At 55.7% G+C, this 57,671-nt stretch carries 51 protein-coding genes (1 of these 51 running past the window's edge); 35 read left to right on the top strand and 16 right to left on the bottom strand.

The genetic code is table 11. From position 1 onward, the window contains the following. From hrpB to fhuB, 6 genes are all read left to right on the top strand, one after another. Positions 1-955: the end of an ATP-dependent helicase HrpB gene (hrpB, locus tag OWK27_RS22025; RefSeq protein WP_267591225.1), read on the top strand. Its footprint begins 1,475 nt before the window's first position; 955 of the gene's 2,430 nt are visible here — the last part of the coding sequence; its start codon lies beyond the left edge, outside the window; its stop codon occupies positions 953-955. A 143-nt stretch (positions 956-1,098) separates the two neighbouring features. Then, entirely contained in the window at positions 1,099-3,627 is a 2,529-nt protein-coding gene (mrcB, locus tag OWK27_RS22020) for a bifunctional glycosyl transferase/transpeptidase (protein WP_242173574.1), read from the top strand. Between the two features lie 237 nt (positions 3,628-3,864). Further along, a complete protein-coding gene (gene fhuA, locus OWK27_RS22015) occupies positions 3,865-6,114 on the top strand; it encodes a ferrichrome porin FhuA (protein WP_242173572.1) in 2,250 nt (749 codons plus the stop codon). A 50-nt stretch (positions 6,115-6,164) separates the two neighbouring features. Further along, positions 6,165-6,962, top strand: a complete 798-nt coding sequence (gene fhuC / locus OWK27_RS22010) for a Fe3+-hydroxamate ABC transporter ATP-binding protein FhuC (protein ID WP_267591224.1) — start codon at positions 6,165-6,167, stop codon at positions 6,960-6,962. Then, on the top strand, positions 6,962-7,852 hold the full coding sequence (fhuD, locus tag OWK27_RS22005) for a Fe(3+)-hydroxamate ABC transporter substrate-binding protein FhuD (protein WP_267591223.1): 891 nt from the start codon (positions 6,962-6,964) through the stop codon (positions 7,850-7,852). The genes fhuC and fhuD overlap by 1 nt, the downstream gene beginning before the upstream one ends. Beyond that, positions 7,849-9,831: a Fe(3+)-hydroxamate ABC transporter permease FhuB gene (gene fhuB, locus OWK27_RS22000; RefSeq protein ID WP_193355750.1), complete on the top strand. Its 1,983-nt coding sequence runs from the start codon at positions 7,849-7,851 to the stop codon at positions 9,829-9,831. The genes fhuD and fhuB overlap by 4 nt, the downstream gene beginning before the upstream one ends. A gap of 81 nt (positions 9,832-9,912) precedes the next feature. On the opposite strand, the gene hemL is transcribed toward fhuB, so the two are convergent. Continuing rightward, the gene (hemL, locus tag OWK27_RS21995; protein ID WP_252004722.1) at positions 9,913-11,193 is read right to left on the bottom strand and encodes a glutamate-1-semialdehyde 2,1-aminomutase; all 1,281 of its coding nucleotides are present in this window, start codon (positions 11,191-11,193) and stop codon (positions 9,913-9,915) included. Between the two features lie 177 nt (positions 11,194-11,370). Between hemL and clcA the strand changes: the two genes are divergently transcribed. Beyond that, the gene (gene clcA / locus OWK27_RS21990) at positions 11,371-12,771 is read left to right on the top strand and encodes a H(+)/Cl(-) exchange transporter ClcA (protein ID WP_267591222.1); all 1,401 of its coding nucleotides are present in this window, start codon (positions 11,371-11,373) and stop codon (positions 12,769-12,771) included. Positions 12,772-12,850: 79 nt separating this feature from the next. Beyond that, positions 12,851-13,195, top strand: coding sequence for an iron-sulfur cluster insertion protein ErpA (erpA, locus tag OWK27_RS21985; protein WP_003856230.1), 345 nt, complete (start codon positions 12,851-12,853; stop codon positions 13,193-13,195). Positions 13,196-13,274: 79 nt separating this feature from the next. On the opposite strand, the gene OWK27_RS21980 is transcribed toward erpA, so the two are convergent. The 3 genes from OWK27_RS21980 to mtnN are packed head-to-tail and all read right to left on the bottom strand — an operon-like array spanning position 13,275 to position 15,422. Continuing rightward, the gene (locus tag OWK27_RS21980; protein ID WP_148420133.1) at positions 13,275-13,898 is read right to left on the bottom strand and encodes a TRIC cation channel family protein; all 624 of its coding nucleotides are present in this window, start codon (positions 13,896-13,898) and stop codon (positions 13,275-13,277) included. A 23-nt stretch (positions 13,899-13,921) separates the two neighbouring features. Further along, positions 13,922-14,731, bottom strand: coding sequence for a vitamin B12 ABC transporter substrate-binding protein BtuF (gene btuF, locus OWK27_RS21975; protein ID WP_252004724.1), 810 nt, complete (start codon positions 14,729-14,731; stop codon positions 13,922-13,924). Beyond that, a complete protein-coding gene (gene mtnN, locus OWK27_RS21970; protein ID WP_252004725.1) occupies positions 14,724-15,422 on the bottom strand; it encodes a 5'-methylthioadenosine/S-adenosylhomocysteine nucleosidase in 699 nt (232 codons plus the stop codon). Before mtnN ends, btuF begins: the two co-directional genes overlap by 8 nt. Positions 15,423-15,504: 82 nt before the next feature. Between mtnN and dgt the strand changes: the two genes are divergently transcribed. The 3 genes from dgt to OWK27_RS21955 all read left to right on the top strand — a co-directional run bounded on the left by dgt (position 15,505) and on the right by OWK27_RS21955 (position 19,898). Further along, positions 15,505-17,019, top strand: a complete 1,515-nt coding sequence (gene dgt / locus OWK27_RS21965) for a dGTPase (RefSeq protein ID WP_252004726.1) — start codon at positions 15,505-15,507, stop codon at positions 17,017-17,019. A gap of 132 nt (positions 17,020-17,151) precedes the next feature. Then, positions 17,152-18,588: a serine endoprotease DegP gene (gene degP / locus OWK27_RS21960; protein ID WP_267591221.1), complete on the top strand. Its 1,437-nt coding sequence runs from the start codon at positions 17,152-17,154 to the stop codon at positions 18,586-18,588. Positions 18,589-18,740: 152 nt separating this feature from the next. Then, on the top strand, positions 18,741-19,898 hold the full coding sequence (locus OWK27_RS21955) for a CdaR family transcriptional regulator (protein WP_003856217.1): 1,158 nt from the start codon (positions 18,741-18,743) through the stop codon (positions 19,896-19,898). Between the two features lie 91 nt (positions 19,899-19,989). Here OWK27_RS21955 and OWK27_RS21950 read toward each other — a convergent pair whose 3' ends face one another. The 4 genes from OWK27_RS21950 to map all read right to left on the bottom strand — a co-directional run bounded on the left by OWK27_RS21950 (position 19,990) and on the right by map (position 24,877). Beyond that, positions 19,990-20,376, bottom strand: coding sequence for a DUF3461 family protein (locus OWK27_RS21950; protein WP_148420138.1), 387 nt, complete (start codon positions 20,374-20,376; stop codon positions 19,990-19,992). A 111-nt stretch (positions 20,377-20,487) separates the two neighbouring features. Continuing rightward, on the bottom strand, positions 20,488-21,312 hold the full coding sequence (gene dapD / locus OWK27_RS21945) for a 2,3,4,5-tetrahydropyridine-2,6-dicarboxylate N-succinyltransferase (protein WP_008501915.1): 825 nt from the start codon (positions 21,310-21,312) through the stop codon (positions 20,488-20,490). Positions 21,313-21,344: 32 nt separating this feature from the next. Beyond that, entirely contained in the window at positions 21,345-24,020 is a 2,676-nt protein-coding gene (glnD, locus tag OWK27_RS21940; RefSeq protein WP_148420139.1) for a bifunctional uridylyltransferase/uridylyl-removing protein GlnD, read from the bottom strand. Positions 24,021-24,082: 62 nt separating this feature from the next. After that, on the bottom strand, positions 24,083-24,877 hold the full coding sequence (gene map, locus OWK27_RS21935; RefSeq protein ID WP_148420140.1) for a type I methionyl aminopeptidase: 795 nt from the start codon (positions 24,875-24,877) through the stop codon (positions 24,083-24,085). A gap of 321 nt (positions 24,878-25,198) precedes the next feature. Between map and rpsB the strand changes: the two genes are divergently transcribed. The 20 genes from rpsB to tilS all read left to right on the top strand — a co-directional run bounded on the left by rpsB (position 25,199) and on the right by tilS (position 48,681). After that, a complete protein-coding gene (gene rpsB, locus OWK27_RS21930; protein WP_003856207.1) occupies positions 25,199-25,924 on the top strand; it encodes a 30S ribosomal protein S2 in 726 nt (241 codons plus the stop codon). Positions 25,925-26,041: 117 nt separating this feature from the next. Then, positions 26,042-26,893: a translation elongation factor Ts gene (tsf, locus tag OWK27_RS21925; protein WP_003856196.1), complete on the top strand. Its 852-nt coding sequence runs from the start codon at positions 26,042-26,044 to the stop codon at positions 26,891-26,893. 151 nt (positions 26,894-27,044) lie between these two features. Further along, positions 27,045-27,770, top strand: coding sequence for a UMP kinase (pyrH, locus tag OWK27_RS21920; RefSeq protein ID WP_008501910.1), 726 nt, complete (start codon positions 27,045-27,047; stop codon positions 27,768-27,770). A 167-nt stretch (positions 27,771-27,937) separates the two neighbouring features. Next, positions 27,938-28,495, top strand: coding sequence for a ribosome recycling factor (frr, locus tag OWK27_RS21915; RefSeq protein ID WP_003856180.1), 558 nt, complete (start codon positions 27,938-27,940; stop codon positions 28,493-28,495). A gap of 92 nt (positions 28,496-28,587) precedes the next feature. Beyond that, the gene (gene ispC, locus OWK27_RS21910; RefSeq protein WP_176608673.1) at positions 28,588-29,787 is read left to right on the top strand and encodes a 1-deoxy-D-xylulose-5-phosphate reductoisomerase; all 1,200 of its coding nucleotides are present in this window, start codon (positions 28,588-28,590) and stop codon (positions 29,785-29,787) included. A 185-nt stretch (positions 29,788-29,972) separates the two neighbouring features. Beyond that, positions 29,973-30,731, top strand: coding sequence for a (2E,6E)-farnesyl-diphosphate-specific ditrans,polycis-undecaprenyl-diphosphate synthase (gene ispU, locus OWK27_RS21905; protein WP_047051280.1), 759 nt, complete (start codon positions 29,973-29,975; stop codon positions 30,729-30,731). Positions 30,732-30,743: 12 nt separating this feature from the next. Continuing rightward, positions 30,744-31,601 (top strand): phosphatidate cytidylyltransferase, encoded by an 858-nt coding sequence (gene cdsA, locus OWK27_RS21900; protein ID WP_176608672.1) that lies wholly within the window; start codon positions 30,744-30,746, stop codon positions 31,599-31,601. A gap of 11 nt (positions 31,602-31,612) precedes the next feature. Next, positions 31,613-32,965, top strand: coding sequence for a sigma E protease regulator RseP (gene rseP, locus OWK27_RS21895; RefSeq protein ID WP_267591220.1), 1,353 nt, complete (start codon positions 31,613-31,615; stop codon positions 32,963-32,965). 31 nt (positions 32,966-32,996) lie between these two features. Beyond that, a complete protein-coding gene (gene bamA / locus OWK27_RS21890) occupies positions 32,997-35,414 on the top strand; it encodes an outer membrane protein assembly factor BamA (protein ID WP_193355745.1) in 2,418 nt (805 codons plus the stop codon). Between the two features lie 123 nt (positions 35,415-35,537). After that, complete coding sequence (skp, locus tag OWK27_RS21885) at positions 35,538-36,032, top strand: molecular chaperone Skp (protein ID WP_006810039.1); 495 nt, start codon at positions 35,538-35,540, stop codon at positions 36,030-36,032. Between the two features lie 3 nt (positions 36,033-36,035). Further along, complete coding sequence (gene lpxD, locus OWK27_RS21880) at positions 36,036-37,061, top strand: UDP-3-O-(3-hydroxymyristoyl)glucosamine N-acyltransferase (RefSeq protein WP_148420145.1); 1,026 nt, start codon at positions 36,036-36,038, stop codon at positions 37,059-37,061. Positions 37,062-37,165: 104 nt separating this feature from the next. Beyond that, positions 37,166-37,621 carry a 3-hydroxyacyl-ACP dehydratase FabZ gene (gene fabZ / locus OWK27_RS21875; protein ID WP_003856165.1) on the top strand — a complete coding sequence of 152 codons (456 nt, stop codon included), beginning with the start codon at positions 37,166-37,168 and terminating at the stop codon, positions 37,619-37,621. Between the two features lie 3 nt (positions 37,622-37,624). Beyond that, entirely contained in the window at positions 37,625-38,413 is a 789-nt protein-coding gene (gene lpxA, locus OWK27_RS21870) for an acyl-ACP--UDP-N-acetylglucosamine O-acyltransferase (protein WP_148420146.1), read from the top strand. Beyond that, a complete protein-coding gene (lpxB, locus tag OWK27_RS21865; protein ID WP_176608669.1) occupies positions 38,413-39,561 on the top strand; it encodes a lipid-A-disaccharide synthase in 1,149 nt (382 codons plus the stop codon). Before lpxA ends, lpxB begins: the two co-directional genes overlap by 1 nt. Further along, positions 39,558-40,154, top strand: a complete 597-nt coding sequence (rnhB, locus tag OWK27_RS21860; protein WP_267591219.1) for a ribonuclease HII — start codon at positions 39,558-39,560, stop codon at positions 40,152-40,154. Before lpxB ends, rnhB begins: the two co-directional genes overlap by 4 nt. Before the next feature lie 38 nt (positions 40,155-40,192). Next, the gene (gene dnaE / locus OWK27_RS21855) at positions 40,193-43,675 is read left to right on the top strand and encodes a DNA polymerase III subunit alpha (RefSeq protein ID WP_148420149.1); all 3,483 of its coding nucleotides are present in this window, start codon (positions 40,193-40,195) and stop codon (positions 43,673-43,675) included. A gap of 12 nt (positions 43,676-43,687) precedes the next feature. Beyond that, on the top strand, positions 43,688-44,647 hold the full coding sequence (gene accA, locus OWK27_RS21850; RefSeq protein ID WP_013095666.1) for an acetyl-CoA carboxylase carboxyl transferase subunit alpha: 960 nt from the start codon (positions 43,688-43,690) through the stop codon (positions 44,645-44,647). Positions 44,648-44,747: 100 nt separating this feature from the next. Continuing rightward, a complete protein-coding gene (locus tag OWK27_RS21845) occupies positions 44,748-46,880 on the top strand; it encodes a lysine decarboxylase LdcC (protein ID WP_267591218.1) in 2,133 nt (710 codons plus the stop codon). 66 nt (positions 46,881-46,946) lie between these two features. Next, the gene (locus OWK27_RS21840) at positions 46,947-47,336 is read left to right on the top strand and encodes a VOC family protein (RefSeq protein ID WP_267591217.1); all 390 of its coding nucleotides are present in this window, start codon (positions 46,947-46,949) and stop codon (positions 47,334-47,336) included. A 58-nt stretch (positions 47,337-47,394) separates the two neighbouring features. Beyond that, complete coding sequence (gene tilS / locus OWK27_RS21835) at positions 47,395-48,681, top strand: tRNA lysidine(34) synthetase TilS (protein ID WP_267591216.1); 1,287 nt, start codon at positions 47,395-47,397, stop codon at positions 48,679-48,681. 26 nt (positions 48,682-48,707) lie between these two features. On the opposite strand, the gene rof is transcribed toward tilS, so the two are convergent. Next, positions 48,708-48,968 (bottom strand): Rho-binding antiterminator, encoded by a 261-nt coding sequence (gene rof / locus OWK27_RS21830; RefSeq protein ID WP_148420153.1) that lies wholly within the window; start codon positions 48,966-48,968, stop codon positions 48,708-48,710. Further along, positions 48,955-49,155, bottom strand: coding sequence for a YaeP family protein (locus OWK27_RS21825; RefSeq protein WP_148420154.1), 201 nt, complete (start codon positions 49,153-49,155; stop codon positions 48,955-48,957). The genes rof and OWK27_RS21825 overlap by 14 nt, the downstream gene beginning before the upstream one ends. A gap of 193 nt (positions 49,156-49,348) precedes the next feature. Between OWK27_RS21825 and OWK27_RS21820 the strand changes: the two genes are divergently transcribed. Genes OWK27_RS21820 through nlpE form a run of 3 tightly spaced genes read left to right on the top strand, consistent with a single transcriptional unit; the run spans position 49,349 to position 51,044 of the window. Continuing rightward, positions 49,349-49,894 carry a YaeQ family protein gene (locus tag OWK27_RS21820; RefSeq protein ID WP_148420155.1) on the top strand — a complete coding sequence of 182 codons (546 nt, stop codon included), beginning with the start codon at positions 49,349-49,351 and terminating at the stop codon, positions 49,892-49,894. Continuing rightward, positions 49,891-50,307, top strand: a complete 417-nt coding sequence (arfB, locus tag OWK27_RS21815) for an alternative ribosome rescue aminoacyl-tRNA hydrolase ArfB (protein WP_148420156.1) — start codon at positions 49,891-49,893, stop codon at positions 50,305-50,307. The genes OWK27_RS21820 and arfB overlap by 4 nt, the downstream gene beginning before the upstream one ends. Positions 50,308-50,345: 38 nt before the next feature. Beyond that, the gene (gene nlpE, locus OWK27_RS21810; RefSeq protein ID WP_176608664.1) at positions 50,346-51,044 is read left to right on the top strand and encodes an envelope stress response activation lipoprotein NlpE; all 699 of its coding nucleotides are present in this window, start codon (positions 50,346-50,348) and stop codon (positions 51,042-51,044) included. A 45-nt stretch (positions 51,045-51,089) separates the two neighbouring features. Here the strand turns inward: nlpE and proS are convergent, their stop codons facing one another. The 6 genes from proS to metN form a co-directional block, all read right to left on the bottom strand. Beyond that, complete coding sequence (gene proS, locus OWK27_RS21805; RefSeq protein ID WP_252004737.1) at positions 51,090-52,808, bottom strand: proline--tRNA ligase; 1,719 nt, start codon at positions 52,806-52,808, stop codon at positions 51,090-51,092. 112 nt (positions 52,809-52,920) lie between these two features. Then, complete coding sequence (gene tsaA, locus OWK27_RS21800; protein ID WP_267591215.1) at positions 52,921-53,628, bottom strand: tRNA (N6-threonylcarbamoyladenosine(37)-N6)-methyltransferase TrmO; 708 nt, start codon at positions 53,626-53,628, stop codon at positions 52,921-52,923. Beyond that, positions 53,625-54,029 (bottom strand): Rcs stress response system protein RcsF, encoded by a 405-nt coding sequence (gene rcsF / locus OWK27_RS21795; protein ID WP_003856133.1) that lies wholly within the window; start codon positions 54,027-54,029, stop codon positions 53,625-53,627. The genes tsaA and rcsF overlap by 4 nt, the downstream gene beginning before the upstream one ends. 106 nt (positions 54,030-54,135) lie before the next feature. Further along, complete coding sequence (gene metQ / locus OWK27_RS21790) at positions 54,136-54,951, bottom strand: methionine ABC transporter substrate-binding lipoprotein MetQ (protein ID WP_006810023.1); 816 nt, start codon at positions 54,949-54,951, stop codon at positions 54,136-54,138. A 40-nt stretch (positions 54,952-54,991) separates the two neighbouring features. Beyond that, positions 54,992-55,645 (bottom strand): methionine ABC transporter permease MetI, encoded by a 654-nt coding sequence (locus OWK27_RS21785; protein WP_003856130.1) that lies wholly within the window; start codon positions 55,643-55,645, stop codon positions 54,992-54,994. Beyond that, entirely contained in the window at positions 55,638-56,669 is a 1,032-nt protein-coding gene (gene metN / locus OWK27_RS21780) for a methionine ABC transporter ATP-binding protein MetN (protein ID WP_267591214.1), read from the bottom strand. Before metN ends, OWK27_RS21785 begins: the two co-directional genes overlap by 8 nt. A 188-nt stretch (positions 56,670-56,857) precedes the next feature. Between metN and gmhB the strand changes: the two genes are divergently transcribed. Next, positions 56,858-57,424: a D-glycero-beta-D-manno-heptose 1,7-bisphosphate 7-phosphatase gene (gmhB, locus tag OWK27_RS21775; protein ID WP_148420161.1), complete on the top strand. Its 567-nt coding sequence runs from the start codon at positions 56,858-56,860 to the stop codon at positions 57,422-57,424. The last annotated feature ends 247 nt before the right edge of the window (positions 57,425-57,671 follow it).

Raw genomic sequence — 57,671 nt, 5'->3', positions numbered from 1 at the left:
GGCACAGGCCTTCCCGGACAGGATCGCGCGCCGTCGCGGGATTGACGGGCGCTATCAGCTGGCAAACGGGATGGGGGCGATGCTCGACAGCGATGATGCCCTGACGCGTCACGAGTGGCTGATCGCCCCGCTGCTGCTTCAGGGCAGCCATTCGCCGGACGCGCGCATATTGCAGGCGATTGCCGTTGACATCGACGCCCTGACGCGTGCCTGCCCGCAACTGCTTCAGCAATCTGACATCGTGGAGTGGGATGATGCTCAGGGCACGCTAAAGGCGTTTCGTCGGAGCCAGATTGGCAAACTGACGCTCGGGTCGATACCGCTGGCGAAACCGTCGGAAGACGAGCTTCACCAGGCGATGCTGAACGGCATTCGCGAAAAAGGGCTGAGCGTCCTGAACTGGACGCCGGAGGCTGAACAGTATCGCATTCGTCTGCACTGCGCGGCGAAGTGGCTGCCGGAATACGCCTGGCCCGCGGTTGACGATGAGGCGCTGCTCGCTACGCTTGAGCAGTGGCTGCTGCCGCAGATGAGCGGCGTACACTCGCTGCGCGCCCTTAAGGCGCTCGATGTTAAGACAGCGTTACAGAATTTACTGGACTGGTCGTTACGTCAACGTCTGGATAGTGAACTGCCTGGGCATTACACTGTGCCAACCGGGAGCCGGATTGCCATTCGTTATCATGAGGATAATCCTCCGGCGCTGGCCGTGCGCATGCAGGAGATGTTTGGCGAGGCCACCACGCCGTCCATTGCTGAAGGGCGGGTGCCGTTAGTGCTTGAGCTGCTGTCGCCTGCGCATCGTCCGCTGCAGATAACCCGCGATCTGGGGGCGTTCTGGGCGGGAAGTTACCGCGAGGTGCAGAAAGAGATGAAGGGGCGATATCCCAAACACGTCTGGCCGGACGATCCGGCGAATACGGCGCCGACGCGGCGCACGAAAAAATATTCGTAGTGGGGGAGTGCGGCCTGATGCCCTCACCCCGGCCCTCTCCCACAGGGAGAGGGAGAAACAAACTTTGAGAGATTTCTTCTTTCACTGACCTGTGAAAGGAAAGAAAATCTGGCCTTTGCGCCTGAATGTTGCGGAGAAAAAGCATGGCGGGGAATGACCGCGAGCCAATAGGACGTAAGGGAAAGCCAACGCGTCCGGCGAAAGAAAAGGTGAGCCGTCGTCGCCTCAGAGATGAGGAATATGACGATGACTATGAAGACGATTATGAGGATGAGGAACCGATGCCGCGTAAAGGGAAGGGCAAAGGGCGCAAGCCTCGCGGGAAGCGCGGCTGGTTCTGGCTGCTGCTGAAGCTGTTCATTGTTTTTGTTGTTCTGATCGCGATTTACGGCGTTTATCTGGATCAGAAGATCCGCAGCCGTATCGACGGGAAAGTCTGGCAGCTGCCTGCGGCAGTGTATGGTCGCATGGTGAACCTTGAGCCAGAGATGTCCATCAGCAAGAACGAGATGGTGAAGCTGCTGCAGGCCACGCAGTATCGTCAGGTCACGAAAATGACGCGTCCTGGCGAGTTTACCGTTCAGGCGAAAAGCATCGAGATGATTCGCCGTCCGTTCGACTTCCCGGACAGCAAAGAGGGGCAGGTGCGCGCGCGTCTGACCTTTGACGGCGATCGCCTGGAAACCATTGAGAACATGGATAACGACCGCCAGTTCGGTTTCTTCCGTCTCGATCCGCGTCTGATTACGATGCTGTCGTCCGCAAACGGCGAACAGCGCCTGTTCGTGGCGCGTAACGGCTTCCCGGACCTGCTGGTGGATACGCTGCTGGCAACCGAAGACCGTCACTTCTACGAGCACGACGGCATCAGCCTCTACTCCATTGGTCGTGCGGTACTGGCGAACCTGACCGCGGGGCGTACGGTGCAGGGGGCAAGTACCCTGACCCAGCAGCTGGTGAAAAACCTGTTCCTCTCCAGCGAGCGTTCTTACTGGCGTAAAGCCAACGAAGCGTACATGGCCGTGCTGATGGATGCGCGCTACAGCAAGGATCGTATCCTTGAGCTGTACATGAACGAGGTGTACCTCGGCCAGAGCGGTGATAACGAGATCCGCGGCTTCCCGCTGGCGAGCCTGTATTACTTTGGCCGTCCGGTGGAAGAGCTGAGTCTCGACCAGCAGGCGCTGCTGGTAGGCATGGTGAAAGGGGCGTCGATCTACAACCCGTGGCGTAACCCGAAACTGGCGCTGGAGCGTCGTAATCTGGTGCTGCGTCTGCTGCAACAGCAGCAGGTCATCGACCAGGAGCTGTACGACATGCTGAGCGCGCGTCCGCTGGGCGTTCAGCCGCGCGGTGGGGTAATCTCTCCACAGCCTGCGTTTATGCAGATGGTGCGTCAGGAGCTGCAGTCGAAGCTCGGGGATAAAGTTAAAGATCTCTCCGGCGTGAAGATCTTCACGACCTTTGATTCCGTGGCGCAGGATGCGGCAGAAAAAGCGGCGGTTGAAGGGATCCCGGCGCTGAAGAAGCAGCGTAAGCTGAGCGATCTGGAAACCGCGATGGTAGTGGTTGACCGTAACACCGGCGAAGTTCGCGCGATGGTGGGCGGTGCCGAGCCGCAGTATGCGGGCTACAACCGTGCGATGCAGGCGCGTCGTTCGATTGGTTCACTGGCAAAACCGGCGACCTACCTGACCGCGCTGAGCCAGCCGAACCTCTATCGCCTTAACACCTGGATTGCCGATGCGCCAATCTCTCTGCGCCAGCCTAACGGCCAGGTATGGTCTCCGCAGAACGATGACAAACGGTTCAGCGGTCAGGTGATGCTGGTGGACGCGCTAACCCGCTCGATGAACGTGCCAACGGTTAACCTCGGTATGGCGCTGGGTCTGCCGGCGATTACCGATACCTGGCAGAAGCTGGGCGTGCCGAAAGATCAGCTGCACCCTGTTCCGGCCATGATCCTTGGCGCGCTTAACCTGACGCCAATCGAAGTGGCGCAGGCGTTCCAGACCATCGCCAGCGGCGGTAACCGCGCGCCGCTCTCTGCGCTGCGCTCGGTGATTGCTGAAGATGGTTCCGTGCTGTATCAGAGCTTCCCGCAGGCCGAGCGCGCGGTACCGGCGCAGGCTGCCTATATGACGCTGTGGACCATGCAGCAGGTTGTGCAGCGCGGTACCGGCCGTCAGCTGGGAGCGAAGTATCCGGGTCTGCATCTGGCAGGTAAAACCGGTACCACCAACAACAACGTGGATACCTGGTTCGCCGGTATCGATGGTCGTGAAGTGGTGATCACCTGGGTGGGCCGCGATAACAACCAGCCGACCAGGCTGTACGGTGCGAGCGGTGCGATGTCGATTTACCAGCGCTACCTGGCAAATCAGTCCCCGGTGCCGCTTAACCTGGTTGCGCCGGAAGATATCGTCGATATGGGCGTGGATAGTTCCGGTAACTTTATCTGCGGCGGTGGCGTGCGTTCGCTGCCGGTCTGGACGACCAATCCGGATGCGCTGTGCCAGCAAAGTCAGCCAGAGCAGCCGACCGGCAATCCGTTTGACCAGTCCTCTCAACCGCAGCAGCAGCAACAACAACAACAGCCGCAGCAACAGGAAGAGAAGAAAGACAGCGACGGCGTCGCCGGCTGGATCAAGGATATGTTCGGCGGAAACTAACCATCCCGATACCCCCTTCCCGGGAAGGGGGTATTTTTTCACCTCGGCAACTCATTTCCTTAACCCCGTTTTCAACCCTTATTAACGACCCATTTTCCGTTGATTATTTCTTAAACCCTTAATTCTTGTAGGGCCGCATATCGCTTGCTATGCCGTCAGCGTTTCGCATATTATTCTGCGGTCATAATAATAATTCTCGTTTACGTTATCATTCACCTTTTTCATCAGAGATCCATCATGGCGCTTTCCAATACTGCTCAGCCAATTAACACGTCGCTGCGTAAAATCGCAGCCGTCGTAGCCACAGCGGTTGCCGGCATGTCTGCTTACGCACAGGCCGCTGAAACCCCCAAGAAAGAAGAAACGATCACCGTGACTGCCGCACCGGCTGCACAGGAAAGTGCCTGGGGTCCTGCTGCGACTATCGCCGCGCGTCAATCCGCGACCGGAACCAAAACAGACACCCCAATTCAAAAGGTTCCACAGTCTATTTCTGTGGTAACTGCCGAAGAGATGGCGCTGCATCAGCCACGTTCCGTTAAAGAAGCGTTGAGCTATACCCCGGGCGTTGCGGTAGGCACCCGTGGTGCTTCAAATACCTATGACTACCTGGTTATTCGCGGTTTCGCGGCCGATGGCCAGAGCCAGAACAACTACCTCGACGGTATGAAGATGCAGGGCAACTTCTATAACGACGCGGTGATTGACCCTTATATGCTGGAGCGTGCTGAAATCATGCGCGGCCCGGTTTCCGTTCTGTACGGAAAAAGCAGCCCTGGTGGCCTGCTGAACATGGTGAGTAAGCGTCCAACAACCGAGCCGCTAAAAGAGATCCAGTTCAAAGCTGGCACCGACAGTCTGTTCCAGACCGGCTTTGACTTCAGCGATGCCATCGACGATGACGGCGTTTACTCTTACCGACTGACGGGCGTTGCGCGTTCAAATAATGCGCAGCAGCAAGATAAAGGCGAGCAGCGTTATGCCATCGCGCCATCATTCTCCTGGCGTCCGGATGATAAAACGACTTTCACCTTCCTCTCCTACTTCCAGAACGAGCCTGAAACAGGTTATTACGGCTGGCTGCCAAAAGAGGGAACGGTTGATCCGCTGCCAAACGGCGACCGACTGTCGACGGACTTCAACGAAGGTGCGAAGAACAATACCTATTCCCGTAACCAGAAAATGGTGGGGTATAGCTTCGACCACGAATTTAACGACACCTTTACCGTGCGCCAAAACCTGCGTTTTGCCGAGAACAAAACCTCGCAAAACAGCGTTTACGGCTACGGCGTATGTACCGATCCGGCAAACAGCGGTAGCAAACAGTGTGCTGCGTTAGCTCCTGCCGATAAAGGTCATTATCTGGCGCGTAAGTACGTTGTCGATAATGAAAAACTGCAGAACTTCACCGTTGATACCCAGCTGCAGAGCAAATTTGCGACCGGCCAGGTTGACCACACCCTGCTGACCGGCGTTGACTTTATGCGTATGCGCAACGATATCAACTCCTGGTTTGGCTATGACGACTCTGTACCACTGCTGGATCTCTACAATCCGGTAAACAGCGATTTTGATTTTGGCTCAAAAGATCCGGCAAACTCCGGCGCGTATCAAATCCTCAACCGCCAGAAACAGACCGGTTTGTATGTTCAGGATCAGGCGCAGTGGGATAAAGTGCTGGTGACGCTGGGCGGCCGTTACGACTGGGCCGATCAGGAGTCATACAACCGTGTATTGAATACTACCTCCAAACGTGATGATACTCAGTTTACCTGGCGTGGCGGCGTTAACTATCTGTTCGATAACGGCGTAACCCCTTACTTCAGCTACAGCGAATCCTTTGAACCGGCTTCACAGACCGATGCTCAGGGTAAACTGTTCTCTCCGTCTAAAGGCAAGCAGTACGAAGCGGGCGTGAAATACGTGCCGAACGATCGTCCGATCGTGATCACCGGTGCAGTGTATCAGTTGACCAAAACCAACAACCTGATGGCCGATCCTGCGGGCTCATTCTTCTCCGTTGAAGGCGGTGAGATCCGTGCCCGTGGTGTAGAGCTGGAAGCGAAAGCGGCGCTGTCTGCAAGCGTTAACGTTGTGGGTTCTTATACCTATACCGATGCGGAATACACCACCGACACCAACTACAAAGGCAACACGCCAGCCCAGGTACCAAAGCACATGGCCTCTGTCTGGGGTGACTACACGATGTTTGATGGCCCGCTGTCTGGCCTGACGCTGGGAACCGGCGTTCGTTATACGGGCTCCAGCAAGGGCGATCCGGCGAACTCGTTTACTGTGGGCAGCTATACCCTGGTTGATGCGTTAGTCCGATATGACCTGGCGCGCGTGGGCATGGCGGGTTCAAACGTCGCGCTTCACGTGAACAACCTGTTCGATCGTGAGTACGTTGCCAGCTGCTTCAACACCTATGGTTGCTTCTGGGGTGCTGAACGCCAGGTTGTCGCCACGGCGACCTTCCGCTTCTAATCTCTTTATGGGCACGGTTCGCCGTGCCCTTTTTATTTAAGTTGGCTGATATGCAGGATAACAAAACGCAATCCGACTCCACCTTCACGCTCAACAATCTCTCCTTTCGCGTACCCGGGCGCACCCTGCTGCACCCGCTCTCTTTGACGTTTCCCGCAGGTAAGGTGACCGGATTAATCGGGCACAATGGTTCCGGTAAATCGACGTTGCTGAAGATGCTGGGCCGCCACCAGCCGCCGTCCGAGGGCGAAATTCTGCTGGATGAGCAGCCGCTGGCGGGCTGGAGCAGTAAGGCCTTTGCCCGCAAGGTGGCCTATCTGCCGCAGCAGCTGCCGCAGGCGGAAGGGATGACGGTGCGCGAGCTGGTGGCGATTGGACGTTATCCGTGGCACGGTGCGCTCGGGCGTTTTGGCGTTGCTGACAGAGAGAAAGTGGAAGAGGCGATTGCGCTGGTCGGGTTAAAACCGCTGGCGCACCGTCTGGTGGATAGCCTGTCCGGTGGCGAACGTCAGCGCGCGTGGATCGCGATGCTGGTGGCCCAGGACAGCCGCTGCCTGCTGCTCGACGAACCTACCTCCGCGCTGGATATTGCCCACCAGGTGGACGTGCTGGCGCTGGTGCACCGTTTAAGCCAGCAGCGCGGCCTGACGGTGATTGCCGTTCTGCATGATATCAATATGGCCGCGCGCTATTGCGACTATCTGGTGGCGCTGCGCGGCGGTGAAATGATCGCCCAGGGCACGTCTGACGAGCTGATGCGCAGCGAAACGCTGGAACATATCTACGGTATACCTATGGGGATCCTGCCTCACCCTGCCGGGGCTGCACCGGTGAGCTTCGTTTACTGATGCTGGAGTCTACACGCATAAGCCGCCGTCGCCTGCTGACGGCCATGGCGCTCTCGCCGCTGCTGTTAAAGATGGCTCCGGCCCGCGCCGCTGCTATCGATCCGCACCGCATTGTGGCGCTGGAGTGGTTGCCCGTCGAGCTGATGATGGCCCTGGGTATCACGCCCTACGGCGTGGCCGATATCCCTAACTACACCCTGTGGGTGAATGAGCCCAAACTGCCGGACTCCGTCATCGATATCGGTCTGCGTACGGAGCCGAACCTTGAGCTTCTCACGCAGATGAAGCCGTCTTATTTATTCTGGTCTGCGGGGTATGGCCCGTCGGAAGAGACCATGGCGAAGATTGCTCCCGGACGGGGCTTTTCCTTCAGCGACGGTAAAAAGCCGCTGACCATGGCAAAAAACTCCATTCACGAGATGGCGCAATTCCTCAACCGTGAAGCGGAAGCAAAAAAACACCTGGATGAATTTGATGCGCTGATTGATTCCCTTAAGCCGCGCTTTGCCGGCCGCGGCGATCGTCCGCTGCTGATGGTGACGCTGCTGGACGCCCGCCATATGCTGGTCTTTGGAAAGAACTGCCTGTTCCAGGAAGTGCTCGACAGCTTTGGCATTCGCAATGCCTGGGAAGGCGAGATGACGTTCTGGGGAAGCACCGCCGTGGGCATTGACCGCCTGGCGGCGTTTCGTGACGTTGACGTTCTGTGCTTTGACCACGGCAACGAGCGTGAAATGCAAACCCTGATGGCGACCCCGCTCTGGCAGGCGATGCCGTTCGTGCGCGAACGGCGTTTCCTGCGCGCGCCTGCGGTATGGTTTTACGGCGCGACGCTGTCGGCGATGCATTTTGCGCGCGTGCTGGATCGCACGCTGGGAGGTAGGGCATGAGTACGCGTATTGCCCGCTTCCCGGTGCTGCTGCTGGCGCTCATTTTCCTGGCTGCCCTGGCGCTGACCGGCTTCAACCTGACCACGGCGTTACCGCGCGAGCAGTGGGCGGCCGCGGTTGCCGCACCGGATATCGATAATATTCAGCAAATGCTGTTCCACTATAGCCTGTTGCCGCGTCTTAGCATCTCTCTGCTGGTCGGAGCGGGCCTGGGGCTGGTGGGCGTGTTGTTCCAGCAGGTGCTGCGTAACCCGCTGGCGGAGCCAACCACGCTTGGCGTGGCGACGGGGGCACAGCTGGGGATCACCGTTACCACGCTCTGGACGCTGCCGGGGGCATTAACCTCGCAGTTTGCCGCGCTGGCAGGCGCCTGCGTGGTTGGTGCGCTGGTCTTCGGCGTGGCCTGGGGTAAACGCCTTTCGCCGGTCACGCTGATCCTCGCCGGGCTGGTCGTTAGCCTCTACTGCGGGGCAATCAACCAGCTGCTGGTGCTGTTTCACCACGACCAGCTGCAAAGCATGTTTATGTGGAGTACCGGAACGCTCACCCAGACCGACTGGAGCATCGTCCAGCGCCTGTGGCCTCAGCTGTTTGGCGGCGTGGTGCTTACGCTACTGCTGCTGCGCCCGCTGACGCTGATGGGCCTCGATGACGGCGTGGCGCGTAACCTGGGGCTGGCGCTGTCGCTGGCCCGCCTGGCGGCCCTCACCCTGGCGATTGTGCTGAGCGCGCTGCTGGTTAACGCCGTCGGCATCATCGGATTTATCGGCCTGTTTGCGCCGCTGCTGGCAAAAATGCTCGGCGCGCGGCGTCTGCTGGCGCGCCTGATGCTGGCGCCGCTGATTGGCGCGCTGATCCTCTGGCTTTCCGATCAGCTCATTCTCTGGCTGGCGCGCGTCTGGATGGAAGTGTCGACGGGCTCGGTGACGGCCCTGATCGGCGCGCCGCTGCTGCTGTGGCTGCTGCCGCGGCTGCGCAGCATCAGCGCCCCGGCGATGGATGCCGGCGATAAGATCTCTGCCGAGCGCCAGTCGGTGATATGGTTCAGCCTTGCCGGGCTGGCGGTGCTGGCTATCGCTTCGTTTGCCGCGCTCTCGCTGGGGCGTGACGCCACGGGCTGGCACTGGGCGACGGGGGATTTGCTGAATGAGCTCATGCAGTGGCGCTGGCCGCGGATCTTCTCCGCGCTGATTGCCGGCGTGATGCTGGCGGTGGCGGGCTGTATTATTCAGCGTCTGACCGGTAACCCGATGGCAAGCCCGGAAGTCCTGGGCATCAGTTCCGGCGCCGCGTTTGGCGTGGTGTTGATGCTGTTTCTCGTGCCGGGGAATGCCTTCGGCTGGCTGATGCCTGCCGGGAGTATCGGTGCGGCGGCGACGCTGATGATTATCCTGATCGCCTCCGGGCGCGGCGGTTTCTCGCCTCACCGCATGCTGCTGGCCGGGATGGCGCTGAGCACCGCGTTTACCATGCTGCTGATGATGTTGCAGGCGAGCGGCGATCCGCGCATGGCGCAGATCCTGACCTGGATCTCCGGCTCGACGTACAACGCCACCGGCAGCCAGGTGGTGCATACCGGGATCGTGATGATCGTACTGCTGGCGATAGTGCCGCTGTGCCGCCGCTGGATGACCATTCTGCCGCTGGGCGGGGACACCGCGCGCGCGGTCGGGCTGGCGCTGACGCCAACGCGTATCGCCCTGCTGCTGCTGGCCGCGTGCCTGACGGCGACGGCCACCATGACCATTGGCCCGCTCAGTTTTGTTGGCCTGATGGCGCCGCATATCGCACGTATGATGGGCTTCCGCCGCACGATGCCGCATATCGCGATCTCTGCCCTGACGGGCGGGGCGATCCTGGTCTTTGCTGACTGGTGCGGAAGGATGGTGCTGTTCCCGTATCAGATCCCGGCGGGCCTGCTGTCGACCTTTATCGGCGCGCCGTACTTTATCTATCTGTTGAGAAAGCAGAGTCGGTAATAAAAGTAAACGGCAATCCTTGGATTGCCGTTTTAGCGTTTGCTCCCTCTCCCTGTGGGAGAGGGTATCAAGCCGCACATTTTACAGCTTCGCAAACGCCTTACGCGCTGCGTCGATGGTGTTATTGATATCTTCTTCGCTGTGCGCCACGGACATAAAGCCCGCTTCAAACGCTGACGGTGCCAGATATACGCCTTCTTCCAGCATCAGGTGGAAGAAGCGTTTGAAGCGTTCCACGTCGCACTTCACCACGTCCTGATAGCAGGTAACGGCTTTCGCGTCGGTGAAGAAAATGCCGAACATACCGCCGACGTGGTTAACCACCAGCGGAATACCCGCCTCTTCTGCGGCTTCCAGAAGGCCGTTCGCCAGCTGCGTCGTCCGGTCCGTCAGGGTTTCGTGGATACCCGGCTGCGCTACTTCGGTCAGACAGGCAAAGCCCGCCGCCATCGCAATGGGGTTACCGGAGAGCGTACCCGCCTGGTAAACCGGACCGGTTGGCGCCAGCGCGTCCATCACGTCCTTACGGCCACCAAACGCCCCGACAGGCATGCCGCCGCCGATAATTTTGCCCAGACAGGTGAGGTCAGGCTCAACGCCATAATATGACTGGGCGCCCGCCAGCGCCACGCGGAAGCCGGTCATCACTTCGTCGATGATCAGCAGCGCGCCGAACTCATCACACAGCGCGCGCAGGCCCGGCAGGAAATCCGGCTGCGGTGGGATGCAGTTCATGTTGCCCGCCACCGGTTCGACGATGATGCAGGCGATTTCCTGCGGATACTGCTCGAACGCCGCGCGAACGGTGTCCAGATCGTTATAGGTGCAGGTGAGGGTGTGTTTTGCGAAATTAGCCGGCACGCCCGGAGAGTTAGGCTGACCAAGCGTCAGCGCGCCGGAACCGGCTTTTACCAGCAGGCAGTCGGCGTGGCCATGGTAACAGCCTTCGAACTTGATAATCTTGTCACGGCCGGTAAAGCCGCGCGCCAGACGGATGGCGCTCATGGTCGCTTCCGTACCGGAGTTCACCATACGTACCATGTCCATTGTCGGCACCAGCTCGGTGACCAGCTCCGCCATTTTGACTTCCATCTCGGTTGGCGCACCGAAGCTCAGGCCGCGCTGAGCGGCTTCAATCACCGCGTTGCGGATCGCCGGGTGGTTATGCCCCAGCACCATTGGCCCCCAGGAGCCGACGTAGTCGACATAGGCTTTGCCATCCACATCATACAGATACGCGCCATCCGCACGTTCGATAAACAGCGGGGTGCCACCCACGCCGGTAAAGGCGCGCACCGGTGAGTTTACGCCGCCTGGGATAAGCTCGCGGGCTGCGCTGTAGAGGTTTTCAGACTTGCTCATGGCGTCGTTCCTGGTTCGTAGAAATAAGTTAAGGAGACTATTCTAAGTGATCCGGATGAGGTTATAAAATTTTTGCCCCGTAAAGGGCTTAACAATTGTTAAGTATTTTTCAGGGGACGAGGGGACTGTCTCTGGTAAAATCCCTGCGGCCATTTGTATGACGAAACAGAAAAGGTAATGAACGAGAACACTCCGTCTTTTGAACAACAGCAGTTTACGCGCGCGAAGCGCCGGGTCAGCATCCGGCGGCTGCTCAACCGTGACAAAACCCCGTTGGCCATTCTGCTGGCAGCTGCCGTTGTGGGCACGCTGGCCGGTCTCGTGGGCGTCGCGTTTGAGAAAGCCGTCAACGCGGTGCTCAACTGGCGCATAGGCACCGTCGCCAGCTTTGCGGATCGTGAATGGCTGGTCTGGGCGTGGGCCTTTGGCCTTTCGGCCCTGTTTGCCATGGTGGGCTATTTCCTGGTACGTAAATTCGCACCCGAAGCGGGCGGCTCGGGGATCCCGGAAATTGAAGGGGCGCTGGAAGAGCTACGCCCGGTTCGCTGGTGGCGCGTGCTTCCTGTGAAATTTATCGGCGGGATGGGAACGCTCGGGGCGGGAATGGTGCTCGGACGGGAAGGACCAACGGTACAGCTGGGCGGTAACGTCGGGCGTATGGTCGGCGATCTGTTCCGTATGCGCAGCGCCGAAGCGCGCCATACGCTGCTGGCGACGGGGGCGGCGGCCGGGCTGTCTGCCGCGTTCAATGCGCCGCTGGCGGGGATCCTGTTCATCATCGAAGAGATGCGCGCCCAGTTCCGCTACAACCTCATCTCCATTAAAGCGGTGTTTACCGGCGTGATTATGTCGAGCATCGTCTTTCGCATCTTCAACGGCGAAGGGGCGGTGATTGAGGTGGGTAAGCTGACCAACGCGCCGGTCAACACCCTGTGGCTGTATCTGGTGCTTGGCATGATTTTTGGCGTGGTCGGCCCGCTTTTCAATACGCTGATTTTACGTGCGCAGGATATGTTTCAGCGCATCCACGGCGGAAACACCACCCGATGGGTGCTGGTGGGGGGCCTGCTCGGCGGAGTGTGCGGGATCCTCGGCTTTATCGAACCGAACGCGGCAGGCGGCGGGTTTGGGCTGATACCCGTTGCGGCGGCGGGCAATTTTAGCGTCGGCCTGCTGCTGTTTATGTTTATCTCGCGGGTGATCACCACCGTGCTCTGTTTCTCCTCCGGCGCGCCGGGAGGGATTTTTGCCCCGATGCTGGCGCTGGGCACGCTGCTGGGGACCGCGTTTGGGATGGCGGCGGCGGTTGGCTTCCCGGCCTATCATCTGGATGCCGGGACGTTTGCCGTTGCGGGGATGGGGGCGCTGCTGGCGGCCTCCCTGCGCGCGCCGCTGACCGGGATCGTGCTGGTGCTGGAAATGACCGATAATTACCAGCTCATTTTGCCAATGATCATTACCTGCCTCGGCGCGACACTATTAGCCCAATTCCTGGGTGGAAAACCGCTATACTCCACCATTCTTGCCCGTACCCTGGCGAAACAGGATGCTGAACAGGCCCTGAAGCAGAATACTTGAATGAATTACCAGGGTATTAGATAATGACAAAAAGAATTGGGTGATTTTTACCCAGTAGCAGTATTCATGGGAGCATAAGATGAGTGATGACGTAGCGTTGCCGCTGGAATTTACCGAAGCAGCAGCGAAAAAAGTGAAAACCCTGATTGCCGACGAGGACAATCCGGATCTGAAACTGCGTGTTTATATTACCGGCGGCGGCTGCAGCGGCTTCCAGTATGGTTTTACCTTTGACGACCAGGTTAACGATGGTGATATGACTATCGAGAAGCAGGGCGTCGCGCTGGTGGTTGACCCGATGAGCCTGCAATACCTCGTCGGCGGTTCGGTGGATTACACCGAAGGTCTGGAAGGGTCGCGCTTTGTGGTGACGAACCCTAACGCGACCAGCACCTGCGGGTGTGGATCGTCGTTCAGCATCTAATGTTGCGGACGGTGCGGGCTGAGCCTCTCACCCCGGCAGACACGAAAAACGGTAACCTGGCGGTTACCGTTTTTGCTTTTTACCTTCCATTTTCGTCCAGCGCAAAGGTCGGCAGCTTCAGGTGCCAGCGTATCGCCGCTAAACGTATTACCAGCGTCACGACCATCCCCAGCATTGCCGCGTTCTCCAGCGGGATAGCGAAGGTGTAATACGCCGTAGCGTGTACAATCCCCCCGATGATGCAGGCCGTCGCGTAGATTTCCGTTCGCAGGATCATCGGCACTTCTCGCGCCAGGATATCGCGAATGATCCCGCCGCCCACGCCGGTCAACACGCCCATACAGATTGCCACCAGTGGGCCAGTCCCTGCTATAAAGGCTTTATTCACGCCGATTCCGACAAAGACCGCCAGACCGACGGCGTCCAGTACCGGCAGCACCCATTTGGGAAGCCTGCGCGGCTGACGGACCAGCACGATGGTTAACAGACAGGTGACCATCGCCACGACCAGGTCCGTTGGATCTTTCACCCAGAATACCGGGCCGTTCGCCAGCGCCATGTCGCGGATCGTTCCGCCTCCCACCGCCGTGACGACGCCGAGCACCAGAACGCCAAAAGGATCCATGCGTAGTTTTCCGGCAAGCAAAACGCCGGAGATAGCAAAAACGGCTGTGCCAAGAATATCCAGCCAATACACGAGCATCGTTAAATCCTCGAATGGGGTGTTTATCTGTTTGTATGACCCTCTGCCAGTTCGGCACAGAGTTGTTTTGCGGCGAGGATAATACGCGGGCTGGCCCGTTCAAACCAGTCGCTGTTGAGTGCAATCACCGGTATTTTAAGCTGCCGGTGCCAGAATTGTTTAATTTTAGGAATCTCGCTCGCATTTCCGACCACCACAATGGCCTGCGGTTGTCGTGCCAGAACCTGCTCCCGGCTGACCTGTGGCCAGGGTACACGGCTGTCGGCAAAGATATTTTCACCCCCGCACGTCTCAAGCACCTGATTCTGGATCGAGCCTTTCCCGGTTGTGAACAACGGCTGCGTGCCGAATTGCAGAAATACGCGCTGCTTCTTTTGCGTACCGTACCGGCTTTTCAGCGCGGCATAGTCACTGAGCATTTGCCCGGCTGCCCGCTCGGCTTGCTGCGGGGTTGGGCTAAAGGGCGCGAGGTCGCGCAGGGCTTGCGCCACCTGTTCGATGCTCTCAGCGTCCACCCATTTCACCGTGATTCCCAGCGACGAAAGCTGGTTCACCTGCCGTTCGGCATTGCCGCCGCGCCAGGCGAGAACGAGATCGGGCCTGAGCGCCACGATACGCTCCAGGTTCATTCCCTGCCAGGTGGCTACCTGTTCAATATGGGCGGCCTGAGGTGGGTAATCGGAAAAGCTGCTTACCCCAACGGGGATGATCCCGGCGGCAAACGCCAGTTCCGTATTGGCGGGGGAGAGGGCGATCACCCGCGGCGCGGCGGTGAGCCAGGCCGGGGCGAGCAGAAGCAGGGCGACCAGCGCCCTGAAGGACGGCTTACCCACGCGCCAGTTTCTGCACCAGGGATTCCACCATCACGGTGGACTGTTTGGCTGCAACGGCCAGGAATTCGTCGAAGCTGATGTGGGACTGCTGGTCAGCCACGTCAGAAATCGCGCGAACGACCACGAACGGTACGCCAAAGTTGTGGCACACGTGCGCAATGGCCGTGGCTTCCATCTCAACGGCGACGGCCTGCGGGAAGTTATGGCGGATTTTTGCCAGACCGACGGAGCCGTTGATGAAGGCATCGCCGCTGACGATCAGGCCACGCACCGCATTGAGGTTGAGTTCGCTGATGCAGCCTTCAGCGGCGGCAATCAGCTTATCATCCGCTTTAAACCCGGCCGGGCAGCCCGGAAGCTGACCATATTCGTAGCCGAAGGCGGTGACGTCTGCATCGTGGTAACGCGCTTCGTCGGAAACAACGATATCACCCACGTTCAGCGTCGGGGCAAGACCGCCCGCAGAGCCTGTGTTAATGATAACGTCAGGCTTGCAGCGCTCAAGCAGCAGGGTCGCGCCCAGTGCCGCTGCAACTTTACCGATGCCTGATTTCAGCAGAGCCACGTCAACACCGTTCAGCTGACCGGTGTAGATCTCACAGCCACCGAGGGAGAGGGGCTGACGGTTCTCAATTTTGTCACGCAGCAGCGTAACTTCTTCTTCCATTGCACCAATAATGCCGATTTTCATAGATTTACTCGCGATGTGCCTTGTTAAGATGCATAGTCTATCATGCGGTAAAGGGGAAACGCATTCTCACGCGGGGGAGCACATGGCACCAATCGATTTTCGCACCAAAATTAACTGGCACCGACGTTTCCGCTCGCCGCAGGGCGAGAAGAGCGAACATGAGATCCTGCGCATTTTCGAGAGCGATCGTGGACGCATCATCAACTCGCCCGCCATCCGCCGGTTACAGCAAAAAACCCAGGTGTTCCCGCTGGAGCGTAACGCTGCGGTGCGTACGCGACTAACGCACTCTATGGAAGTGCAGCAGGTGGGGCGCTACATTGCAAAAGAGATCCTCAGCCGCCTCAAAGAGCAGCGCCTGCTGGAAACCTACGGGCTGGATGAGCTGACCGGACCGTTCGAAAGCATCGTTGAGATGGCCTGCCTGATGCACGATATTGGCAATCCTCCCTTCGGCCATTTCGGCGAAGCCGCCATCAACGACTGGTTTAAACAGCGCCTTTTCCCCTCCGATGCAGCAAGCCAGCCGCTGAGCGATGACCGCTGCGCGGTACGCGATTTATGCCTGCGCGAGGGCGAGGAGAGCCTGAACGATCTGCGCCGCAAGGTGCGTCAGGATCTGTGCCACTTCGAAGGCAACGCGCAGGGCATACGTCTGGTGCACTCTCTGATGCGCATGAACCTGACCTGGGCTCAGGTAGGCTGCATTCTCAAATATACCCGTCCCGCATGGTGGATGGGGGAGACGCCCGCCACCCATAGCTACCTGATGAAAAAGCCGGGCTATTACTTATCGGAAGAGGCCTATATTGAGCGGTTGCGTAAAGAACTGTCGCTGACGCCCAATGGCCGTTTCCCGTTAACGTGGATTATGGAAGCCGCTGACGACATTTCATATTGCGTGGCCGATCTGGAAGACGCGGTGGAAAAAAGAATATTCAGCGTCGAGGAGCTCTATCAGCATCTTCGTGATGCCTGGGGAGAGCATGAAAAAGGGTCTCTATTTGCACAGGTCGTCGAGAATGCATGGGATAAATCGCGCTCAAATACGCTGAGCCGGAGCACTGAAGATCAGTTCTTTATGTATTTACGGGTCAACACGCTGAATAAACTGGTGCCGTATGCAGCCGCGCGTTTCATTGATAATTTGCCGATGATATTTAGCGGAGAATTTAATCACGCGCTGCTGGAAGATGAGAGTAGTTTTAGTCAGCTTCTCGAATTATATAAACACGTGGCCGTTCGCCATGTTTTCAGCCATCCGGATGTTGAACAGCTGGAGCTGCAGGGATATCGGGTTATCAGTGGGCTGCTGGAGATTTATGCTCCTTTACTCCAGCTCCCGGTCGATGAGTTCAGCGAGCTGGTAGAAAACGAACGCGTCCGCCGCCTGCCTATTGAGTCTCGCCTCTATCAAAAGCTTTCGACCCGCCACCGGCTGGCATACGTCGAAGCTATTAGTAAAATAGATCGGCAATCTTCCCGCTGGCCGGTACTGGAATATTATTATCGCTGCCGGCTCATCCAGGACTATATCAGCGGGATGACGGATTTGTACGCCTGGGATGAATACCGCAAGCTGATGGCCGTGGAATAAGCCGTGAGTTTTGTAAAGACGGCCAATAAATTTTTACTTTTTCCATAAACTTATCCCCGGAACTAAGCGGTATAAAACGAATCTGAGTTACACAGCAATTTTGCGTTATCTGGTAAATCGAGATTGAGAAACATGAAAAAAACCACATTAGCAATGAGTGCACTGGCTCTGAGTTTAGGTTTAGCGCTGTCTCCTCTGTCTGCTACGGCAGCCGAGACGGCTTCGTCGGCAGTCCCTGCGCAGCAGATGCCAAGCCTGGCCCCGATGCTCGAAAAAGTGATGCCATCGGTGGTGAGTATCAACGTTGAGGGCAGCACAACCGTCAATACGCCGCGCATGCCGCGTAACTTCCAGCAGTTCTTCGGCGATAATTCGCCATTCTGCCTGGACGGTTCGCCATTCCAGAGTTCACCGTTCTGTCAGGGCGGTGGTCCAGGGGATAACGGTCAGGGCGGCGGCCAGCAGCAGAAATTCATGGCGCTTGGCTCGGGCGTGATTATTGACGCCGCGAAAGGCTACGTGGTGACCAATAACCACGTGGTAGATAATGCGAACGTTATTAAAGTGCAGATGAGCGACGGCCGTAAATTTGACGCCAAAGTGGTGGGTAAAGATCCGCGCTCCGACATCGCGCTGATTCAGATTCAGGATCCGAAGAACCTGACGGCGATTAAGCTTGCCGACTCGGACGCGCTGCACGTTGGCGATTACACCGTCGCCATCGGTAACCCGTTCGGTCTGGGCGAAACCGTCACCTCGGGTATCGTCTCTGCGCTGGGGCGTAGTGGCCTGAACGCGGAAAACTATGAAAACTTCATCCAGACGGATGCGGCCATTAACCGCGGTAACTCCGGCGGTGCGCTGGTGAACCTGAACGGTGAGCTTATCGGTATTAACACCGCTATTCTGGCACCGGACGGGGGTAACATCGGTATCGGCTTTGCTATCCCGAGCAACATGGTGAAAAACCTGACCGCGCAGATGGTGCAGTACGGCCAGGTGAAACGCGGTGAGCTGGGTATCATGGGTACCGAGCTGAACTCAGAGCTGGCGAAAGCGATGAAGGTTGACGCTCAGCGCGGCGCGTTCGTGAGCCAGGTCATGCCGAACTCCTCTGCGGCAAAAGCCGGTATTAAAGCAGGTGACGTCATTACCTCTCTCAACGGGAAGCCGATCAGCAGCTTTGCCGCCCTGCGTGCGGAAGTGGGGTCAATGCCAATCGGCAGTAAAGTCACCCTCGGCCTGCTGCGTGAAGGTAAGCCGGTTAACGTGAGCCTGGAACTCCAGCAGAGCAGCCAGAATCAGGTAGATTCCAGCACCATCTTCAGCGGTATTGAAGGGGCTGAGATGAGCAACAAAGGGGCGGATAAAGGCGTGGTGGTGAATAACGTAAAAGCGAATTCGCCGGCGGCCCGTATCGGCCTCAAAAAAGGTGATGTCATCATGGGCGCTAACCAGCAGCCGGTGAAAAACATTGCTGAACTGCGCAAAATTCTCGACAGCAAGCCTTCCGTGCTGGCCCTGAATATTCAGCGTGGTGATACCTCTATTTATCTCCTGATGCAGTAATCCCTCAGGCCCCTGCCTACAACAGGCAGGGGCTTTCTTTTTTCTGTGACCCTTAGCACAACTCCATACATCTCTCTCTGCCTTTGGGCATCTGCACAATGCAGCCGTAACTGAACTCCCCTATGCTTGAGCTCTGCTCACGGGAGGGTTATATGGCTGGCTGGCATCTTGATACCAAAATGGCGCAGGATATCGTGGCGCGAACCATGCGCATCATTGATACCAATATCAACGTAATGGATGCCCGTGGACGCATCATCGGCAGTGGCGATCGTGAGCGTATTGGGGAATTGCACGAAGGGGCGCTGCTGGTGCTCTCTCAGGGGCGCGTGGTGGACATTGATGACGCCGTGGCGAAACACCTGCACGGGGTGCGCCAGGGGATCAACCTGCCGCTGCGTCTCGAAGGCGAAATTGTTGGCGTTATCGGTCTGACCGGCGATCCTGAATCTTTACGCAAATACGGCGAGCTGGTCTGCATGACGGCAGAGATGATGCTGGAGCAGTCGCGCCTGATGCACCTGCTGGCGCAGGACAGCCGCCTGCGCGAAGAGCTGGTGATGAATTTGATACAGGCGGAGGAGCACACGCCAGCCCTGAGCGAGTGGGCACAGCGTCTGGGTATCGACCTGAATCAGCCGCGCGTGGTCGCCGTCATCGAGGTGGATAGCGGACAGCTTGGCGTGGACAGCGCCATGGTGGAGCTACAGCAGCTGCAAAACATGCTGGCGACGCCGGAGCGTAATAACCTGGTGGCGATAGTTTCCCTGACGGAAATGGTGGTGCTTAAGCCCGCGCTTAATCAGTTTGGCCGCTGGGACGCGGAAGATCATCGTCGTCGCGTTGAGCTGCTCATCGAGCGCATGAAGGAGAACGGTCAGCTCCGTTTTCGCGTCGCGCTCGGGAATTACTTTACCGGACCGGGAAGCATCGCCCGTTCATGGCGAACGGCGCGCACCACCATGATGGTGGGCAAGCAGCGCATGCCGGAAAGCCGCAGCTATTTCTATCAGGATCTGATGCTGCCGGTCCTGCTCGACAGCCTGAGGGGCGGCTGGCAGGCCAACGAGCTGGCGCGTCCGCTGGTGCGTCTGAAGGCGATGGATAACAACGGATTGCTGCGCCGCACGCTGCAGGCGTGGTTCCGGCATAACGTGCAGCCGCTGGCAACGTCAAAAGCGCTTTTCATACACCGTAATACGCTGGAATATCGGCTTAACCGGATTTCGGAACTGACGGGGCTGGATCTGGGAAATTTCGACGACCGGCTGCTGCTGTATGTGGCGCTGCAGCTGGACGAACAGCGATAGCTGAGTGCGGTATGGTGCCCTCACCCCATCCTCTCCCACAGGGAGAGGGCGCAAACACTAAAAACGGCAATCAAGGATTGCCGTTTTGCTTTTATTTCCGCGTCAATTTCTCAAGATCCGCTTCAATTTCGCTGATCTTATGGGTAACAACGCTTTCCAGGTGACGCAGATCGTCAAGGATCTTACGCTTCAGGTCGACTTCGCTGCGATCGCGCTGGCAAATCTGATCGAGCTCGTCGATCACGTAGCGCAGGTTAGGGCTGATTTCCTGTACTTCTTTATATCCCTGACCGATACCGTCAGCGACAACGGTCTTACGCTGGCGTGGGTATTTAAACTTCACGCTTTTGGCGAAAAACTCTCCTTTGTCTTTGTGAAAATAGATTTTCAAAATATCGTTATTGGCTTCCTGGCGGAGACTATAACGATCAATTTCATCAGGATTGGTAATGCCCAGACTTTTCAGATTATCGTACATAGCGGTACCCTTGATCTCAACATAACCTATGAATAATTAACGAAAAAATCTATTTTCGCCACCTTGGGATATAAAAAAAGCGGGGTTGCCCCCGCTTTTTGTTATACCTGATTAATCGATGGTGCGCAGCAGTTCGTTGATGCCCACTTTACCGCGGGTTTTGGCGTCCACCTTCTTCACGATAACCGCGCAGTAGAGGCTGTATTTGCCATCTTTAGACGGCAGGTTGCCGGAAACCACAACGGAACCGGCCGGTACGCGGCCGTAGTGAACTTCGCCGGTTTCGCGGTCGTAAATGCGGGTGCTCTGGCCGATGTAGACGCCCATGGAGATCACGGAACCTTCTTCTACGATCACGCCTTCAACCACTTCGGAACGCGCGCCGATGAAGCAGTTGTCTTCAATGATGGTTGGGTTAGCCTGCAGCGGCTCCAGCACGCCACCGATGCCTACGCCGCCGGACAGGTGTACGTTTTTACCAATCTGCGCGCATGAACCCACGGTTGCCCAGGTATCGACCATGGTGCCTTCGTCAACGTAGGCACCGATGTTCACGTAGGATGGCATCAGCACGGTGTTGCGTGCGATGAATGCGCCCTGGCGAACCGCCGCGGGAGGCACCACGCGGAAGCCCTCTTTCTGGAAGCGCGCTTCGTCGTAATCCGCAAATTTCATTGGCACTTTATCGAAGTAGCGGCTTTCTGCTCCGTCGATAACCTGGTTATCGTTGATACGGAAAGAGAGCAGTACAGCTTTCTTCAGCCATTGATGAGTAACCCACTGACCGTCGATTTTTTCTGCCACGCGCAGCGCGCCGGAATCCAGCAGGGAAATAACCTGGTTAACCGCTTCACGGGTCACGGTATCCACATTTGCCGGAGTGATCTCGGCGCGACGCTCAAAAGCGGACTCAATAACGTTCTGTAACTGCTGCATTGTTTACTCTTTCCATTTCACTAAAAAAAACGTCACCCTTTATCGTTTGGATTGAGGGCTGCTGTCAACCGTTGTTGCACTTCAAGCTGCAGGTCATTATTAAGGGCACGCCGGTCGGCGGTGGCGATTATAAATAAATCTTCTACTCGCTCGCCAATGGTTGTAATTCGGGCGCCGTGAAGCGAAATTCCCAGATCGGCAAAAACCTGGCCGACGCGGGCGAGCAGCCCCGGCTGGTCGAGTGCGATCAGCTCCAGGAACGATTTACGATCCGTATGGGTCGGCAGGAAATTGACCTCGGTATCGACGGTAAAGTGGCGCAATTTTGCCGGCTGGCGACGCGGCTGCGGTGGCTGCCAGCTGCGCTGGGTGATGGCCTGCTCCAGGCCGAAGCGTATCCCTTCATGCCTGTCCGCCGACAGCGGGCTGCCGTCCGGCTCCAGCACAATAAAGGTGTCCATCGCCATGCCGTCGCGGGTGGTAAAAATCTGCGCGTCGTGAACGCTCAGGTTACGCCTGTCCAGCTCGGCACAGACCGCGGCGAACAGATAAGGCCGGTCCGGGCTCCAGATAAAGATTTCCGTCCCGCCGCGCGTGGCCTGCGGGCTGAGCAAGATCATCGGCTTCGACAGGTCATGCTTCAGCAGATGCCGCGCGTGCCAGGCAAGCTGGTTTGGGCTGTGGCGCACAAAGTAGTTGGCGCGACAGCGCGCCCAAATCTGATGCAGCGCCTCTTCGTTAATGTTATCCATTCGCAGCAGCGCCAGCGCCTGCAGCTGGTGGTGGCGGACGCGCTCGCGCATGTCCGGCGTATTCTGCATCCCGCGACGCAGCTGTTTTTCAGTGGCGAAGTACAGCTCGCGCAGCAGGCTCTGCTTCCAGCTGTTCCACAGGGTTTCGTTGGTGGCGCAAATATCGGCCACCGTCAGGCAGACCAGATAGCGCAGGCGGTTCTCCGTCTGGACCTCTTCTGCAAACTGCTTGATCACTTCCGGATCCTGAATATCACGTCGCTGTGCGGTTACCGACATCAGCAGGTGATGGCGAACCAGCCAGGCCACCAGCTGCGTTTCGCGCGAGTTCAGCCCATGCAGCTCGGCAAACTTGAGCACGTCCTGGGCACCCAGCACCGAGTGGTCACCGCCGCGACCTTTGGCGATATCGTGGAACAGCGCGGCAATCAGGATCAGCTCCGGGTGCGCCAGGCGCGGCCACAGCTCAACGCACAGCGGATGGCGGGAACGGGTCTCTTCTTTGGCGAAACTTTCCAGCTTGAGCATGACGCGGATCGTGTGTTCATCCACCGTATAGGCGTGGAACAGATCGAACTGCATCTGGCCGACAATATGCGACCACTGCGGCATATAGGCCCACAGCACGCTGTGGCGGTGCATCGGAAGCAGCCCGCGGCTGACCGCGCCCGGATGACGGAGCATGCTCAGAAATAGCGAACGCGCCTCGGGGATGTAGCACAGCGGTTGCTTAAGGTGACGTCGGGCATGGCGCAGGTGGCGCAGGGTGGTGGAGTAGATCCCGGTAATCGTGCTGTTGCGGACCATGGTGTAGAACATCCGCAGGATCGCTTCCGGTTCGCGGATGAACAGCGTTTCGTCGCGCAGATCGATCAGCGTACCGCGCAGCTGAAACTCGTCATCAATCGGGCGCGGCTTTTCGTCCGCCGTCAGCGCGAGGATCGCTTCATCAAACAGCTGCAAAAGCATCTGGTTCAGCTCAGTAACGCGGCGGGTGACGCGGAAGAAATCCTTCATCATCTGCTCGACCGGCTCGTTGCCTTCGCCCCGGTAATTCAGGCGCTGCGCAACGCTTAGCTGGCGGTCAAACAGCAGGCGGTTATCGTAGCGGGTTACTTCCAGATGCAGGGCGAAACGGATGCGCCAGAGCAGATGCAGGCACTCATTGAGTTCGTTACGTTCGGCCTCGGTCAGGAAACCAAAGCCGACCATTTCGTCCAGCGATGTCGCGCCAAAATGGCGACGCGCGACCCACTGCAGCGTATGGATATCGCGCAGGCCGCCGGGGCTGCTTTTGATATCCGGTTCGAGGTTGTAGCTGGTGCCGTGATAGCGATGGTGGCGCTGGTTTTGTTCTTCGACCTTTGCGGCGAAGAATTTTTCGGAGGGCCAGAAGCCGTCGCTGAAAATGTGCTTTTGCAGCTCGAGGAACAGCGCCACGTCGCCAATCAGCAGACGGGTTTCAATCAGGTTAGTGGCGACGGTGAGATCGGATAACCCTTCCAGCAGACACTCTTCCAGCGTGCGCACGCTGTGGCCCACTTCCAGCTTCACGTCCCAGAGCAGGGTCAGCAGCTCGCCAATTTTCTGCGCCCTGTCGTCCGGCAGCTTTTTACGGCTCAGGATCAGCAGGTCGATATCGGAGAGCGGGTGCAGTTCACCCCGGCCATAGCCCCCGACGGCAACCAGCGCGACGTCGCTAACCTGCCCGAAACCGTAGTCGATCCACAGACGTTGCAGGAGCTGGTCGATAAATTCAGTGCGGGCTTCAATAAGCTGCTCGGCCGATACGCCTGCGTCAAACGCGTTACCCAGCCAGCGATGGAAAACCGCCATGTGGGCTTTGATATGCGCGCAGGTCAGCTCATGCGGCGGCCAGACGCCCGGATTGTCAGGCTGGTCGGGGAGGGTGGGAAGTGCTGTGTTAGCATACTGTTCGGGTAATAGATTACTCATCGTGCGCCACCCATTAGAAAAAGCTATCGCCATTAAAAAAGCCGGCATTCGCCGGCTTCTTATCACTCAATGTTCGTCAGTATCGCCGGGATGGTGTCATCCTTGCGCAACGTCATAATTTCGCAGCCGTTGTCTGTCACCACAATAGTATGCTCGTACTGGGCAGACAAGCTTCTGTCTTTGGTTTTCACCGTCCAGCCATCCTTCATGGTGCGGATGCGGTAATCGCCCGCGTTGACCATCGGCTCGATAGTAAAGGTCATCCCTTTTTGCAGCACCACGCCGCCATCGTCTGCGTCATAGTGCAGCACCTGTGGCTCTTCATGGAAAACGCGGCCAATACCGTGACCGCAGTACTCGCGCACCACGGAGAAACCTTCCGCTTCCACAAATTTCTGAATAGCCGCACCAATGGTACGCAGGCGGATGCCCGGCTTAACCATCTTCAGCGCCAGGTAGAGGCTGTCCTGAGTGACTTTGCACAGGCGCTCGCCCAGAATAGTTGGCTTGCCCACGATGAACATTTTGGAGGTGTCGCCGTGGTAGTCGTCTTTGATGACGGTCACGTCGATATTAACGATGTCGCCATCTTTCAGCAGTTTCTCGTTATCCGGGATGCCGTGGCAAACCACTTCATTGATTGAAATGCAGACGGATTTAGGGAAGCCGTGATAGCCGAGGCAGGCGGAGACCGCGTGCTGCTCGTTGACGATATAGTCGTTACAGATGCGATCCAGTTCGCCAGTGCTGACGCCCGGTTTCACATACGGTTCGATCATTTCCAGCACTTCCGCGGCCAGACGACCGGCGACGCGCATCTTTTCAATTTCTTCAGGTGTCTTAATAGAGATAGCCATGTAATCTGTCCATCGGTGTCGATTTTTTCGACAATACTAGTGTAAGTATTGTCAATGGTATCAGTCAGGCGCACCCCGTGCCAAATTGAGAATCATTAACAGCACACTCAGCCAACAATTATTGGTTTCCGACCGTGTTTTGTGGTATAAAGCGCGCCGGACTTCCGATCCATCTCAGATACACAGGCTGGACGGGAGCGACATATCTCACTTTGTGTAACAACACACACGTATCGGCACATATTCCGGGGTGCCCTTCGGGGTCGGTAATATGGGATACGTGGAGGCATAACCCCAACTTTCAATATAGAGGTTTTAAACATGGCAACTGTTTCCATGCGCGACATGCTCAAGGCTGGTGTTCACTTTGGTCACCAGACCCGTTACTGGAACCCGAAAATGAAGCCTTTCATCTTCGGCGCGCGTAACAAAGTTCACATCATCAACCTTGAGAAAACTGTACCAATGTTCAACGAAGCCCTGGCTGAGCTGAACAAGATCTCTTCCCGTAAAGGTAAGATTCTGTTCGTTGGTACTAAGCGCGCTGCAAGCGAAGCTGTGAAAGATGCTGCTAACAGCTGCGACCAGTTCTTCGTGAACCATCGCTGGTTGGGCGGCATGCTGACCAACTGGAAAACTGTTCGTCAGTCCATCAAGCGCCTGAAAGATCTGGAAACCCAGTCTCAGGACGGTACTTTCGATAAGCTGACTAAGAAAGAAGCGCTGATGCGCACTCGTGAACTGGACAAGCTGGAAAACAGCCTGGGCGGTATCAAAGATATGGGCGGCCTGCCAGACGCGCTGTTCGTAATCGATGCAGACCACGAGCACATCGCAATCAAAGAAGCTAACAACCTGGGTATCCCGGTATTCGCTATCGTTGATACCAACTCCGATCCGGACGGTGTTGACTTCGTTATCCCGGGTAACGACGACGCAATCCGTGCTGTTAGCCTGTACCTGAGCGCTGTAGCTGCTACCGTTCGTGAAGGCCGTTCCCAGGATCTGGCTTCTCAGGCGGAAGAAAGCTTCGTAGAAGCTGAATAATAAGGTTTTACCCCTTATTAGTACCGTGTATGAATAGGGGCCCATTATCGGCCCCTTTTTTCAATTTATACTGTTTGGCCCCCGGCCGGGCAGTTCACATCTCCCGAGGATTTAAGAATGGCTGAAATTACCGCATCCCTGGTAAAAGAGCTGCGTGAGCGTACTGGCGCAGGCATGATGGATTGCAAAAAAGCGCTGACCGAAGCGAACGGCGACATCGAGCTGGCAATCGAAAACATGCGTAAATCCGGTGCGATCAAAGCAGCTAAGAAAGCAGGCAACGTTGCTGCTGACGGCGTGATCATCACCAAAATCGACGGCAACTACGGCATCATTCTGGAAGTTAACTGCCAGACTGACTTCGTTGCTAAAGATGCTGGTTTCCAGGCATTTGCTAACAAAGTTCTGGACGCAGCGGTTGCAGGCAAAATCACTGACGTTGAAGTGCTGAAAGCACAGTTCGAAGAAGAGCGTGTTGCGCTGGTTGCTAAAATCGGTGAGAACATCAACATCCGTCGCGTTGCTTCTCTCGAAGGTGACGTTCTGGGCTCTTACCAGCACGGCGCGCGTATCGGTGTTCTGGTTGCGGCTAAAGGCGCTGACGAAGAGCTGGTTAAACAGCTGGCAATGCACATCGCTGCAAGCAAACCAGAATTCGTTAAGCCAGAAGACGTATCTGCAGAAGTCGTTGAGAAAGAGTACCAGGTTCAGCTGGACATCGCGATGCAGTCTGGTAAGCCAAAAGAAATCGCAGAGAAAATGGTTGAAGGCCGCATGAAGAAATTCACCGGCGAAGTTTCTCTGACTGGCCAGCCTTTCGTTATGGATCCAAGCAAGTCTGTTGCTCAGCTGCTGAAAGAGCACAACGCTGACGTGACTGGCTTCATCCGCTTCGAAGTGGGCGAAGGCATCGAGAAAGTTGAGACTGACTTCGCAGCAGAAGTTGCTGCAATGTCCAAGCAGTCTTAATGATTGAAAAGGAGCCGCCTGAGGGCGGCTTCTTTTTGTCACCCGTCACACGAAAATCAGACAGGTTGCTGTATCCCTGTGCTGATATGCGACATATCATGTCGCCAGAATTAACCCCCATCTTAATCGTTGACAGTCTCAGGAAAGAAACATGGCTACCAATGCAAAACCCGTGTACAAACGCATTCTGCTTAAGCTGAGTGGCGAAGCGCTGCAGGGATCGGAAGGCTTCGGTATTGACGCAAGCATCCTTGATCGCATGGCACAGGAAATCAAAGAACTGGTCGAACTGGGTATTCAGGTTGGCGTGGTCATTGGCGGTGGCAACCTTTTCCGTGGTGCTGGTCTGGCGAAAGCGGGGATGAACCGCGTTGTGGGCGACCACATGGGGATGCTGGCAACCGTGATGAATGGCCTGGCGATGCGTGATGCGCTTCATCGCGCCTATGTGAACGCCCGCCTGATGTCCGCTATTCCCCTGAATGGCGTATGCGATAACTACAGCTGGGCCGAAGCCATTAGCCTGCTGCGCAACAACCGCGTGGTGATCCTCTCCGCCGGTACGGGTAACCCGTTCTTTACCACCGATTCCGCCGCCTGCCTGCGCGGTATCGAAATTGAAGCCGATGTGGTGCTGAAAGCGACCAAAGTGGATGGCGTGTTTACTGCCGATCCGGCAAAAGATCCGTCTGCGACCATGTACGATCAGCTAAGCTACAGCGAAGTGCTTGATAAAGAGCTGAAAGTGATGGATCTTGCCGCCTTTACGCTGGCTCGTGACCACAAACTGCCGATTCGTGTCTTCAACATGAACAAGCCTGGCGCGCTGCGTCGCGTTGTAATGGGCGAAAAAGAAGGCACTTTGATCACGGAATAATTTCCGTCGGCGATAAATACAGGTAAGATTCCGCTTTATTTTGTAGTGGTATCTTACCCGGACACGCCTTTGGCGTTGTCATGAATTAAACGCGACTATACTTAGCACACCTGTAGTGCTGTGCTGGCGGATAGTCTGCCTGAGACAAGTTTTCAAGGATTCGTAACGTGATTAACGACATCAGAAAAGATGCTGAAGTACGCATGGACAAATGCGTTGAAGCGTTCAAAAACCAAATCAGCAAAATCCGTACTGGCCGCGCTTCCCCAAGCCTGCTGGATGGCATCATCGTTGAATATTACGGTACGCCAACGCCGCTGCGTCAGCTGGCGAGCGTGACGGTAGAAGACACCCGTACCCTGAAAATCAACGTATTCGATCGCTCTATGAGCCCGGCCGTTGAGAAAGCGATCATGGCATCTGACCTGGGTCTGAACCCAAGCTCAGCGGGCGCGGACATTCGCGTTCCACTGCCTCCGCTGACGGAAGAGCGTCGTAAAGACCTGATTAAAGTCGTGCGTGGTGAAGCTGAGCAGGGTCGCGTTTCCGTACGTAACGTGCGCCGTGATGCGAACGATAAAGTGAAAGCGCTGCTGAAAGAAAAAGAGATCAGCGAAGACGACGATCGTCGTTCACAGGACGATATTCAGAAAATGACTGATGCTGCTATCAAGAAAATTGATGCGGCGCTGGCAGAAAAAGAAGCGGAACTGATGCAGTTCTGATTTTCGCTGTACACTGATAAACGCCGTTCAGAAGGACATTGAGTCTTGCTGGCGGCGTTTTGCTTTTATCTGGTCAAACTTTTGGGCATCTCATGAAGCATCTAACTCTTCTCGGCTCGACCGGCTCTATCGGTTGCAGCACTCTCGACGTTGTTCGCCATAATCCTGACAGCTATACCGTGACCGCGCTCGTGGCCGGGAAAAACGTGCAGCGAATGGTCGAGCAGTGCCTGGAGTTTACTCCCCGTTTTGCGGTGATGGATGATGAAGAGAGCGCCCGGCGGGTGAAAGCGCTGTTGCAGGAGCAGGGCAGCCGCACCGAGGTGCTTAGCGGACAGCAGGCGGCTTGCGATATGGCGGCGCTGGATGAGGTTGATCAGGTGATGGCGGCAATCGTCGGGGCGGCGGGTCTTCTGCCGACGCTTGCCGCTATAGATGCGGGGAAAGATGTTCTGCTGGCGAACAAAGAGTCGCTAGTGACCTGCGGCCGCCTGTTTATGGAGGCGGTAAAACAGCGTGGGGCGCGTCTTTTGCCGGTCGATAGCGAGCACAACGCGATTTTTCAGAGTTTACCTCAACCTTTTCAGCAAAACCTGGGGTACGCTGACCTGGAGCAGAATGGTGTTGTATCGATTTTGCTTACCGGGTCTGGTGGCCCGTTCCGTGAAACGCCACTGTCTGAACTGAGCGCAATGACGCCCGATCAGGCGTGTCGTCATCCAAACTGGTCAATGGGGCGTAAGATCTCCGTCGATTCGGCCACCATGATGAACAAAGGTCTGGAATACATTGAAGCTCGCTGGCTGTTCAATGCGTCAGCGAAACAGATGGAAGTGCTGATACACCCGCAGTCGGTGATTCATTCAATGGTGCGCTATCAGGACGGCAGCGTGCTGGCTCAGCTGGGCGAACCGGATATGCGCACGCCGATTGCTCATACAATGGCGTGGCCGAACCGCGTGAAGTCGGGGGTAAAGCCCCTCGATTTTAGCAAGCTGACTTCACTGACGTTTAGCGAGCCTGATTACGACCGTTATCCGTGCCTGAAACTGGCGATGACGGCTTTCGATCGGGGGCAAGCGGCGACAACCGCACTCAATGCTGCCAATGAAGTGACCGTTGAAGCATTCCTGAATCAGCAGATCCGCTTTACCGACATCGCCGCGTTGAATTTATCCGTGCTGGAGATGATGGATTTGCGTGAGCCACAGAGCGTGGAAGAGGTGCTGGCGGTTGATGCACAGGCACGCAGTGTTGCGCGTAAACAAGTGACACGTCTCGCAAGCTGGTGATAAAGCAATCACTAGTCGTCGTGCTATTTGTTAGCGTTGGGCTTCGGTGATATAGTCTGCGCCACCTGATCGCAGGTATTTGGCTTTAAGTGGTCAGGTAAGCCGTGGTTTGACACGGCTTTTTTATGTATAGGCTTCAGTATTCCTGTGTACCGTTAAATCCTTTCAGGGACTAAAAACGCGTTATGTTGTCTGCGAATCAACCAATAAGCGAAAACTTGCCAGCACATGGCTGTCGTCATGTTGCAATCATCATGGATGGCAACGGCCGCTGGGCGAAAAGACAAGGGAAGATACGAGCCTTTGGGCATAAAGCTGGGGCGAAATCCGTTCGCCGCGCCGTTTCTTTTGCCGCCAATAACGGCATTGATGCGTTAACGCTCTATGCTTTTAGCAGTGAAAACTGGAATCGACCTGCGCAGGAAGTGACGGCGCTGATGGAACTGTTCGTGTGGGCGCTCGATAGTGAAGTAAAAAGCCTGCACCGCCACAACGTCCGCCTGCGTATTATTGGCGATACCAGTCGATTTAACTCACGTCTGCAGGAACGGATTCGCAAAGCAGAAGCGCTGACGGAAAACAATACCGGCCTGACGCTCAATATCGCGGCGAATTACGGCGGACGCTGGGATATTATCCAGGGTGTTCGGCATTTGGCTGAGCAGGTTCAGGAAGGGCTGTTAAGACCCGACCAGATTGATGAAGAGGCGCTGAGTCAGCAAATCTGCATGAATGAACTGGCACCCGTGGATTTGGTTATAAGAACAGGGGGGGAACATCGCATAAGTAACTTTTTGCTGTGGCAAATTGCCTACGCCGAACTTTACTTTACTGATGTTCTTTGGCCAGATTTTGATGAACAAGACTTTGAAGGTGCGCTGCATGCCTTTGCCAATCGAGAGCGTCGTTTCGGCGGCACCGAGCCTGGTGGCGATAACGCCTGATGGGGGTAGCTTTTGCTGAAGTATCGCCTGATTTCCGCTTTTGTATTAATACCCGTCGTCATCGCAGCGCTGTTTTTACTGCCGCCGGTGGGATTCGCTATTGTTACGCTGGTGGTGTGTATGCTCGCCGCGTGGGAATGGGGGCAGCTTAGCGGCTTTACTTCGCGCACGCAGCGGGTATGGCTGGCGGTACTCTGTGGTTTTTTACTGGCCCTGATGCTGTTTACCTTGCCTGAATATCATCATGATGTTCATCAGCCGCTGGTGGCCGGATCCTTATGGATTTCGCTAGGCTGGTGGATTGCTGCGCTTGTTTTAGTGCTTTTCTATCCTGGCTCTGCGGCAATCTGGCGTAACTCTAAGGTGTTGCGCCTTATTTTTGGTCTGCTCACCATTGTGCCGTTTTTCTGGGGCATGGTCGCACTGCGCGCCTGGCACTATGACGAAAACCACTACAGCGGTGCGTTATGGCTGCTTTATGTGATGATTCTCGTCTGGGGGGCTGACTCCGGGGCCTATATGTTTGGTAAACTGTTCGGCAAACATAAACTGGCGCCGAAAGTTTCCCCGGGTAAAACCTGGCAAGGGTTCATCGGTGGCCTGTTTACGGCGGCGATCATCTCCTGGGGCTATGGCGTCTGGGCGAATCTGGAGGTTGCACCCTCAACGCTGCTGGTATGTTCGATTTTCGCGGCGCTGGCATCGGTACTGGGTGATTTAACCGAGAGTATGTTTAAGCGTGAAGCAGGGATTAAGGACAGTGGTCACCTGATTCCAGGACATGGCGGAATACTGGATCGCATTGACAGCCTGACAGCGGCTGTTCCAGTGTTTGCTTGCCTGCTTTTACTGGTGTTTGGGACGATATAACGGAAGGTTTTATGCTGAGCATTCTCTGGAATCTGGCGGCGTTCATTGTTGCACTGGGTGTACTGATTACCGTGCATGAATTTGGCCATTTCTGGGTTGCCCGGCGCTGTGGTGTACGGGTGGAGCGATTCTCGATTGGCTTTGGCAAATCGCTCTGGAAGCGCACCGATAAGCATGGCACCGAGTTTGTCATTGCTCTGATTCCCCTGGGCGGCTACGTCAAAATGCTCGACGAACGCGTCGAGCCTGTCGCTCCGGAACTTCGACACAGCGCGTTTAACAACAAAACCGTTGGACAACGTTCTGCCATCATCGCTGCCGGCCCGGTAGCCAATTTCATCTTCGCTATCTTCGCCTACTGGCTGGTATTCATCATCGGCGTGCCTGGCGTGCGTCCGGTTGTGGGTGAAATCACCTCCGGTTCTGTTGCGGCGACGGCGCAAATTACACCGGGGATGGAACTTAAAGCGATTGATGGTATCGAAACCCCTGATTGGGATGCCGTGAGGTTACAGCTGGTTGCCAAAATTGGTGATGAGCAGACGACCGTCAGCGTATCACCATTTGGTTCCGAGCAGCGGCAGGATAAAGTGCTGGATTTACGCCACTGGAGCTTCGAGCCTGACAAAGAGGACCCTGTCGCTGCACTGGGTATTCGACCGCATGGTGCCCAGATCGAGCCGGTATTAGCTGAAGTACAGGCCAATTCGGCGGCAAGTAAAGCGGGTTTACAAGCGGGTGACAGGATCGTTAAAGTCAATGGTCAGCCATTAACACAATGGATGACCTTTGTTACTCTGGTGCGCGATAATCCTGGCAGACCGCTCGCGCTGGAAGTGGAAAGGCAGGGGAGTCCGCTCTCACTGACCCTCACCCCGGATACCAAATCGGGCAGCGGTAAGGCGGAAGGGTTTGCTGGCGTCGTGCCGAAAGTGATCCCACTGCCAGACGAGTACAAGACAATACGCCAGTATGGGCCGTTTAGCGCCATCGTTGAGGCCACGGATAAAACATGGCAGCTGATGAAGCTAACGGTCAACATGTTGGGGAAACTGATTACCGGTGATGTCAAACTGAACAACCTCAGTGGGCCAATTTCGATTGCTCAGGGGGCTGGGATGTCAGCGGAGTTCGGGGTGATTTACTATCTCATGTTCCTTGCGCTGATTAGCGTGAACCTGGGGATAATCAACCTGTTCCCGCTTCCCGTGTTAGATGGGGGCCATCTGCTGTTTTTAGCGATCGAAAAGCTAAAAGGCGGACCGGTATCCGAGCGAGTTCAAGACTTTAGTTATCGCATTGGCTCGATTTTGCTGGTGCTGTTAATGGGGCTTGCACTTTTCAATGATTTCTCTCGGTTGTAAGAGAGTTAGTTAGGAAGAACGCATAATAACGATGGCGATGAAAAAGTTGCTCATAGCGTCGCTGCTGTTTAGCAGCGCCACCGTATACGGTGCTGACGGGTTCGTAGTGAAAGACATTCATTTCGAAGGCCTTCAGCGTGTCGCCGTTGGTGCGGCCCTCCTCAGTATGCCTGTGCGCCCCGGCGATACGGTTAATGATGAAGATATCAGTAACACCATCCGTGCTCTGTTTGCCACCGGCAACTTTGAGGATGTTCGCGTCCTGCGCGATGGTGATACGCTGGTGGTTCAGGTAAAAGAACGTCCAACGATTGCCAGCATCACTTTCTCCGGCAACAAGTCGGTGAAAGATGACATGCTTAAGCAAAACCTTGAAGCATCGGGTGTTCGTGTGGGGGAATCTCTGGACCGCACTACCCTTGCAGACATTGAAAAAGGTCTGGAAGACTTCTACTACAGCGTCGGTAAATACAGCGCGAGCGTGAAGGCGGTTGTTACTCCGCTGCCGCGTAACCGTGTTGACCTGAAACTGGTCTTCCAGGAAGGGGTTTCTGCGAAGATCCAGCAGATCAACATCGTGGGGAACCACGCGTTCAGCACCGACGAACTGATCTCCAACTTCCAGCTGCGGGACGAAGTGCCGTGGTGGAACGTGGTGGGCGATCGTAAATACCAGAAACAGAAGCTGGCGGGCGACCTTGAAACCCTGCGCAGCTACTATCTGGATCGCGGTTACGCCCGCTTCAATATCGATTCAACTCAGGTGAGTCTGACGCCGGACAAAAAAGGTATCTACATTACCGTTAACATCACAGAAGGCGATAAGTACACGCTTTCAGGTGTAGAGGTAAGTGGAAACCTGGCAGGGCATTCGGCTGAAATTGAATCCCTGACCAAAATTCAGCCGGGCGATCTCTATAGCGGCTCCAAAGTCACCAAAATGGAAGACAGCATTAAGAAGCTGCTCGGCCGTTATGGTTATGCTTATCCGCGCGTACAAACGCAGCCGGAAATCAACGACACGGATAAAACCGTTAAGCTTCACGTTAACGTGGATGCGGGCAACCGTTTCTACGTGCGTAAGATCCGCTTCGAAGGCAACGATACCTCCAAAGACTCCGTTCTGCGTCGCGAAATGCGCCAGATGGAAGGGGCATGGCTGGGTAGCGATCTGGTAGACCAGGGTAAAGAGCGTCTGAACCGTCTGGGCTACTTTGAAACGGTGGATACCGATACTCAGCGCGTTCCGGGCCGTCCGGATCAGGTTGATGTCGTTTATAAAGTCAAAGAGCGTAACACCGGTAGCTTCAACTTCGGTGTCGGTTACGGTACTGAAAGCGGCGTGAGCTTCCAGGTCGGTGTTCAGCAGGATAACTGGCTGGGTACAGGTTACTCTGTCGGTATCAACGGGACCAAAAACGACTACCAGACCTACTCTGAGTTCTCCGTAACTAACCCATACTTCACCGTTGACGGTGTAAGCCTGGGCGGTCGTATCTTCTACAACGACTTTAAAGCGGACGACGCGGACCTCTCTACGTATACCAACAAGAGTTACGGTCTGGACGGTACGCTCGGCTTCCCGGTTAACGAATACAACACCCTGCGTGCTGGTTTAGGTTACGTGCATAACGACCTGTCCAACATGCAACCGCAGGTGGCGATGTGGCGTTATCTGGACTCTATCGGTCAGTCGGCAAGTACGTCCAGCGATAACAACGGTTTCGCTGCGGATGACTTCACCTTCAACTACGGTTGGACCTACAACCGCCTTGACCGTGGCTTCTTCCCGACGGAAGGTTCACGCGTCAACCTGAACGGTAAAGTGACCATTCCTGGCTCTGATAACGAGTTCTATAAGGTTACGCTGGATACGGCGTCCTACTTCCCAATTGATGACGATCACAAGTGGGTCGTTCTGGGACGTACCCGTTGGGGCTACGGTGACGGTATCGGAAGCAAAGAGCTGCCGTTCTATGAGAACTTCTACGCCGGTGGTTCAAGCACCGTGCGCGGCTTCCAGTCTAATAACATCGGTCCGAAAGCGGTGTATTACGGCGGTAATGACGAAGATAACTGCGCAAGCCGTGATTCAAAACAGGTCTGTAGCTCTGATGACGCTGTAGGCGGTAATGCCATGGCCGTGGCGAGCCTCGAGTTCATCACGCCGACGCCGTTTATCAGCGACAAGTACGCGAACTCTGTCCGTACCTCCTTCTTTATGGATGCTGGTACGGTGTGGGACACCAACTGGGAGAACACCGCCCAGATGCGTGCTGCGGGAGTTCCGGACTACAGCGATCCGGGCAATATTCGCATGTCCGCAGGTATCGCATTACAATGGATGTCACCGCTGGGGCCGTTGGTCTTCTCCTACGCCCAGCCGTTCAAGAAATACGATGGAGACAAAGCGGAGCAGTTCCAGTTTAACATTGGTAAAACCTGGTAATAATCCGCTGCAAAGGAATGCGTTGGCAGTGTAGCGCTGACAACCGGCGATCGGTAACACGGTCGCCTTGCCACGCAAAGAACGGCACCCCTCGGGTGCCAATGGGATGGTAAGGAGTTAATTGTGAAAAAGTGGTTATTAGCTGCAGGTCTCGGTTTAGCGATGGCAACTTCCGCTCAGGCAGCGGACAAAATTGCAATCGTCAACATGGGTAATTTGTTCCAGCAGGTTGCACAGAAAACCGGTGTTTCTGCAACGCTGGAAAACGAATTCAAAGGCCGTGCGAGCGAGCTGCAACGTATGGAAGGCGATCTTCAGTCCAAAATGCAGCGTTTACAGCGTGATGGTTCTACCATGAAAGCGAGCGAGCGCAGCAAACTGGAAAAAGACGTCATGTCTCAGCGCCAGACCTTCTCTCAGAAAGCTCAGGCTTTCGAGCAGGATCGTCAGCGTCGTTCTAACGAAGAGCGTGGCAAGCTGGTGACTCGCATTCAGTCTGCCGTTAAAGCAGTAGCAGCCGATCAGAGCATCGATCTGGTTGTTGATGCGAACGCCGTTGCATTCAACAGCAGCGATGTTAAAGACATCACCGCTGATGTTCTGAAACAGGTTAAATAAGTAATGCCTTCAATTCGACTGGCTGATTTAGCTCAGCAGTTGGATGCAGAATTACACGGTGATGGCGATATCGTCATCACCGCTGTTGCGTCCATGCAATCTGCTAAAGCAGGCACTATTACCTTCATGGTAAGCCCTAAGTACCGTGAACACCTGGCCCAGTGCCAGGCGTCTGCCGTTGTTCTGACGCAGGACGATCTTCCGTTTGCCACTAGCGCTGCACTGGTAGTGAAAAATCCCTACCTGACGTATGCACGCATGGCGCAAATTCTTGATACCACGCCGCAGCCGGCGCAGAACATTGCGGCCAGTGCTGCGATTGATCCGACGGCTCAGCTGGGTAACAACGTGGCGATCGGCGCAAACGCCGTTATCGAATCCGGTGTTGTGCTGGGTGATAACGTGGTGATTGGGCCAGGCTGCTTTGTTGGAAAAAATACAAAAATTGGCGCAGGGACTCGTCTGTGGGCCAATGTGTCTGTCTATCATGAGGTTGAGATTGGCGAGAATTGTCTCGTACAGTCCAGCACGGTGATTGGTTCTGACGGATTTGGTTACGCCAACGATCGGGGTAACTGGGTTAAGATCCCTCAGCTGGGTCGCGTGATTATCGGCGATCGTGTTGAGATCGGGGCTTGCACAACCATTGACCGTGGTGCGCTCGACGACACCATTATTGGTAACGGTGTTATCATAGACAATCAGTGCCAGATTGCACATAACGTTGTGATTGGCGACAATACCGCAGTTGCGGGTGGTGTTATCATGGCAGGCAGCCTGAAAATTGGCCGTTACTGCATGATTGGCGGTGCCAGCGTGATCAATGGCCATATGGAAATATGCGACAAAGTCACGGTGACGGGAATGGGCATGGTGATGCGTCCAATCACTGAACCAGGCGTTTATTCCTCGGGCATTCCGCTGCAACCGAACAAGGTATGGCGTAAAACAGCTGCACTGGTGATGAATATTGATGATATGAGCAAGCGACTCAAAGCGATTGAGCGCAAAATCGATCAACAAGACTAAGCGTTCATCCGTTTAACGCTAAATTTCCCGGCCTGTCGGCTTTGTTTATAAACCGGCAGGCCGTGTTATTATTGCTACTTAGTACATTTGACAGGAAGAGTATTTTGACTACTGACACTCATACTCTGCATATTGAAGAGATTTTAGAACTTCTGCCGCACCGCTACCCGTTTTTGCTGGTAGACCGTGTGCTGGATTTTGAAGAAGGTCGTTTTCTGCGCGCAGTGAAAAATGTCTCCGTTAACGAGCCGTTCTTCCAGGGGCACTTCCCTGGTAAGCCTATCTTCCCGGGTGTATTGATCCTGGAAGCGATGGCACAGGCAACCGGTATTCTGGCGTTTAAAAGCGTTGGAAAACTGGAGCCGGGTGAACTCTATTACTTCGCGGGTATCGATGAAGCGCGCTTCAAGCGTCCGGTCGTGCCTGGTGATCAAATGATCATGGAAGTCACTTTTGAAAAAACGCGTCGCGGCCTGACTCGCTTCAAAGGCGTAGCTATGGTTGACGGCAAAGTTGTTTGCGAAGCAACAATGATGTGTGCGCGTAGCCGGGAGGCCTGATACGTGATTGATAAATCCGCCTTTATTCATCCTACCGCTATTGTGGAAACGGGTGCCATCATTGGTGCTAACGTTCACATTGGCCCGTTTTGTATTGTTGGACCCCATGTCGAAATTGGTGAGGGTACAGTACTGAAATCTCACGTTGTGGTGAATGGTCATACCACCATTGGCTGCAACAATGAGATCTATCAGTTCGCCTCCATCGGCGAAGTTAACCAGGATCTTAAGTATGCTGGCGAACCGACCCGCGTGGAAATCGGCGATCGTAACCGCATTCGCGAAAGCGTCACCATTCATCGTGGCACAACGCAGGGCGGTGGAGTGACGAAGGTGGGCAGCGACAACCTGTTTATGGTTAATGCGCATATCGCGCACGACTGTAACGTCGGTAGCCGCTGTATCCTCGCCAACAACGCAACGCTGGCGGGGCACGTATCGGTCGATGATTTTGCAATTATTGGCGGCATGACCGCGGTCCATCAGTTCTGCATCATTGGTGCGCACGTGATGGTCGGCGGATGCTCCGGTGTGGCGCAGGACGTCCCACCGTTCGTGATTGCGCAGGGCAACCATGCCACGCCGTTTGGCGTGAACATCGAAGGCCTTAAGCGTCGTGGCTTCAGCCGCGAAGCGATTACGGCGATCCGCAACGCGTACAAATTGCTGTACCGTAGCGGTAAAACGCTGGAAGAGGCGAAGCCGGAAATTGCCGAACTGGCGAATAAGCACCCTGAAGTGAATACGTTCATGGAATTCTTTGAACGTTCAACCCGTGGTCTGATTCGTTAATGGTCGACAGTCGTCCGCTTACCATAGCCCTGGTCGCCGGAGAAACCTCCGGCGATATTCTTGGTGCAGGTCTTATCCGCGCGCTTAAAGCCCGTGTACCCAATGCCCGCTTTGTCGGCGTGGCTGGCCCGCTGATGCAGGCCGAAGGCTGTGAAGCCTGGTATGAAATGGAAGAGCTGGCCGTGATGGGCATCGTCGAGGTGCTGGGTCGCCTGCGCCGTTTGCTGCACATTCGTGCCGACCTTACCCGCCGTTTTACCGATCTCAAACCCGATGTGTTTGTCGGTATTGATGCACCTGATTTCAATATCACCCTTGAAGGGAGCCTGAAAAAGCAGGGTATCAAAACTATCCATTACGTCAGTCCGTCCGTCTGGGCGTGGCGACAGAAACGCGTTTTCAAAATCGGACGGTCCACCGATCTGGTGCTGGCTTTTCTGCCTTTCGAAAAAGCGTTTTACGACAGATTCAATGTCCCGTGCCGTTTTATCGGTCATACCATGGCGGATGCGATGCCGCTGGATCCGGATAAAAACGCGGCGCGCGATGCGCTGGGCATTCCGCATGATGTGCACTGTCTGGCGCTGCTGCCGGGAAGCCGTGGTGCTGAAGTTGAAATGCTCAGCGCCGATTTCCTGAAAACGGCACAAATTCTCCGCAACACTTATCCCGATCTTGAAGTGGTCGTGCCGCTGGTGAATGCCAAACGCCGCGAGCAGTTTGAGCGTATCAAAGCGGACGTTGCCCCGGATCTCCACGTCCGCCTGCTGGACGGGAAAGGACGGGAGGCCATGTTTGCGAGCGATGCCGCACTGCTGGCTTCCGGCACGGCTGCGCTGGAGTGTATGCTGGCAAAATGCCCGATGGTGGTCGGTTATCGCATGAAGCCGTTTACCTTCTGGCTGGCAAAACGTCTGGTGAAAACAGAGTACGTTTCGCTGCCAAACCTGCTTGCGGGTCGCGAACTGGTGAAAGAGCTATTGCAGGATGAGTGCCAGCCGCAGGCGCTGGCTGATGCACTGCTGCCGCTGCTGGCAAACGGCAAGACCAGCCACCAGATGCACGAAACGTTCCGTGAGCTGCATCAACTGATCCGCTGTAATGCTGATGAGCAGGCGGCCGATGCGGTGCTGGAGTTAGCAAAATGATGGAATTTATTTACCCTCATACGCACCTCGTTGCCGGTGTGGATGAGGTCGGACGCGGCCCGTTAGTGGGGGCCGTGGTGACCGCGGCGGTGATCCTCGATCCAGCGCGTCCGATTAGTGGTCTCAACGACTCGAAAAAACTGAGTGAAAAGCGCCGCCTGGCGCTGTTCGATGAAATTAAAGATAAGGCGCTGGCCTGGAGTATCGGGCGCGCAGAGCCGAATGAGATTGACGATCTGAATATTCTGCACGCCACCATGCTGGCAATGCAGCGTGCTGTCGCTGGCCTGAAAATTGTGCCTGAGTATGTGCTGATCGACGGTAATCGTTGCCCGGCGCTGCCGATGCCTTCACTGGCCGTCGTTAAAGGCGATAGCCGCGTCGCAGAAATCAGCGCGGCGTCAATCATTGCCAAGGTGACACGCGATGCCGAAATGGCCGCGCTGGATCTCACTTATCCTGCGTATGGTTTTGCCCAGCACAAGGGATATCCAACCGCTTTCCATCTGGAAAAGCTGGCTGAACATGGCGCAACTGAACATCATCGGCGCAGTTTCGGCCCGGTGAAACGTGCGCTGGGACTGGTGTCCTGAATCAAGACGCAAGCAATTAAGTAACGCGGAATCTGAAGATGGCTGAACCACGTTTCGTACACCTGCGGGTGCATAGCGACTACTCCATGATCGATGGGCTGGCAAAGACCGGGCCGCTGGTAAAAAAGGCGGCCTCGCTCGGCATGCCTGCGCTGGCGATCACCGATTTTACCAACCTGTGTGGCCTGGTGAAGTTCTACGGAACGGCGCATGGTGCAGGGTTAAAGCCCATCGTTGGCGCGGACTTTCACGTACAGAGCGAGCTGCTCGGCGATGAGATGACGCAAATTTCCGTGTTAGCCATGAATAACACGGGCTATCAGAACCTCACTCTGCTGATCTCAAAGGCCTACCAGCGCGGCTACGGCGCACTGGGGCCGTGGATTGACCGTGACTGGCTGGCGGAGCTGAACGAAGGGTTGCTGCTGATCTCCGGTGGCCGTATGGGCGATGTCGGCAAATGCCTGCTGCGCGGCAACAGCGCGCTGGTGGATCAGTGCGTGTCGTTCTACGAAGAGTATTTCCCGAATCGCTATTACCTTGAGCTGATCCGCACCGGGCGAGCGGACGAAGAGAGCTACCTGCATGCTGCCGTAGCCCTTGCCGAAGCGCGCGGGCTGCCCGTGGTGGCAACCAACGACGTGCGCTTCCTTGAGTCTGGCGATTTTGACGCCCATGAAATCCGCGTCGCTATCCACGACGGCTTTACCCTTGACGATCCGAAACGCCCGCGCAACTACTCGTCGCAGCAGTACATGCGCAGCGAAGAAGAGATGTGCGAGCTTTTCTCGGACATTCCGGAAGCGCTGGAAAACAGCGTAGAGATAGCCAAGCGGTGTAACGTTACCGTACGTCTCGGCGAATATTTCCTGCCGCAGTTCCCGACAGGTGACATGACCACGGAAGATTTCCTGGTCATGAAATCGAAAGAGGGCCTTGAAGAGCGTCTGGAATTCCTTTTCCCGGATGAAGCGGTCCGTAAAGAGAAGCGTCCTGAGTATGATGAGCGCCTGGATATTGAGCTCCAGGTTATCAACCAGATGGGATTCCCGGGCTACTTCCTGATCGTGATGGAGTTCATCCAGTGGTCGAAGGATAATGGCGTACCGGTTGGTCCGGGGCGTGGTTCCGGTGCCGGCTCGCTGGTGGCGTATGCGCTGAAAATCACCGACCTCGATCCGCTGGAATTCGACCTTTTGTTCGAACGCTTCCTTAACCCGGAACGTGTCTCCATGCCCGACTTCGACGTCGACTTCTGCATGGAAAAACGCGATCAGGTTATCGAGCACGTGGCCGATATGTACGGCCGTGATGCGGTTTCGCAGATCATTACCTTCGGTACGATGGCGGCAAAAGCGGTTATCCGCGACGTGGGCCGCGTGCTGGGGCACCCGTACGGTTTTGTCGATCGCATCTCTAAGCTGGTACCGCCCGATCCGGGCATGACGCTGGCTAAAGCGTTTGAAGCCGAACCTCAGCTGCCGGAAATATACGAAGCCGACGAAGAGGTCAAAGCGCTGATCGACATGGCGCGCAAGCTGGAAGGCGTCACGCGAAATGCCGGCAAGCATGCGGGGGGCGTGGTTATCGCCCCGACCAAAATTACTGACTTTGCGCCGCTGTACTGCGACGAAGCGGGCCAGCATCCGGTTACCCAGTTCGACAAGAACGACGTGGAATACGCCGGGCTGGTGAAGTTCGACTTCCTCGGCCTGCGTACGCTCACCATCATCAACTGGGCGCTGGAGATGATCAACGCCCGCCGCGAGAAGAACGGCGAGCCGCCGCTGGATATCGCGGCTATCCCGCTTGATGACAAGAAAAGTTTCGACATGCTGCAACGCTCGGAGACGACAGCCGTTTTCCAGCTTGAATCCCGCGGCATGAAAGATCTGATTAAACGTCTTCAGCCTGACTGCTTCGAAGATATGATCGCGCTGGTGGCGCTATTCCGTCCCGGCCCGCTGCAGTCGGGGATGGTAGATAACTTTATTGACCGTAAGCACGGGCGCGAAGAGATTTCCTATCCGGACGTGCAGTGGCAGCACGAAAGCCTGAAACCGGTACTGGAGCCGACCTACGGCATCATCCTGTATCAGGAACAGGTTATGCAGATAGCCCAGGTGCTTTCCGGCTATACCCTTGGCGGCGCGGACATGTTGCGTCGTGCGATGGGTAAGAAAAAGCCGGAAGAGATGGCCAAGCAGCGTTCCATCTTTGAGGACGGGGCGAAGAAAAACGGCGTCGACGGCGAACTGGCGATGAAAATCTTCGACCTGGTGGAGAAATTCGCCGGGTATGGATTTAACAAATCCCACTCTGCCGCCTATGCTTTGGTGTCGTATCAAACGCTGTGGCTGAAGGCGCACTATCCCGCTGAGTTTATGGCGGCGGTAATGACTGCCGATATGGACAACACCGAAAAGGTCGTTGGCCTGGTGGACGAGTGCTGGCGCATGGGGCTTAAGATCCTGCCGCCGGATATCAACTCCGGGCTGTATCATTTCCACGTTAACGAACACGGGGAAATCGTCTACGGGATCGGCGCGATCAAGGGCGTCGGTGAGGGGCCGATCGAGGCGATCATCGAAGCTCGTAACAACGGCGGTTACTTCCGCGAGCTGTTCGATCTCTGCGCCCGTACCGATACCAAAAAACTGAACCGCCGCGTGCTGGAAAAACTGATCATGTCCGGCGCGTTCGACAGGCTGGGGCCGCACCGCGCCGCGTTGATGAACTCGCTCGGCGATGCGTTGAAGGCGGCCGATCAGCACGCAAAAGCGGAAGCCATTGGCCAGGCGGATATGTTTGGCGTGCTGGCGGAAGAGCCAGAGCAGATCGAGCAGTCCTATGCCAGCTGCCAGCCGTGGCCAGAACAGGTGGTGCTGGATGGTGAGCGTGAAACGTTAGGCTTGTACCTGACGGGGCACCCTATCAACCAGTATCTCAAAGAAATTGAGCGCTATGTCGGCGGCTACAGGCTTAAAGACATGCATCCGACAGAACGTGGTAAAATCACCACGGCTGCGGGGCTCGTGATTGCTGCAAGGGTAATGGTCACCAAGCGCGGCAATCGTATCGGCATCTGTACACTGGATGACCGTTCCGGGCGTCTTGAGGTGATGTTGTTCACCGACGCGTTGGATAAATACCAGCAATTGCTGGAAAAAGACCGCATACTTATCGTCAGCGGACAGGTCAGCTTTGATGACTTCAGCGGGGGGCTTAAAATGACTGCCCGCGAAGTGATGGACATTGACGAAGCCCGGGAAAAATATGCTCGCGGGCTTGCTATCTCGCTGACGGACAGGCAAATTGATGACCAGCTTTTAAACCGACTCCGTCAGTCTCTGGAACCCCACCGCTCGGGGACAATTCCAGTACATCTCTACTATCAGAGGGCGGATGCACGTGCGCGGTTGCGCTTTGGTGCAACGTGGCGTGTCTCTCCGAGCGATCGTTTACTGAACGATCTCCGTGGCCTCATTGGTTCGGAGCAGGTGGAACTGGAGTTTGACTAATACAGGAATACTATGAGTCTGAATTTCCTTGATTTCGAACAGCCGATTGCAGAGCTGGAAGCGAAAATCGATTCTCTGACAGCGGTGAGCCGTCAGGATGAAAAACTGGATATTAACATCGACGAAGAAGTGCATCGTCTGCGTGAAAAAAGCGTAGAACTGACGCGCAAAATCTTTGCCGATCTCGGCGCATGGCAGATCGCCCAGCTGGCGCGTCATCCACAGCGTCCGTACACCCTGGATTATGTCCGCCTGGCGTTTGACGAATTTGACGAACTGGCCGGCGACCGCGCATACGCTGACGATAAAGCTATCGTCGGCGGTATCGCGCGTCTGGATGGACGTCCGGTGATGATCATTGGTCATCAGAAAGGTCGTGAAACCAAAGAGAAAATCCGTCGTAACTTCGGTATGCCGGCACCAGAAGGCTACCGTAAAGCCCTGCGTCTGATGGAGATGGCTGAGCGTTTCAATATGCCAATCATTACCTTCATCGACACGCCTGGCGCTTACCCGGGTGTCGGCGCAGAAGAGCGCGGTCAGTCTGAAGCCATCGCACGCAACCTGCGTGAGATGTCTCGCCTGAAAGTGCCCGTCATCTGTACCGTTATCGGTGAGGGTGGCTCCGGCGGCGCGCTGGCAATTGGCGTGGGCGATAAAGTGAATATGCTGCAGTACAGCACCTATTCCGTTATCTCTCCGGAAGGCTGTGCTTCAATTCTGTGGAAAAGCGCCGACAAAGCGCCTCTGGCTGCCGAAGCGATGGGCATCATTGCCCCACGTCTGAAAGAGCTGAAGCTTATCGACACCGTCATCCCTGAACCGCTGGGTGGCGCACACCGCAAGCCGGAAGTCATGGCCGCGTCCCTGAAAGCGCAGCTGCTGGCTGACCTGGCGGACCTGGACGTGCTGAGCAAAGAAGATTTGCTCAACCGCCGTTATCAGCGCCTGATGACCTACGGTTACGCATAAACCTCACAATTATCCTAAAAGCCGCACATTGTTGCGGCTTTTTTTATACCTGCCGTTTACCTTAACTATGCTTATCTGATGTTTTTCAAGGAGGTAAACCATGAACATCATTGCCATCATGGGGCCACACGGCGTCTTTTATAAAGACGAACCCATCAAGGAGCTGGAGCAAGCCCTTACCGCACGCGGATATCAGCTGATCTGGCCGCAAAACAGCGCCGACCTGCTGAAATTCATCGAACACAATCCGCGCATCTGTGGCGTGATATTCGACTGGGACGAATACGACATGGAGCTGTGCAGCGATATCAATAAGCTCAACGAATACCTTCCGCTGTACGCCTTTATCAACACGCATTCGACCATGGACGTCAGCGCTCACGATATGCGCATGGCGCTGTGGTTCTTCGAATACTCTCTCGGCGTTGCCGAGGACATTGCGATCCGCATTCAGCAGTACACCGGCGAATATCTTGATAACATCACGCCGCCGTTTACGCGCGCGCTGTTCACCTATGTTAAGGAAGGAAAGTACACCTTCTGTACGCCGGGCCATATGGCGGGGACGGCCTATCAAAAAAGTCCGGTGGGCTGCCTGTTCTATGATTTCTTTGGCGGCAACACGCTGAAAGCGGACGTGTCGATTTCGGTGACCGAGCTGGGCTCTCTGCTGGACCATACCGGCCCGCATCTTGAAGCCGAGGAGTACATTGCCCGCACCTTTGGCGCCGAGCAAAGCTACATGGTGACCAACGGCACCTCGACGTCGAATAAAATCGTCGGGATGTACGCCGCGCCTGCCGGCAGCACGCTGCTGATTGACCGAAACTGCCACAAGTCGCTGGCGCATCTGCTGATGATGAGTGACGTAGTGCCGCTCTGGCTGTCGCCAACGCGCAACGCGCTCGGCATTCTTGGCGGCATTCCACGCCGCGAGTTCACGCGTGCCGCCATCGAAAAAAAGGTCGCGGCGATACCGGAGGCTGGCTGGCCTTTCCATGCGGTGATCACTAACTCTACCTATGACGGGCTGCTGTACAACACGAACTGGATCAAGCAGACGCTGGACGTGCCGTCGATCCACTTTGATTCCGCCTGGGTGCCTTACACCAATTTCCATCCGATTTATTCGGGTAAAAGCGGAATGAGCGGCGAGCGCGTGCCGGGAAAAGTATTCTTCGAAACGCAGTCGACGCACAAAATGCTGGCCGCGTTTTCCCAGGCGTCCCTTATTCACATCAAGGGCGAGTACGACGAGGACACCTTCAACGAAGCCTTTATGATGCATACGACCACGTCGCCGAGCTACCCGCTGGTGGCCTCCATCGAAACGGCGGCGGCGATGCTGCGCGGCAATCCCGGTAAACGCCTGATTAATCGTTCGGTGGAGCGGGCGCTGCATTTCCGTAAGGAGGTCCAGCGGCTGAAAGATGAAGCGGACGGCTGGTTCTTTGATATCTGGCAGCCGGAAGAGATCGACGAGGCGGAGTGCTGGCCCGTCGCGCCAGGAGAAAGCTGGCACGGCTTCCGGGACGCCGATGCGGATCATATGTTCCTCGATCCGGTTAAGGTGACGATCCTGACGCCGGGCATGGATGAGCAGGGCGTAATGGGTGATGAAGGGATCCCGGCCGCGCTGGTAGCGAAATTCCTCGACGAGCGTGGCGTGGTGGTGGAGAAGACCGGGCCCTACAATTTGCTGTTCCTGTTCAGTATTGGGATCGATAAAACCCGCGCGATGGGTCTGCTGCGCGGGCTGATGGAGTTCAAGCGCGCGTACGATCTGAACCTGCGGGTGAAGAACATGCTGCCCGACCTCTATGCGGAAGATCCTGACTTCTATCGCAATATGCGCATTCAGGATCTGGCTCAGGGGATCCACAGGCTGATCCGCCAGCACGATCTGCCGCGCCTGATGCTCCAGGCGTTTGACGTCCTGCCTGAAATGAAGCTAACCCCGCACAGGGCGTGGCAGCAGCAGGTGAAAGGTGAGGTTGAAACCGTTGAACTGGAAAATCTGGTCGGCCGGGTATCGGCCAACATGATCCTGCCTTATCCGCCGGGCGTACCGCTGCTGATGCCGGGCGAAATGATCACCGAAAAAAGCCGGGCGGTGCTCGATTTTCTGCTGATGCTCTGTTCGGTAGGGCGCCACTATCCGGGGTTTGAGACGGATATTCACGGTGCGAAACGCGATGAAAACGGAGTGTACTGGGTGCGAGTCCTAAAATAAAGGGGGCTGCTTGCCAGCGGCGGGCTGTCGGTTGTAACGTGCAGGACATCATAAAAAGGAGAAGCTATGCTGGGTTTAAAACAGGTTCACCATATTGCGATCATCGCCACCGATTACGCGAAAAGTAAGGCATTCTACTGCGACATCCTCGGCTTTACGCTGATGAGCGAGGCTTACCGCGAAGAGCGCGACTCCTGGAAGGGCGATCTGGCGTTAGACGGGCAATATGTCATTGAGCTGTTCTCTTTTCCCTTCCCGCCTGCGCGTCCGTCGCGCCCGGAAGCCTGCGGCCTGCGCCACCTGGCCTTCAGCGTCGATGACCTGGACAGTGCGGTAAAACATCTGGAAGCCCACGGCGTGGCCTGTGAAGCGATTCGTGTCGATCCCTTTACCGATAAACGTTTCACTTTTTTCAACGATCCGGACGGCCTGCCGCTGGAGCTTTATCAGCAGTAATTGCCTTCATGTGTGATAATGCCCGTTCAGTTCGGGCATTTTTTATGTGTAATTTTCTATGACCTTACCCGCTATCGCTCTCGCCGTTTCACCGTACCGCCAGCTTCTGGTGGGATTTAGCGGTGGCCTGGACTCCACCGTTTTGCTGCACCGCCTTAAGTGCTGGCGCGATCGGGAGCCGGACGTCCAGCTTCGGGCGATGCACATTCATCACGGCCTAAGCGCCCATGCGGACGACTGGGTAGCGCACTGTGAAGCGGTGTGCTCAGCGTGGGCGATCCCGCTAGTCGTTGAGCGCGTCACGCTTGAGGATGAAGGGTTGGGCACGGAGGCGCAGGCGCGTAAAGCCCGTTACGCCGCGTTTTCCGGCGCATTACAGCCTGGAGAAGCGTTGGTTACCGCGCAGCATCTGGACGATCAGTGTGAAACGTTCTTGCTGGCGCTCAAGCGCGGCAGCGGGCCTGCGGGGTTATCCGCCATGCCGGAACGCGCGGATTTTGCCGGTACGGCGCTGATTCGTCCGCTGCTGAGTGAAACGCGCGCTTCACTGGAAGCCTGGGCGCATCAACACCATCTGCGCTGGATTGAGGACGAAAGCAATCAGGACGACAGCTACGACCGAAACTTCCTGCGCCTGCGCGTGCTGCCGCTTCTGAACGAGCGCTGGGCGCATTTTTCCGAAGCGGCGGCCCGAAGCGCGATGCTTTGTGCTGAACAGGAAAGCTTGCTGGACGAGCTGCTGCGCGAGGAGCTGGAGACGCTGATTACCGCAGACGGTGCGCTGGTGCTGGCGCCGCTGGAGGCGATGAGCCCCGCACGTCGGGCTGCCCTGATTCGTCGCTGGCTGGCGTTTCACCGTGCGGCCATGCCGTCCCGGGCGATGCTCAACCGTATCTGGGACGAGGTTGCACAGGCCCGGGAAGATGCCGCGCCGCGTATCTTTCTGAATGGTTTTGAGATCAGGCGCTATAAAGGCCAGCTCTGGTGGGTAAAATCGTTGCCGTCGCTTGCTGACAGGATCCTCGACTGGCCGTCTCCTGAGCAAGCATTAACGTTACCTGTTAATGCAGGCGTGGTTGCGTTAAGCCGTTCGGGTAACGTGCGTTTGCCCGAGCCGGGCGAGAACGTCACCGTACGCTTCAGGGCCAGCGGCATGCTGCACATCGTCGGGCGTAACGGCGGGCGCAAACTGAAGAAGATCTGGCAGGAACAGAACGTTCCGCCCTGGCTGCGTGATACAACGCCGCTTCTGTTTTACGGTGATACGCTCATTGCGGCGGCAGGGGTATTTGTCACTAAAGAGGGGTGGGCTGAAGACGGTGTAAATTTTGAATGGAAAGCGTAACGGGCAGCCTGGCTGCCCGTTGGTTATCAGGATTCGCTCACCACGACGGTGCCGATTTGCGGGTGGCTAAAACTGGCAATTTTGTCGAGGCGCAACTCACGCGTCGCACCTGCATCTTCAACAACCAGGTATTCCACGTTCTTACGGGAAACCAGATCGCTGGCCTTTGCCTTAAGCACTTCGCCATCTTTTAGCTCCAGCGTCAGTATTAAATGATGCTGGCAGGCGAGTTCGAGGTTGTCATAGTCATCACAATTGATGGGTTGATAGGTATCATTCATCGACATAATCGCTCACCAGTAAATTCGCCGCAGCGTACGCTGCTTTTTCCCTGACCGATTCAGAAAGGCCCTCATCAGAGGCCACTTCATTTAGCACGTTCAATACACAGCCCAACGCATCCGGGATATACCCCAGATCTCCGCTGGCAATTTCCGCATACCGTCTGCGAATCAACTCACAATAATTATTCACATCCCCTCCTGCCAGCGTACTGACTTACTGTGAGATATCATTAAGCCTACGAAGTTAAACTCGGTTTAGCAAGGTGACTATACCATACTCATTTAAGCAATATCAGCGCCTTGATAAGGGGGGGACAAGCTCGTAACAGCCTTTTGCTGCGGTTTTCGCTACAATGTACGCCTGAATCGAAAGGAGTTCTCTCATGGCGCTGAAAGCGACAATTTATAAAGCTGTGGTCAATGTGGCGGATCTTGACCGTAACCAGTTTCTCGATGCGTCATTGACGCTGGCGCGCCACCCCTCTGAAACCCAGGAGCGCATGATGCTGCGCCTGCTGGCGTGGATAAAGTATGCCGATGAGCGCCTGCAATTTACCCGGGGCTTAAGTGCGGAAGATGAGCCGGAAGCCTGGCGGCGCAACGACCACCTGGGTATCGATCTGTGGATTGAGCTTGGCCTCCCGGATGAACGCCGGATCAAAAAGGCTTGCACCCAGTCCGCTGAGGTCGCGCTCTTCGCCTACAACCAGCGCGCCGCGGAGATCTGGTGGCAACAGAATAAAAACAAATGTGCGCAGTTCAAAAACCTTACCGTCTGGTATCTGGATGATGAACAGCTGGCGCAGCTGAGCGAGTTCGCCGGCCGAACGATGGCGCTACAGGCTACTATTCAGGACGGCGCCATCTGGCTCTCTGATTCTCAGAATAATCTGGAAATTCATCTCACGGCCTGGCAGCCCGCGCCATGATTGTTTTGTCCCGAAACGTCAGCATTCCTGATAGCGAGCTGGAGATCACCGCCATCCGTGCTCAGGGGGCAGGGGGACAGCACGTCAACAAGGCTTCAACGGCTATCCATTTGCGCTTTGACATTCGGGCCTCCAGCCTGCCAGAGTATTATAAAGAGAGCCTGCTTGCCGCCAGCCATCACCTGATCACCAGCGATGGCGTAATTGTGATCAAGGCGCAGGAATATCGCAGCCAGGAAATGAACCGGGAAGCGGCACTTTCCAGACTGGCGGCGGTCATAAAAGAATTAACAGCAGTGCAAAAAAGCCGTCGGGCAACGCGTCCTACGCGGGCATCGAAAGAACGCAGGTTGTCCTCAAAGGCGCAAAAATCCACCGTAAAATCACTGCGTGGCAAAGTTCGTCATCCGTAGCGTGACGAAAGGGACACCCTTTTCATAAGGAATGTATCGTGAAAAAAGCATTATTATCAGCGCTGGCCGTAACGAGTCTGTTCGCGCTTTTTGGCTGTAACAACCGTTCGGAAACGCAGGCCTTACAGCCAACGCAAAACGAAGAATTAAAGCCGATGCAGCAGAGCTGGCGCGGCGTATTACCCTGTGCAGATTGTGAAGGTATCGAAACCTCTCTGTTCCTGCAAAAGGATGGTACCTGGGTAATGAACCAGCGTTATCAGGGAGCGAAGGAACCCTCTTCATATGCAACTTACGGAACCTGGGCGCGTACGGCTGAGAAGCTGGTATTGACCGATACCGCTGGGGACAAAACCTATTTCCGCGCCAAAGGCGAGGGGATGGAGATGCTCGATCGCGAAGGTAATCCGATTGAATCCCAGTTCAACTACACGCTGGCTCCGGTAAAAGCGGCACTGCCTGCAACGCCAATGGCAATGCGGGGCATGTATTTCTACATGGCGGATGCGGCGATCTTTACGGACTGCGCGACCGGGAAGAAAGTCAGCGTGGCGAACAATGCCCAGCTGGAGCGTGACTATGCCGTTGCGCGCGGCAATGACAGCAAGCCAGTGTTGCTGACGGTTGAAGGGCACTTTACGCTGGAGCCAAACCCGGACAGCGGCGAGCTGGTAAAAACGCTGGTGGCCGATAAGGACGCGACGTTTACTGCCGGCAAAAACTGCGACAGCAAATAATATTTACCCATAAAAAAACCCCGCGCTGGCGGGGTTTTTTGTTTCTTAACCTTTGATGGCTTTCACCAGGTAATCAAGAATGTCGCCCGTCTTGATCATCTGCTTTTCGCCGTTACGACGGTATTTGTATTCAATCTCGTCGCTGTCGAGGTTACGGTCGCCGATGACGATGGTGTGCGGAATACCGATCAGCTCCATATCAGCAAACATCACGCCCGGACGCTCTTTACGGTCATCCATCAGCACGTCGATACCTTTCGCGCTCAGCTCAGCGTAGAGTTTCTCGGCCAGCTCCTGCACGCGGTAAGACTTGTGCATGTTCATCGGCAGAATAGCCACCTGGAATGGTGCAATGTTATCCGGCCAGACGATACCGCGCTCGTCATAGTTCTGCTCAATAGCGGCAGCAACAACACGCGTTACCCCAATACCGTAGCAGCCCATGGTCAGAACCTGGTTACGGCCATCTTCACCCTGAACGGCAGCGTTCATTGCGCGAGAGTATTTATCGCCCAGCTGGAAGATGTGGCCTACTTCGATACCGCGTTTGATCATCAGGGTACCCTTGCCGTCCGGGCTTGGATCGCCTGCGACCACGTTACGGATGTCAGCCACTTCTGGCGTCGCCACGTCGCGATCCCAGTTGATGCCGAAGTAGTGTTTCCCGTCGATGTTTGCGCCAGCGGCGAAGTCGCTCATCGCCGCAACGGTGCGGTCAATGACAACCGGAACAGGCATATTCACCGGACCCAGAGAGCCTGGGCCTGCGTTCACCACGGCGCGGATTTCTGCTTCTGTAGCGAAAGCGAGAGGGCTGGCAACCTGCGGCAGCTTTTCCGCTTTCACTTCGTTCAGCTCGTGATCGCCACGGACCAGCAGGGCAACCAGCGGGTAAGCGCTGCCTTCAGCAGATTTCACCAGCAGGGTTTTGACCGTTTTCTCAACCGGCAGGTTGAACTGCTCAACCAGCTCGGCAATAGTTTTCGCGTCTGGCGTATCAACCAGCGTCATCTCTTCGGTTGCCGCAGCACGTGGCGCTTTTGGTGCCAGCGCTTCTGCGAACTCGATGTTCGCGGCGTAATCAGAGGAGTCAGAGAAGATCACATCGTCCTCACCGCTCTGCGCCAGAACCTGGAATTCATGGGAGGCGCTACCGCCGATAGAGCCGGTATCAGCCTGTACAGCACGGAAATCCAGGCCCATGCGGGAGAAGATTTTGCTGTAGGCCTCGTACATTTTGTCGTAGGTCTCCTGCAGAGATTCCTGAGACGTATGGAAAGAGTAGGCATCTTTCATCAGGAATTCGCGAGAACGCATGACGCCGAAGCGTGGGCGCACTTCGTCACGGAACTTGGTCTGGATCTGGAAGAAGTTCAGCGGCAGCTGTTTGTAAGAGCTCAGCTCGTTACGGATCAGGTCGGTGATCACTTCTTCATGCGTAGGGCCGAGAACAAAGGGACGATCGCCACGATCGGCAATACGCAGCAGCTCAGGACCGTACTGCTCCCAGCGACCGCTCTCCTGCCACAGTTCAGAGGGCTGAACAACCGGCATTAACACCTCGATAGCACCGGCGTTGTTCATCTCTTCACGCACGATGTTTTCGACTTTTTTCAGGACGCGCACGCCGGTCGGCAGCCAGGTGTATAACCCGGAGGCCAGCTTGCGGATCATCCCGGCGCGAAGCATCAGCTGGTGGCTGATCACTTCGGCGTCGGCAGGTGTCTCCTTCAGAGTGGAGAGCAGATATTGGCTAGTACGCATGTTGTTACGGTTCCATTTCGACGATTGGAACAGGCTGAAACACCAGCCTGACACAAAAAAAGTGGTTTAGTTTACCAGTGTGGCAAAGATGCCAAAAGAGAGGAGAACAAAATTACCTGGGTTCCAGGGCAAACACTTCAAAACCCGCCGCAGTCACGCGCCAGCGCACGTTAAAGTCCAGCAGCCAGACCGCATACGTTTTTCCGGTCTCCTCTTCTTTGCGATAGGCGGGACGGGGGTCCTGCGCTAGCACTTCGGTAATGAAGTCACGAAGACGAGGATAGCGTTTTTCCAGCTGGTCGATTTGCGTCGTTATTTCTGGCGTGAAGTGAACCGGCATATCTGCCTGCGGCGCTTCCTGCGCGTAGCTTGCCCTGGCCTCCGGCAGCGCTTCGGCAAAGGGCAGGTAAGGCTTGATATCAATGACCGGCGTGCCATCAACCAGGTCAAGGCTACCTAACTCCAGAATCACCCGATCTTTCTGACAGCGTATGCCTTTCAGTTCGACCAGCGACATTCCAATCGGGTTAGGGCGGAAGGTGGAGCGGGTGGCAAATACACCCATTCTGGCATTACCGCCCAGACGCGGAGGACGCACCGTGGGACGCCAGCCGCCTTCCATGGTCTGGTGAAACACAAAGACCACCCATAAATGACTGAACGCCTCAAGCCCGCGCACCGCATCGGCCTGATTATAGGGCGCGACAAGATGAAGCTCGCCGCCGCCGTTGATGACCAGACCGGGCTGGCGCGGCACGGCGAACTTCTCTTTATAAGGGGAGCGGATAACGCCTATCTTCTCGAACTGAAACGAACTCATTTCGCCGTAATATTAAGCGCAGAACCGATACATACCGCCTGACGGTAGCAGCCTGGCGTACCGCTGGTCACTTCGCAGCTGTGCAGCAGCACCGCGTTGGCTTTCATTTTTGACGCGTTAATCTGCATACGCTTGCGGGCTGTTGGGATATTCGGTGGAGAGTCCTGGTTCGTTGCCTGGCAGGATTCGCCACTCACTTCACCCAGCTCACGGAATGGCTTACCGACCAGCTCGTCGGCTTTCGTAATAATACGTACCGGCGCAGCGCGAGGCGCTTTCGGTTTTGCTGGCTCCGCTTTTGGCGGGGTTGCAGTGCTTTGAACGGGTTCAACAGGAGATCTGCTTAGCATAGAACAGCCGCTCAGCATCAGTGCTAAAAGACAGATCGGTAAAGCACGCATAATAATTCCTCAGTGGATAATCAAAACGTCAGATATTGAAGCAGTTGACCGCACAAATAACAAGACGGGCAAATGCCCGTCTTGATGATATTACACTGAGGTGAGATTACCAGCCTTTAACCGCGCCGCCGTTAAACACCTTGTTGGCTTCCTGGTAAACTTCTTCAGACTGATACGCCTGCAGGAATTTCTTCACGTTTTCCGCGTCTTTGTTGTCTTCGCGAGTCACGATCAGGTTGACGTACGGGGAGTCTTTGTCTTCAACGAAGATACCATCCTTCGCCGGCGTCAGGCCGATCTGGCTGGCGTAGGTGGTGTTGATAACGGCCAGCGCGATCTGTGCATCGTCCAGTGAACGTGGCAGCTGAGGGGCTTCCAGTTCAACAATTTTCAGATTTTTCGGGTTTTCGGTCACGTCCAGAACGGTCGGCAGCAGGCCAACACCTTCTTTCAGCTTGATCAGGCCCACTTTCTGCAGCAGCAGCAGCGAGCGGCCAAGGTTGGTTGGGTCGTTAGGGACGGCAACCTGTGAACCCGGCTGAAGTTCATCCAGAGATTTAATTTTCTTGGAGTAACCGGCAATTGGATAAACGAAGGTATTCCCGACAGCAACCAGCTTGTAGCCGCGATCCTTGATCTGCTGATCCAGATACGGTTTGTGCTGGAAGGCGTTGGCGTCAATATCGCCTTTGCTCAGCGCTTCGTTCGGCAGAACGTAATCGTTGAAGGTGACCAGCTCAACGTCCAGGCCATATTTCTCTTTTGCGATTTTCTGCGCGGCTTCTGCGACCTGCTGTTCAGCACCGACGATAACGCCTACTTTGATGTGGTTGGGATCCTTCTCGTCCTGACCGCAACCCACCAGTGCCAGAGAGCCAATCAGTGCGCCTACTGCTGCAAAGGTCTTAAATTTAAACGCCATGTTTTTTCCTTAACTCGTCGAGTTTGTGTTGTTTGTAACGTTATTTATGCGTAACAGCCCGGACGATACGATCGCCAGAGAATTGAATTAAGTAAACCAGCACAACCAGCAATACCAGAACGGTATTCATAACGGTAGCGTTATAGCCAATATAGCCGTACTGATAGCCAATCTGGCCTAAACCGCCTGCACCTACGGCACCGCCCATCGCGGAATAACCGACAAGCGTGATAAGCGTAATGGTCGCCGCGTTCACCAGCCCTGGCAGCGCTTCAGGCAGCAGTACTTTGCGCACGATCTGCATCGGCGTCGCACCCATGGCTCGGGAGGCTTCAATCAGACCCGTTGGGATTTCCAGCAGGGCGTTTTCCACCATACGGGCGATAAACGGCGCAGCGCCTACGGTCAATGGAACAATTGCTGCCTGAAGACCTATCGACGTACCGACGATCACGCGGGTAAACGGAATCATCCACACCAGCAGAATAATGAACGGGATAGAACGGAAGATGTTCACCAGCGCAGAGAGCGTGCGATACAGCTTCGCGTTTTCAATAATCTGACCCGGGCGCGTAACGTACAGCAGCACGCCGACCGGTAGCCCAATGACAAAGCCAAAAAAGCCCGATACGAAGGTCATAGCCAGCGTTTCCCAAACGCCGCGAACCAGTAGCCACATCATCGGCTCAGACATAACCCAGTACCTCTACTTTTACGTGATTTTCCTGCAGCCAGGCAATTGCCGCCTGGGTTTCTTCCTGTGTGCCGTGCATTTCCGTCAGCATAATGCCGAACTTCACGCCACCGGCGTAATCCATCTGCGCGCTAATAATGTTGTTATTAACGTTAAAGCGACGCGCGGTTTCGGAAAGCAGCGGTGCGTCAACGGACTGACCCGTAAACTCCATGCGCAGCATTGGAACGCTTTCTGCAACGGCTTCTGTTTTCAGACGTTCCAGATAATCTTCCGGAATATCCAGATGAAGCGTGGACTGGATGAACTGCTGAGCCAGCGGCGTCTTCGGATGGGAGAACACTTCGCTTACCGTATCCTGCTCAATCAGCTCACCGTTGCTGATGACTGCCACGCAGTCACAAATACGTTTCACCACGTCCATTTCGTGCGTAATAAGGAGGATAGTCAGGCCCAGACGACGGTTAATGTCTTTCAGCAGCTCCAGAATAGAACGCGTGGTAGCCGGATCTAATGCGCTGGTGGCTTCATCGCACAGCAGCACTTTTGGATTGCTTGCCAGCGCGCGAGCTATTGCTACACGCTGCTTTTGCCCGCCGGAGAGATTGGCCGGATAGCTGTCATGCTTATCGCCCAGACCAACCAGGTCCAGCAGTTCGGTGACGCGACGCGTAATTTCTTCCTTCGGCGTGTTGTCCAGCTCCAGCGGTAAAGCAACGTTGCCGAAAACGGTACGTGAGGCCAGCAGGTTAAAGTGCTGGAAAATCATGCCGATCTGACGACGCGCTTTGGTGAGTTCTTTTTCTGAGAGAGCGGTAAGCTCCTGGCCGCCAACTTCAACGCTGCCCTGGGTTGGGCGCTCAAGCAGGTTAACACAACGGATCAGCGTACTTTTACCTGCACCCGATGCGCCAATGACGCCATAAATCTGACCAGCAGGAACATGCAGGCTAACGTTGTTCAGCGCCTGAATGGTTCGGTTCCCCTGCTGGAACACTTTGGTGATATTGGAAAGTTTAATCATTAGATTATTTTTATCGTATGTAAGTTAGCCGTGGCATTTTCTTCTGCCAGATACGGGGAATGACCGTAAACAAAATGGATGTTAAGGCATCCAGACGTCTAAATCAATCCACCTCTGTACGATGAGCACTTTATTGCGCCGTGATTCATGAGATACTAGCTGAACAAGCCTTTTTCAGGAGCAAACCGGTGGCAAAATCTGTACCCGCAATTTTTCTCGATCGTGACGGCACTATTAATGTGGATCACGGCTACGTCCATGAGATTGATGAGTTTGAATTTATCGAGGGCGTAATAGATGCACTGCGCCAGCTGAAAGAGATGGGCTATGCGCTGGTGGTGGTAACCAATCAGTCCGGTATCGCCCGGGGGAAATTCACCGAAGCGCAGTTCGAGACGCTGACGGAATGGATGGACTGGTCCCTGGCCGATCGCGGCGTCGATCTTGATGGTATCTATTATTGTCCGCATCACCCGCAGGGCACCGTCGAAGCATATCGTCAGACCTGTGATTGCCGTAAACCGCATCCGGGCATGCTTATCTCCGCGCAGGAATTTCTGCACATTGATATGGCCGCGTCTTTTATGGTCGGCGATAAGCTGGAAGATATGCAGGCAGCAACGGCGGCGGGCGTGGGAACAAAAGTATTAGTGCGAACCGGTAAACCAGTCACCCCGGAAGCGGAAAATGCAGCCGACTGGGTCATTACAAGCCTGGCAGAGCTGCCAAAAGAGATTAAAAAGCACCAAAAATAGACGTTTTGGTGAAAAGGTGAGCGGTTGAAATAAAAATGCATTTTTCCGCTTGTCATTCCTCGGCGGCTCCCTATAATGCGCCTCCATCGACACGGCGGATGTGAATCACTTCACAAACAGCCCGGTCGGTTGAAGAGAAAAAATCCTGAAATAACGGGTTGACTCTGAAAGAGGAAAGCGTAATATACGCCACCTCGCAACGGTGAGCGAAAGCCGCGTTGCACTGCTCTTTAACAATTTATCAGAC

Source organism: Enterobacter cloacae complex sp. 2022EL-00788 (assembly GCF_026627565.1).
GTDB classification, from domain to species: Bacteria; Pseudomonadota; Gammaproteobacteria; order Enterobacterales; family Enterobacteriaceae; genus Enterobacter; species Enterobacter pasteurii.
This window is presented reverse-complemented; position numbering and strand designations above follow the sequence as displayed.

What these genes read in the sequence shown, in the direction of transcription:
- metQ (WP_006810023.1), bottom strand. Translation starts at nt 54,951, where the DNA reads ATGGCGTTTAAATTTAAGACCTTTGCAGCAGTAGGCGCACTGATTGGC.
- fhuC (WP_267591224.1), top strand. Translation starts at nt 6,165, where the DNA reads ATGCAGGATAACAAAACGCAATCCGACTCCACCTTCACGCTCAACAAT.
- accA (WP_013095666.1), top strand. Translation starts at nt 43,688, where the DNA reads ATGAGTCTGAATTTCCTTGATTTCGAACAGCCGATTGCAGAGCTGGAA.
- dgt (WP_252004726.1), top strand. Translation starts at nt 15,505, where the DNA reads ATGGCACCAATCGATTTTCGCACCAAAATTAACTGGCACCGACGTTTC.
- OWK27_RS21845 (WP_267591218.1), top strand. Translation starts at nt 44,748, where the DNA reads ATGAACATCATTGCCATCATGGGGCCACACGGCGTCTTTTATAAAGAC.
- glnD (WP_148420139.1), bottom strand. Translation starts at nt 24,020, where the DNA reads ATGAGTAATCTATTACCCGAACAGTATGCTAACACAGCACTTCCCACC.
- clcA (WP_267591222.1), top strand. Translation starts at nt 11,371, where the DNA reads ATGAACGAGAACACTCCGTCTTTTGAACAACAGCAGTTTACGCGCGCG.
- fhuA (WP_242173572.1), top strand. Translation starts at nt 3,865, where the DNA reads ATGGCGCTTTCCAATACTGCTCAGCCAATTAACACGTCGCTGCGTAAA.
- tsf (WP_003856196.1), top strand. Translation starts at nt 26,042, where the DNA reads ATGGCTGAAATTACCGCATCCCTGGTAAAAGAGCTGCGTGAGCGTACT.
- rof (WP_148420153.1), bottom strand. Translation starts at nt 48,968, where the DNA reads ATGTCGATGAATGATACCTATCAACCCATCAATTGTGATGACTATGAC.
- degP (WP_267591221.1), top strand. Translation starts at nt 17,152, where the DNA reads ATGAAAAAAACCACATTAGCAATGAGTGCACTGGCTCTGAGTTTAGGT.
- tsaA (WP_267591215.1), bottom strand. Translation starts at nt 53,628, where the DNA reads ATGAGTTCGTTTCAGTTCGAGAAGATAGGCGTTATCCGCTCCCCTTAT.
- ispC (WP_176608673.1), top strand. Translation starts at nt 28,588, where the DNA reads ATGAAGCATCTAACTCTTCTCGGCTCGACCGGCTCTATCGGTTGCAGC.
- erpA (WP_003856230.1), top strand. Translation starts at nt 12,851, where the DNA reads ATGAGTGATGACGTAGCGTTGCCGCTGGAATTTACCGAAGCAGCAGCG.
- OWK27_RS21980 (WP_148420133.1), bottom strand. Translation starts at nt 13,898, where the DNA reads ATGCTCGTGTATTGGCTGGATATTCTTGGCACAGCCGTTTTTGCTATC.
- rseP (WP_267591220.1), top strand. Translation starts at nt 31,613, where the DNA reads ATGCTGAGCATTCTCTGGAATCTGGCGGCGTTCATTGTTGCACTGGGT.
- OWK27_RS21955 (WP_003856217.1), top strand. Translation starts at nt 18,741, where the DNA reads ATGGCTGGCTGGCATCTTGATACCAAAATGGCGCAGGATATCGTGGCG.
- OWK27_RS21840 (WP_267591217.1), top strand. Translation starts at nt 46,947, where the DNA reads ATGCTGGGTTTAAAACAGGTTCACCATATTGCGATCATCGCCACCGAT.
- tilS (WP_267591216.1), top strand. Translation starts at nt 47,395, where the DNA reads ATGACCTTACCCGCTATCGCTCTCGCCGTTTCACCGTACCGCCAGCTT.
- arfB (WP_148420156.1), top strand. Translation starts at nt 49,891, where the DNA reads ATGATTGTTTTGTCCCGAAACGTCAGCATTCCTGATAGCGAGCTGGAG.
- lpxD (WP_148420145.1), top strand. Translation starts at nt 36,036, where the DNA reads ATGCCTTCAATTCGACTGGCTGATTTAGCTCAGCAGTTGGATGCAGAA.
- pyrH (WP_008501910.1), top strand. Translation starts at nt 27,045, where the DNA reads ATGGCTACCAATGCAAAACCCGTGTACAAACGCATTCTGCTTAAGCTG.
- dapD (WP_008501915.1), bottom strand. Translation starts at nt 21,312, where the DNA reads ATGCAGCAGTTACAGAACGTTATTGAGTCCGCTTTTGAGCGTCGCGCC.
- fhuD (WP_267591223.1), top strand. Translation starts at nt 6,962, where the DNA reads ATGCTGGAGTCTACACGCATAAGCCGCCGTCGCCTGCTGACGGCCATG.
- mtnN (WP_252004725.1), bottom strand. Translation starts at nt 15,422, where the DNA reads ATGAAAATCGGCATTATTGGTGCAATGGAAGAAGAAGTTACGCTGCTG.
- fhuB (WP_193355750.1), top strand. Translation starts at nt 7,849, where the DNA reads ATGAGTACGCGTATTGCCCGCTTCCCGGTGCTGCTGCTGGCGCTCATT.
- proS (WP_252004737.1), bottom strand. Translation starts at nt 52,808, where the DNA reads ATGCGTACTAGCCAATATCTGCTCTCCACTCTGAAGGAGACACCTGCC.
- rcsF (WP_003856133.1), bottom strand. Translation starts at nt 54,029, where the DNA reads ATGCGTGCTTTACCGATCTGTCTTTTAGCACTGATGCTGAGCGGCTGT.
- hemL (WP_252004722.1), bottom strand. Translation starts at nt 11,193, where the DNA reads ATGAGCAAGTCTGAAAACCTCTACAGCGCAGCCCGCGAGCTTATCCCA.
- rnhB (WP_267591219.1), top strand. Translation starts at nt 39,558, where the DNA reads ATGATGGAATTTATTTACCCTCATACGCACCTCGTTGCCGGTGTGGAT.
- OWK27_RS21820 (WP_148420155.1), top strand. Translation starts at nt 49,349, where the DNA reads ATGGCGCTGAAAGCGACAATTTATAAAGCTGTGGTCAATGTGGCGGAT.
- metN (WP_267591214.1), bottom strand. Translation starts at nt 56,669, where the DNA reads ATGATTAAACTTTCCAATATCACCAAAGTGTTCCAGCAGGGGAACCGA.
- dnaE (WP_148420149.1), top strand. Translation starts at nt 40,193, where the DNA reads ATGGCTGAACCACGTTTCGTACACCTGCGGGTGCATAGCGACTACTCC.
- ispU (WP_047051280.1), top strand. Translation starts at nt 29,973, where the DNA reads ATGTTGTCTGCGAATCAACCAATAAGCGAAAACTTGCCAGCACATGGC.
- rpsB (WP_003856207.1), top strand. Translation starts at nt 25,199, where the DNA reads ATGGCAACTGTTTCCATGCGCGACATGCTCAAGGCTGGTGTTCACTTT.
- OWK27_RS21785 (WP_003856130.1), bottom strand. Translation starts at nt 55,645, where the DNA reads ATGTCTGAGCCGATGATGTGGCTACTGGTTCGCGGCGTTTGGGAAACG.
- lpxB (WP_176608669.1), top strand. Translation starts at nt 38,413, where the DNA reads ATGGTCGACAGTCGTCCGCTTACCATAGCCCTGGTCGCCGGAGAAACC.
- mrcB (WP_242173574.1), top strand. Translation starts at nt 1,099, where the DNA reads ATGGCGGGGAATGACCGCGAGCCAATAGGACGTAAGGGAAAGCCAACG.
- map (WP_148420140.1), bottom strand. Translation starts at nt 24,877, where the DNA reads ATGGCTATCTCTATTAAGACACCTGAAGAAATTGAAAAGATGCGCGTC.
- OWK27_RS21950 (WP_148420138.1), bottom strand. Translation starts at nt 20,376, where the DNA reads ATGTACGATAATCTGAAAAGTCTGGGCATTACCAATCCTGATGAAATT.
- bamA (WP_193355745.1), top strand. Translation starts at nt 32,997, where the DNA reads ATGGCGATGAAAAAGTTGCTCATAGCGTCGCTGCTGTTTAGCAGCGCC.